The following is a 40,716-nucleotide window of genomic DNA, read 5'->3' as shown; positions in this document are numbered from 1 at the left end:
TTCACACCAAGAACTTGCGCGTTTTCAAGAGTAATCTTGGCATCTTTGGCAACTAAAATTCTGACCTTCCTTTCAGTCCCATCAATGGTACCATTTATGCCTTCGCCATCCTTTAGCAAAAGTTCTTCACCATCTTTAGGGAAGACTGAGATATTGTATACCATTCCTGCAAACGATGTTGAAGCAGCAAATAATAGTGCAGAAACCACACGATATATATTTTTCATATAAAATTCCTTTGTTATGTTTCAAGCATCCCTCAAAAACTACATAAATCATACATTTTTAACACGACTTCGTCAAGTTTATTTATAATACAAAAACACCTCGGAGCACTCGCTCCGAGGCGTAACAATGCCTTGCGGCATCATTAGGGTGTGTGGTTTAGGAGGATCTTTTAGATGAATACGGCTAGGGCAGCAGCTCCATAGCCAAAAACAGTTGCTAAAGCATTCTGCTTTAAACTCATAATCATCATCCCATAACTTCCCTTGCATGATTGCAAGATTTTTCCACTTTGAAATTTAGATTTTCTTTTGCCAAATTCCCTATTTCTGCCATTTTTTATCATTGACATTTTGGTAATGGAGATAGGGAGCAACAGCTCAGCGTTGACGCCTACGGCGTCAGCGACCACGCTCGGTCATTCAAGTAACAAAAAGGCCCGTTCGAAATCACGACGAAACATGTTTCGAACAGGCTTTTGACAGTATGGAATTTTTTAATAAAGATTACAAGGCTTTGATTTCCTCTTCCGAAAGGCCTGTATCCTCAACAATTTCGCTAATCGGTCGATTCCTAGCCTTCAACTTTTTAGCGATTTCGCGAGCTGCCTTTTCCAAACCCTTTTCCATGCCTTTTTGCAAACCGGTTTCAATGGCAAACTGTTCGATGGCGTAGGCATCCCATTTGGCTTTCTGTGCTTCGTCAATCATCTTCTGTTCCTCTTTCGATAATTTAGCCATTTCGGCAACAGGAAACAAGAGCTCGAATGCCGACTTAGCATACTGCTTGGGCATCTGCGTCAAGTTTTTCATGTTCTTGAGCGCGTATAGCCCCTTGTCAAGCACGGTTTCAAGCTCGTCCAGCGGCTTCTTAAACTTGAGCAATTCTACAAATGCAAAACAGAGCGTGTCGCTAATGCAGCTGCCGTTCACTTCACGAAGCTTTGCACGACGAATATAGCGGTCGTCATCAAAGATGTTGAATTCCATGATTACCACCGTAATGATTGGACTCAATTCATAATTATAGGCCTTGCCACGTTCCCCCTGAGCAACAATCGTCTGCGAAGCGTAATAGATTGCGCGGTTCACTACATTTTTCTGGCTTAAAATTTGCACTTCGATGATGAACCGTCGCCCAGCGGAATCGATGCAATACAGGTCGAAAATCGTGGTGCGGTTTTCGTTCGATCCGTCGTTGAATTCCTTATCGCGAGACTGAACATCCACAATCGGTGATGCAATTTCGCCCTCCAAGACGGCATTCAAGAGCGCCATCAAGCAAACCTTATTTTGTGTATCTGGATTGAAAGCCTTCTTAAAAGTTCTGTCAAGGAGAAGGTCGGCATAGACCCCTGCCCCCTTGAATTCCTCATAAGTCTTAGCCTCACCCATTACATTTCCGACAATAATTTCAGCCTGATCAGAATCGCTATTATTAGTTCGATTATCCATTATCTATCCATCATTCTATTCCCAGTTACGCTGAGACCGCTGGCAAAGAACATCTTTACCCTTTATATTAACACACATTAGCGAGGCATTTGGACTAATTTTTTTTGTAAAAAAAAACACCCCGGAGGTTTTGCCTTCGGAGTGTTTGATGCTTTCGGAGTGATTGATACTTTAGGAATTATATGAATTTTATCTTGTGACAGAGGTCATGAAGGTCTTGCGGCTGTCAATGCTCTTGAGCATGTAAACGCCCTTGGTAAAGCCCGCATCCATCAAAGCGGCGCCAGCCTTCTTGCCCTTCATATCGACAGTGCCCAAGAGCTTTCCGCCAACATTGTACACGCGGTAAACTTTGGAACCCGAAGCAGCAAGCCTTACACCGTTCTTGATGCCGACTTCGCTCACATCGCCAAGAGAGAACCAGTCCACGTTCACGTTGTCGCCGGTGACGACGAGACGAATCACGTGTGTACCCTTGGTGAGCTTCGCTACGCCACCGTCAAATTCCTTGTAAACGCTCCAGTCGTCGCCCGTCTGCGGAACATTGATGGTATCGCCAATAGCCTTGCCGTCGGCCAAGAAGCAGAAGCTCGCGCCATTTTCCATGCCGGTAGAAGCCGAAGCCTTGATAGCATAGTCGCCGTCTTCCGGAACTTCGACCGTGTATTCGAGCCATTCGCCAGAAGCCGTGTAGCCAATGGCCATGCCCGTGCCACCTTCGACAATATCAACGCCTAAATCTTCACGGAACTTGGCATCACCCTGATTTTCGGAATCGTTGTCGCTATAGGAATCCACATCGCCGCCGCGACCCGTTCCCGGAATGTCGTACTTTTCGGCTTCAATCTTTGCCGGGAGTTTCACCGCCACGCTATCATACGGAACCTGCGGAGTTGGCGGAGTCGTGCCGCTGCCTTCGAAGCCCCAAGCCTTGATAGCCATGGTCGAATCCTTATCGCCCTTGAACACGAGGAACAACTGTTCCACAATACCTTTGAGGCCTGTCACTTCGCAAGAGTTGTCCGCAAAGGAATTCTTGTTGCCGGTATTCTTGAGAGTGCAAGTGCCAGCGAGCGTTCCCGTTGCAGAACCCGTATGGATTTCAATCTTGTTGCCATCGGCAGTGCTTGCCGCCTGCACCGTGAAGCCCGTCGCAGCCGTGCCAAAATCAACACCCGACACGCGAATCCAAGATTCCTTTGTCGAAAGCGGGAGCAAGAGGTGTTCCGCAACCTTGCCCGGAGCCCAGTTAGAACGGCTGCGGATGCCCTTCTGCTTAGAACTCGTCAAAGCCGGATACCAGTCATACGGATCAAAGTTTTCAATCTGCTTCGGGCCTTCCTTCGTGAAGGTCAATTCCTTCATGGTGCCATCGACATTGTAAGTAAATTCATCGACACTCACGCTGCGGTGGAATGCCGGCACCGGATTCGCCTTACCGTCGTCAGCAGGAATCTTTTCCAAACCGTCATAGCCGTTTGCAATGCGGCGGTCATGATAAGCCACATACCAGTGCCCCTTGAATTCGGCAATGCCATGATGGTTGTTGTTGTTCGCATTGATGTTCTGGCCGCCAATGTTTGGGTTCCCCATGAAGATACCCTTGTATTCGTAAGGGCCCATCGGGTTCTTGGACATACCATAGGCAATGCGCAAATCCGCCGTACTGTAAGAGAGGTAGTAATTACCCTTGTACTTGTGGATGTAAGAGGCTTCCATTGCCTTCGGGCCGCCAATCTTCAGCTGGGTCTTGGAGCTAACATCGAAGCCCTTCATATCCTTGTTAAACTTGTATATATTGAAAATGTTATTGTTGTTATTGGCTGCCGGGCGGCTATTGCTTTCGCCACCGCCAAACGTAAAGTAGCCCGTACCATCGTCATCGAAGAAAATCGCCGGGTCAAAGCACCAGCCAATGCCATCGCAGTCCGCGAGACCGCCGCCCCAGTTGTTGATGAGCTTCTTGTTGCCAGAGACCGGGTTTGTCCACGGGCCCGCAATGCTATCGGCGCCAATGAGGCCGATACCGCCACCACCGCCATCCGGGAACACAATGTAAAGTCTGTGGTCGTTGGGATTTACCGCAATACCGGAGGCCCAAATATCACCAATGCCATCGACCTTGCGGGCATCGTAAATGATACCGAAGTCGGTCCAGTTTTTCATATCCTTCGTGCGGAAACCGTAAAGGGCCTTGATATCGTAGCCGTTGGCATTAGCTACAGCCGGGTCATCAGAGTCCGTGATGACGTAGAAATAGGTATCATCAGCGGCGGCACCCGGGTCCGCCAAATAGTGATAAGCTGAAATCGGGTTATCGGCAAGCGCGCTCACACCAAAGCCCGCCACCATTCCAAGCAATGTTACGCTCTTAAGTAGTCTCATTGTTCACTCCTCAAGATCGACCACACACCGTGAGTCCATCTCTTTTTTTATAAAACTATCTCAAAAAGCGCCCCAAAGAACCCCTTTCGCCATATCTATTATGGACAAAAAGTCAATGGACAAAAGACGAAAGAACATGCGCAAAACGGCTAAAACATAGTTCGCTATAGATGCAAAAAGCCCCGGAATTGCTTCCGAGGCCACAAATCAACAGTTCAAAAACGTCAATTCATTACGGTGTTGTTTCAAGAGCCATGTGGTAACCGATGGCAATATCGTCATCCGGAGCCAAATTGGAAAGACGAGAGATCTTCATCGTCACACTTCCCGACTTCGGCACCGTAAACGACTGCATAATAAACTGATGAGCGTAAGTCGTATTAAGACCAGAAATATACTTGCCGTTTTGATACACAGAAATAGACAACCTTGCCGGCATCTTTTTCAACTTTTGAATGACACTTCCCTTCGTCAAGTAAGAAACTGCCAATTTGTATTTTTCTCCAGCGACAAGGCCATTAAACGTCACATCCAGAGTCTTATCGTTTCCATTAGCATCCTTGAACAAAGCGTTATCTTTAGCTTTCGGCCAGTAACCAGAGAAGGTCTTGTTGAACGCCATGAAATTGTATGCAGGAATACCGCCAATAGCACCACGGTCAGTGTCATAGTTATTATAAGTAGTTCCCCACGTTGCTGTCAAGAAGACCGGCTTCACCATTTCCGGATGTCCCTTAAAGAACGGATGACGCGTCATCAAATCAGCAGCCATGGCAGCCGTGAACGGAGTCGAGAAACTCGTACCCGTATAATTGCCATTAGGCAAACTAAAGCTACCTATATTCATAATTTCAGGCTTTGCAGTTCCAACATCGGAATTTATGAAATTGCTGTAAGCTTCATAAATATATGTAGGCACGGTGCTGCCATTCAAATAGAACGGATACGGATTGTAAGAACCGACGGTAATAGCATTGACGGCCTTACCTGGAGAATGAATCGTACGCTGCGATTGAAGTGACGGCGTGTAGTTACCCGCATTGATAAACTCCGTAACCCCATTTGCAAAGATATAATTGTCCAAAGCAGCGTCGAACTTTTCGTAATTACCAGTAAGCGATTCATCGTAAACACCAATAGACATGGTTCCTATGTAAATTTTAGGATTAAACGAAGAACCTGTCGGGTTTGAAGGGCCCGGAGCCGATTTCATATTGAAGTTCTGCGAATCATAACCATAAACAACAGCATTTGGCGCAAAGGTTTGAAGAACTGTCGTAACCTGAGATGCATGAGGCTGATTTTTTCGATTGCACGCCATAGCACGATGCTTTGAAGAATTCGGAATGAGCGAAGCACTTGCACAACCAGCATCTACATAATAAATGCCGATATTATCTCCCTTATCACCATTGGCATGAGCAACGCCTAATTGAGAAAGAACCAAGACTTCATCCTTTGTAGCAAAATTAGACGACACTGTACCATAGAGAGGGTCTGAATATTGGAACGGAATGAAATTGGCAATTTCATTCTGTTCCATAGGTTCATCTATATAGACATCTTCAGAAGACTGCAATTTACGTTCAATTTCCGTAGGTGTCAAGAAAGCTTTATACGGCTGTTTAAACGGCTTTTGCAATTTCATTCGACGGTTTTCCCAATCTTCAGTCTTTTTCAAGAAGGACTTTTTGTCCATCTTCTTTCCGTTCAACCAGAAGTTTTCTTCTTTTGTCTTTTCGTTGTAGGAATAATGAGCCGGTCCCAAATTTTCTACGCTTTCATTTTCCAAAGACAAATCAAAAACGGTAACTTCCATTTTCGGTTCGACTGCATTATCGACAACATAAACCGTAGAATCCTGAGATTGGCCACTTTTTGCCGCACGTCCCAAAACGTCTCTCTTTACGACAACCTTTCTTTTCTGAGTATTATCCAATTTTTTGTTTGCCTTTTCAGCTTTGTACTTTTCGACAAAAGCACGAGCTTTGGGCGACAAACGATCTAGATAATCACCATCAAGACCTGCCTGTGCAGAAACAACACCCGCAAGCGAAAACGCTAGCAGCACTTTTGAATTCATTTTTATCTCCTTTATTTAAAGTAATTTGTCGTTAACAAGATTACATTATCTTAAATAACAACAACAAAATATAATTCATATATTACAAATAAACAAAGCAAATATTGAAGATAAAGAAAGTTTTACATAAAAATTTTATTTATATTACATTTAAGTTACATGCATTAAACAAACTTTAGCAAAGATATTCAAATACTCACACAAAGAAAGGCTTCCCTTTCGGGAAGCCTTTCTGATTGGGGTATTGTTTTAAAGATTTTATCGAACTGTGCGGACCCTAGCCAAAGCACCGTTGCTGCGGTTGCGAATCAAGCTAACGCCTTGTACGCTCTTGGCCTGAGCATTTTCGCGCCAAAGTTTCTTCGCTTCGAGCATGCTGCGGGCGGTAAAGCTAGCAACCTTCTTGCCAGTCAAATCGAACACGTCGAAGGTTGCAACAGATGCTGCATCCATACGGCCCATCGGACGGATTGCCACTTGTCCATCATCCGGATCCTTCGCGTCCTTACCAGCTGCAAAGGTCATGTAGTCGATATCGAACCAGTCGCCGGTCACAGTAAAGCGGAGGATATGTTCACCAGCCGGCAAAGTCACATTAGCCTTGACCTTGACGAAATCATCCCAGCTGTCGCCCGCCACCGGAACTTCGGCAATGGACTTGTCGTCAATGGAGAGCGTAAAGCTAGCCGTAGAATTATCCGTTGCTACAGAAGCAAACATCGTGTAGTCGCCAGCTTCCTTGATATTCACCGTGTACTCAAGCCATTCACCAGCCTGATTATAACCCACAATGTAGCCCGTAGCCTTCTTGTAAATATCAACGCCAGTACCTTCGCGGTAGCTCTTGTCGCCTTCAGCAATGCCATGGTCTTCGGAATCATTTTCGCTGTAAGATTTGATTTCGCTGCCGCGGCCAGAACCAGGAATGTCGAAGTCTTCCATTTCAATCTTGCCCGGAATTTCCCAAGCCTTTCCGCTAAACGGTTTTTGCGGTTCCGGCGGGGTCGTGCCACTGCCTTCGAAGCCCCAAGCTTTCACGGCCATGGTAGAATCCTGAGAGCCCTTGAACACAAGGAACAACTGCTTTACAATGCCCTTGAGTCCTTCGACTTCGCACTTGTTTTCGACATAAGTAGATTTATCCTTGGTTTTCGTAAGCGTGCAAGTACCGGCCAAGGTACCCGTTGCAGAACCCGAGCGGATTTCGACCTTGTTACCATCAGCCGTGCTTGCGGCTTCAACGGTAAAGCCCGTTGCGCCAGCGCCAAAGTCCACGCCCGACACGCGGAGCCAAGCTTCCTTGCTCGAAAGCGGGAGCATCACATGGTCAGCGGCCTTGCCCTGCACAAAGTTAGAGCGGCTGCGGATACCCTTCTGCTTGGAGCTCGTGAGAGCCGGATACCAATCATACGGGTCAAAGTTTTCAATCTGTTCCGGACCTTCATCCGTTACCTTGACCGTCTGGATTGTACCGTCGGCATTATAGAACATTTCGTCAACGGAAACGCTACGGTGGTAACCTTCGTTCGGTTTAGCCTTGCCGTCATCGGCCGGGATAATTTCCAAGCCGTTGTGGCCCTTCGCGATACGGCGATCATGATAGACAACGTAAGAATGGCCCTTGAATTCGGCAATACCATGGTGGTTATTGTTACCGTTGATGCTACGGCCGTTCATGCTCGGGTCGCCAAGAATGGTACCCTTCCAAGTGTACGGACCCATAACGTTATTCGAAGTTCCATAGTCAATCGTCGGAGCGCCCTGCTGCCAGCCGGTACTGTAAGAGAAGTAGTAAGTTCCCTTGTGCTTGTGAATGTACGAAGCTTCAAGCATCTTGCGAGTCGGCAAGTTGTTCACCTTCACGTGAGAACCGTTGCCCACCGGAGCATCCTTTGCGTCGTTCAACTTGACAATGTCAAAGTTATCTGTATTCGGACGGCTATTACTTTCGCCACCGCCCCACGTCACATAGGTGGTTCCATCGTCATCGATGAAGATACCTGGGTCAAAACACCACGAAACGCCATCGCAGCCAATAATGCCGCGACCGCCAACAAGCTTATCCTTGCCCTGGCCCACAGCATTTGTCCACGGGCCTTCAATTGCAGGCGCCTTGATGTAGCCAATGCCGCCGCCACCGCCATCCGGGAACACGATGTAGAATGTGCCGTTATGGACAGCAATGCCAGAAGCCCAAATGTCATTAATGCCGTTCACCTTGCGAGCATCGTAAATAATGCCGTAGTCGGTCCAGTTCTGCATATCCCTACTGCGGAATGCATAAAGGGCGTAAATCTTGTAGCCATCGGAATTGTACGGAGCCGGGTCATCGGAGTCCGTGATGATGTAGAAGTAATCATCGTCGGCAGCGGCACCCGGGTCAGCCAGGTAATGGTAAGTAGAAATTGGGTTATCGGCAAGCGCGCTTACTCCAAAGCCAGCCAGGAGCCCAAACATCGTAACTTTCTTAAGCAGTTTCATGAACACTCCTTAGGATCGACCATACACCGTCAACCCATCTGAATCTAAAACTACCTCCATAAACATCAAACAATCCCCGAGCCACCAAAGGTTTCATGGACAAAAAGTCAACAAACTGGTCAGTAAACAGTGTTGGAATTGCTATAAAAACGTGTTTTCAGGATTTTGCATACTCACACTAAAAACACAAAAAGCCCTAATTCACATCAGATATGAATCAGGGCTTCGCTAACTAAACAAAACAGATTATGGAGTCCTTTGACGAGCCATGTGGTAACCAATAGCAATTTGATCGTTAGGAGCAAGATTGCCAAGACGTACAATTACGATTTTTATGCTTCCAGATTGAGGAACAGTGAAAGGAATCAACGCAAACGGGTTCTTATTTGAAACATCCAAAGAACCAGCAATAATTTGTCCATTTTGATACACTAAAACGGCTAAATTCACAGGTAATTTTCCCTTACTCTTAATAGTGCTCCCTTTCATCAGCCAAGAAACGCCCAACTTGTATTTTTCTCCAGCAACCACACCATTAATAATATCAACCTCTAAGCTTTTGTCGTTCCCATTAGCGTCCTTAAAGAGAGCTTTATCATTGCCTTTCCACCAACCAGAAAAAGATTTATTCTTCACCATAAAAGGATAATGAGGTATACCTTCAACAGCTCCCCCATCAGTATCACGATTATTAAAGGTCGTTCCCCAAGTCGATGTCATAAATACAGGCTTAACCATTTCAGGATGGCCTCTGAAAAATGGGTGATTCGTCATCAAATTCGCCGCCATTGCTGCAGAAAATGGAGAAGCGCAACTTGTTCCTAAACAAGAAATTCCATTCGGCAAAAACAAACTACCTATATTCATAATTTCCGGTTTCGCGTTACCAATATTGGAATTTATGTAATTGCTATATTCTTCATAAATATACGTGGGAACCGTGTTGCCATTTAAATAATATGGATAAGGATTATAAGAACCCACGGTAATGGCATTGAGAGCCTTGCCCGGAGAATGGATGGTCGGCTGGGATTGAAGATGTGACTTAAAATTGCCCGCACTGACAAACACCGTGACTCCATTTGTCCAAATGTAATTATCTAAATATGAATCCCAAATTTCATAATTGGCAGTGACTTTACTTTGATACAACACCACCGATATGTTCCCAATGTAAATTTCAGGATTAAAGGTTTGAGGCTTCGCAGGACCAAGATCATTCTGTAGTTTTAATGCATCATAACTATAAACAAAAGCTTCTGGCGCATAGGTTTGAAGAACTGATGTAACTTGGACAGGATGAGGTTTATTCAAACGTTCAGGGTTAGACCAGTCGCAAGCCTTGAGCTGAAGGAGCAAAGGATTTGGAATTTGCGAAGCATTCACACACCCTTCATCCATAATGTAAACGCCAACACCATTCCCTTTATCTCCAGTCGTAAAACCAGAACCTATTCCAGAAATTATAAGAGCGTCATCATACGTAGCAAAAGAAGTCGATATTGCACCATCTTGATAGGGAATAAAATTTTCAGCTACTTCAACATCCTCAGTTTCTATATAGACATCATCCGAAGACAACAATTTGTTTTCTATTTCCGTAGGAGTCAAAAAAGCTTTGTACGGCTGTTTTAGCGGCTTTTGCAGTTTCTTTCGACGATTATCCCAATCTCCTACTTTTTTGTAGAAGGACTTCTTGTCTATTTCCTTCCCATTCAACCAAAAAATCTCTTCTTTTTTTTCATCGTTGTAAGAATATTGAGCACTGATAGGTTCGATATCAACATCTTCCACCGTCAAATCAGCGACAGTAACTTCCATTCTAGGCTCTATATTATCTTCAATAATATAAACAGTAGAATCCTGAATTTGTCCTCGGTTCAATTTGCGACCAAGCACATCGCTTTTGAGAACCACTTTTCTCTTTTGTGCGTTGCCATTGATTTTTTTATTTGCTTTTTCCGCTTTGTATTTTTCAACAAATTCCCTCGCCTTCGGTGAAAGACGATCTAAATGGTTGTTTTCGAGATTTGTCTGCGCATAAGCCGCCCCAACAAGTGAAAGGGCCAATAAAAGTTTGGTATTCATTTAATTCCTCCCTTATTTAGAATAAATGGTAGCCAAATATAATCTTTCAAAAACAGAACAAGTTTATTCAACTCAAAATAAAAGAAATTTATAAGAAAAAAAAAGGACTCCCCTTCCGGGGAGCCTTTTTTGGATGGATATGTGTGTATTAAAGAAAAATTAACGAGTCGTGCTGACTTTCGCAATCATACCGGTGCTACGATTACGGATAAGGTTAAAGCCCTGCTTCTGAGCCTGGGCACTTTCGCGCCAAATCTTCTTTGCTTCGGCCATGTTGCGGGCCGTAAAGGTCGCCACCTTCTTGCCAGTCAAATCGAACACGTCGAAGCTCTTGAGAGAGGTCGTTTCCAAGCGGAATCCCTTATGGAGTGCAATCGTCTCGTCGTCCGGGTCTTTTGCATCCTTGCCTGTCGCAAACTGAATGTAGTCAATGTCCATCCAGTCGCCGGTCACGGTAAAGCGGAGGATGTGCTTGCCCGATTTAAGCGTCACATTCGCCTTTACCTTACTGTAGTCGTCATAGTTTTCTTCGCCATCGTTCTTCGGGACGGCAATCGATTCCGTAATGTCATCACCATCAATGGAGAGTTTAAAACCAGAGGTCGCATTGGCAGAAGCCACCGCAGCAAACATCGTGTAGTCGCCTTCTGCAGCCACATCCACAGTGTATTCCAGCCATTCATCGGCTTGGTTGTAACCGACAACGTAACCCGTTGCCTTCTTGTAAATATCGACGCCAGTGCCTTCGCGGTAGCTCTTGCCGCCATTGCTTTCGGCACCGTGATCATCGGAATCTTTTTCAGAGTAAGAATCGTTACCAGCGCCATAGCCCGGCTCATCAAAATCTTCCATCTCGCCCTGGAATTCCCATTCGAGAACGCCCATGGTAGAATCTTTTCCATTATTCTTGAACACGAAGAACACCTGGTCGATAACGCCCGTAAGGCCCTTCATTTCGCAATCGTTATCCACGAAGGTCATGTTATTGGCGGTCTTTGCAAGTTCGCAAGTACCGGCAAGCGTACCCGTTGCGCTACCCGTATGGATTTCAATCTTGTTACCATCGCCTACGTTCGCGGCCTTGATGCGGAGGTTCTCTGCACCTTTACCGAAGTCCACGCCAGTGACGCGGATCCAGGATTCGCTACGGCTCGTCAGCGGCAAGAGCACGTGCTTCACCGGCTGGCCCTTGGTCCAGTCGGTACGGCTACGGATGTTCATCTGTTTGGAGCTCGTCGTTGCCTTGTAGGTCTTGTACGGGTCAAAGTTCTTGATTTGCTTGGGTCCTTCGCGGGTGAAGGTGAGCTTGTTCATCTTGTCGCCATTCCAGGTGAGTTCATCAATGGACACGCTTCTGTGGTTTTCGTAGTTCGGATTTTCGGAACGCACGCCCTGTTGCGTCGTTGCGGCCGGGTGGTTATTGGAAGTCACCAAACGGCGATCATGATAGACTGCGTACCACTTGTCCTTGAACGGAGCAAAACCATGATGGTTGTTGCCACCTTCGCCATGAGCGTCCGGCACAGAACCGATGCCCGGAATGACCTGACCCACGTAGTTGTACGGTCCCCAAATGTTATTCGACATACCATAATCGATAATCTGGCTACGGTTGTTGAAGCTCAAATAGTAAGTGTTCCCTTTCTTGTGCAAGTAAGGAGCTTCGAAAGAATTCGGCAGCTGGACCCTCTTGAGGGAGTTCTTGTCCATGGTAATCTTGCCGTTGCTTTCGGTAAACTTGATGATGTCGAAATTGTTGCCGTAGGGGCGCTGGCCGCTTTCACCACCGCCAAAAATCACGTAGCCCGTGCCGTCGTCATCGAAGAAAATGCCCGGGTCAAAGCAGTGCGCGATGCCATCGCAACCGCCGATAACGCTACCGCCACCGCCGGCGATTCTGTTCACGCCATGAGAAGCCTGGATCGGGTCCGTATAGGGGCCGTCAATTGCAGGGGCCGTAATCATGCCCACGCCGCTTGCACCATCGGGGTAAACAATATAGACCTTGCCATTCTTGACAGCAATGCCCGATGCCCAAGTATTGTTCGGATAGTTACCGAACTCGCGCCTGGAACGGAAAATCATACCATGGTCGGTCCAGTTCTTCATGTCTTCAGACGTGAAGGCGTAAAGGCCGACGATGTCGTAATTCCAGTTTGTCTGGTTGTTATAGTCATCCACATCGGTCAAAATGTAGAAGGTATCACCGTCAGAGGCGCAAGAAGGGTCCGCCAAATAGTGATAGCTAGAAATAGGATTATCAGCAAGCGAATTTACTCCAAAACCCGCAAGCAAGCCAAACATCGTAATACCTTTAAATATTCTCATAACACCCCTTTGGACTAACCATACACTAGTCCGTTTTTTTATAAATCTATCTCCATATCACAAAAAAAACCTACGTGTAAACGCAGGTTCTATTGACAAAACGTCAAATTCTGTTACAACTAATCTTTTTTCTTTGCTATTGGAGCATAAGGATCAAAGATGCCGTAGCCAAAGACTTCGATATCGTCAATCCAGACTTCCGTGCCCATCTGGCCAAAGATGCTAATTTTTGTCACACGATTCTTGACAGCATCCCAACCGACATTACCGCCATTGCTATCAGCAGTATCAAGCTTAGACGGAATCACAGTAAAGCGCGTCCAAACCGTATCCACTTCATAATACCCCTGAGCCTTGACATTTTCAGCACTCAACACGGAATCATCGTTCACAAACACATCAAAAGCAAACATTATTTTCGATTTTTCAGTGCTACGAGCCCAGAAAGCAATAGAATCCAAATTGCTCATATCGACAAAGCCACCGAGTTCTCGACCGATGAGAGCCCAGTCCCAATCTTTAGCGGCAGAGTCGCGTTTGCAAACAAAGTGTACAGCCAAGCCTTCACGTCCTTTGCCAGCAGCATCCGCCTTTATTAAAGAAACTTTCGCATTTTCAGAGGCATTAGGCTCCCATAGTCCAACGCCGTTTTCAAAGTCATCAAATACAAAATATTTCTTGACATAAGCGGAGTCACCGAGGTAAAGACCGCCACCGAACCCAGCCCCGACGTCCGCCTCAATGCGGCCATATTCCGTAACTGAATCAGCGCCAGTATCATTCACAAAAGCGACAATCTCGACATTGCCGCTCGGCAACGCATCAAATTCAAAGTAGCCCGTCGAATCCATCTGGACCTGGTAGTCCAGACCCAGCACAGAAACTGTAGCCGCACGGCGCACTAACTGCGGAAGACCGACACGACCAGAGACCTTGGTCGGTTCAGAAACTTCGACCGTAAGCGGAGTCGTGGAATCAGATTCCACATAAGCAATCTTTACAAAACCCTTCAAATTCAAGGAATCATTGCGGGCTTCGATGACATAAGAGCCCGTCGGGACATCAGACAGAACCACTCGGCCCTGCTCGTCCGTTTCGAAATGCAACTGGTAAAGGGAGTCCGAGCCCAATTCGGTTGCACCCGACAAATAAGATTCAGGGCGGACAATAACGTCCATACGTGCAGCAGGCGTGCCATCGGCCAATTGAGTAAGCAACGCGATGGAGTTTTCCGTTTCCATCGACGATCCAGCGGTACGACCGCTATCGCAGGCGACATTGCAAAGTGCCAACGTCGCCAACCCATATGTCCACGCCCGTTTAATCATTTTTTATCTCCTGCACCTTCCCCTATTATTATAGTATTTTCCGAAGCCCCTCCTTTACGGGCTACCGGGTAAAATGCCATAGAAAGCTGCATAACACGGTCAGGATTCTTGGCACCGTCTACTCTTTTTTGGACTAAACGGCGGAATTCCCTCAACATGTCGCCCAAATCCTCGAAGCAGGACTGGTCTACAGAAAGAGTCAGTGTAGAAATATTCCTTTCATTGACGGGGATATTTTCGAGCGCATCGCTCGCAAGGCTCAGCACCTGGCGCTGGAAATTGCGCACGGCATTCGCCTTTTCGGGGCCCCCTACTGTCAAATGGGCTTCGGTGAGTGCGAGCTTGCCCGATGCAAGCTTTTTCACAAGACCGACGCTCTTTAAAGTTTCAATGGCTTCGAGAGCCTGTTCCTCGGTAATCGGCGGGCAAATGTCCCTAGCAATCTGCTTGACATTTACCACCCCACCGTTCAATTCCAGGTAGGCGCGTACCGCAGGAATCCACCAGTTTTCAAGAAGTTTAAGTTCGGCGGCTTGCAACGAATGGCGTTCCACATCGCGCAGCGAAAGGGCTTTCGCCATAAGTTCTTCGCGCTTAGTCTTATCCTTGCTGACAGCAGCAGAATAAAGCAGGTCGAAATACTCGGCCTCGCGACCGGACAGCGCAAGGATTTCCTTAGCCGCAGGTAATGCATGAGCAGGCAAATGCTGCTTTTTTTGCAATACGCGATAGAGATAGCTGGAGTCTAGCCCGAGCTTATCACCCATCATGCGGTAGCTGTAGAAGGGCATCTCGACCTTGCGCCTGTCGTAGAATTCCTTCAAGAAGTCGCGGTAATCCGCTATGTCAGAAAAAGTAACCATCAATATTTAAAATATTTAAATCTCGTTCGCGATGCCCTACTATGTAAACATTTGGTATGGACTTTTTGTCAATGGGTATTAGGTGGTAGGTTTTAGGATCTAGACAGCACTCCGCGTGATGGTCAATAGTTATTAGCCAATAGTCAAAGATAATAAATGTGTAGAAAGGATGTAGAAAGGCATTTTTGAGGAAAATGGCAAAAATTTGGCGAAAGCGGCGGAATTTTGATAGAAACAGCGGAATTTACGTGAATTCCGCTTAGTTTTTAACATTTTTGACGTAAAATCATTATGTTGTACAAAATATTTTTTATATTTTTCGTCATTTCGTCGTCTATTTTGTAGAAAATGGGTCGTTTCAAGGACGTTTTACTAAGTAAACAGGCCCATGCAGAGGGTAAAAACGGGCTTTTTCAGGAAAAGTTTATTACTTTGTTATGAAATTTACGTCAAAAAGAGCAATTTTTCATCGTTTTTCACGTAAAAAACGACCATTTCTGATTTTTCGATTCTTTTGGCGAAAATTAATTTATCCTAAACCAACAATATTTCAAATAAATTAACCATCTCATACCTCATAAAAAAGTCCGCACTCGGCGGACCTTCTTCTATATACAAGAAAAATACAAGAGCGATTAGAACTGTATGGATCCCCTCCCTGACGGTCGAGGATGACGGCAGAGTCGAATGATGCAGAAACATGCTTGCATGTTTCTATATCCGAGGCGAACAGGTCATGCGTAATCGCAATGACAAACCCCGAGGATGACGGGGTCGAGGATGACTGGATCCTTCAGGCTTACACCCTCAGGAAGACGGCTTAAAGGACGTCCAACAGTACAAACAAAGTAAACACTTTCAAGTAACAACCCTTCCTACTTCCTACCGCCTACTGCGGCTCTGCCGCTATTCTTCGCCGAGGTATTCTACAGCGAAGATGAGCGTTGCACCACCAGGAATCGGACCTGCGCCGCGGCTACCGTAGCCAAGGCCAGGCGGCACCACGAGGATTCTCTTTTCGCCGGGGAGCATGCCCTGCACGCCGAGTTCCCAGCCGCGGATGACGTTACCCGCACCGAGTTCAAATGCAAACGGCTGACCGCGATCGCGGGAACTGTCGAACTTGTAACCGTTCACCATCCAACCAGTGTAATGCACAATAGCGCGATGGCCAGAACGAGCCGGTTCACCTTCGCCCTGCTTCACGATAGCATAACGCAAGCCTTCAGGACCATTCTCGTACTTGAGGAGCGTCGTATCCGGGAAAAAGTCCATGTGCTTTGCAAGTTCCGGATCAACATCAGAAGAGACCATTTCGACGCGGAACACGAGCGTGGAGTTCGGCGGAATCATCGAGAACGCCATTGCGCCATAGCCCATCGCCGGAGAAACGCGCAACCAGCGCACACCGCCTTCGCGCATGCCGTCAAGGCCTGTTTCCCAGCCCTTGATCATCTTGCCGGCACCCATCACGGCTTCGAGCGGCTTACCCAAATCCTTGGAGCTACCGAACTTGCGACCCGACAAGAGCCAACCCGTATAGTGAACCTTAATTACGTTACCCGAAACGTTAGCCTTGCCGTTACCGACCTTTTCATCAAAGACCTTAAGACCGCGGCCCAAGTCGCGCCACTTGAGCTTTTCGACATCGGCAGGGAATTTGTCTGCTTCAATTGGCTTTTCAGCATGAACAAGTTCAACAACGAACATCAAATCGCTGTTAGGCGGAATACCTTCGAGGGAATTGCTGCCATAGGCCATCACCGAGGGCACCGAAAGCTTGCGGACTTCGCCAATCTTCATGCCCACAAGGCCCTTGTCCCAGCCTTCGATTACCTGGCCCACACCCACAGTGAATTCAAGCGGTTTTTCGCTGTAATAGGAATTTGCAAAAAACGGGGCTTCAACAGTCGAATCGGTAGCCGCTTTGTTCACAATGGCACTGTCTACCGCCAAGTATCCTTTATAATGAACCTTAATCAATTGACCTGCACGGATGGGCTCTCCACTGCCTTCTTTGACCGTTTCAACCTTGAACGGGACAGCACAAGCGACACTACAAGCAAGTAACACAAGAAAAAACTTTAATTTTAGCATAATATCTCCTATCTTATAAAATAGAAAATGCTAGTTTTTGAGAGTAAGGATTTATCGTAAACGGATTTAAATATGCTATCAATCATTATCGTCATCGCGATTGTGCTGTTGTCCATCGTCCTCGCTGGCATCGGTATCTATGTAGGCACGCGCAATTCCGACGAAAAAGAGCAGTCCAAGCCGGTCATCGACGTATCGGGCCAGTATGCGGCTATCGGCCGCCCCGCCCGCGAGACGCTCAACGCCGTAAAGCCCTCCGAAGCATCTATCAGGGCATGGCTCGAAACACAAGACTTAACACCTGAACAAAGGTTATCCTACATCAAGCAGTGGAACAACACGCTAGAAGAAACTATAAGAACGATTGACGAAGGGGACAAGAACGGCACTGCCACTTACAGGATTGTACTTGGTCCCAAAGGCAAAGATTATTGTAAATTCGTCAGTGAGGAAAATTTCATCACCCGCGAACAGATTCGCAATCACGCGGAAATTCTACCCCCCTATGTTTTGGGCTGCGACTGTAAACTTTTACCGAAGCAACCCTGGGAAAACCCGAGTAAATCCGGATGGAAGGCTGTAATCCCAACACACGGAAACACCTATAGCGTCCCGGATTGGAGGCAACTTGCGTAAGTCACTATTATCAGCTATTCTTTTAGCCCCTGCCATGGCTCTTGCCACTGGTTCGGCAATCATCACTCTCCAGATGCCCGTTGGCGCCCGCCAGCTTGGTATGGGCGAAGTCGGTGCAGCACTTGCCGATGACGCAACCGCCATGTATTACAACCCGGCCGGCCTTGCATTCGGACCTCTTGCCGATGAATGGCGCAGTTCCTACAAAGCCGATGCCAAGCAAACGCCGTTCTTTACGCACATGGCGTCCCGCAGCAAAAACGGGTTCTTCGACAAGAGCGAACTCTGGGCCGGTACAAGCAAGGGCATTCTCAAGTTCGACGGCGAACAGTGGGTCAACTACTACTCCGTTACCTTGCAAGGCAACGCAAAGATTAAAGACGCTGTACGCACCTTCGTCGGCACCGAACGCGGACTCGACGAATACACGCGCGTCGTGAAGGCATTCAACGATGTGAAGACAGCCGACGACGAATCTCACGTGGTCGAAGTCAAGATGCCTTGGGACTTGGTTGTGAAAGACACCATCACCGCCATTCTTTACGAAAGCCTCACCGAAAAACTCTGGGTCGGTACACCGAAGGGTCTCTACCGCTTTGACGGCAAGAGCTGGAAGTCTTTCGAAACCGAACTCGGCGAACGCCGCATTACCGCCCTCGCCAAGCAAGGCGCCTCCCTCTGGATTGGTACGGATAACGGTCTCTTCGTCTACCGCAACGGAGCATTCGAACAGAAAGGCAAGGTCCTCCCAAGCCAAAAGATTAACGCACTCGTATGGTCCGAAAACCGCAAGGAACTTTACGTAGCAGTCAACGGCGCAGGTGTCGCACGCCTCACCCCGAAGAAGAGCTCGAACGACAAAGACCGCTGGAGCTTGTTCAACCAGGAAGACGGCATCATGGACTTGAACCCGACCGCACTCGCTGTTGATAGCTCGGGTCACGTCTGGGCAACCCACAAGGGCGGTCTCTCGCACTTTACGCTCCGCAAGTGGGAACAGGTGCAGTTTGCCAACAACACTGTAAACGACGTTTCTGTAGACCGCAAGGGCGCTATTTGGATTGCAACGGACCTCGGTGTTTGGCGCCACCTTCCGGATTACGCTACCGCAAGTGGACGTAAGGCCGAACTCGAACGCAGCACCAAAGAAGATCCCGAAGCCACCAAGCGCGATGACGAATGGACCCACTACCACCAGGGCAACGGACTCTCGACCAATAGAGTCTGGGCAGTACTCCCCGAAGGTAACGACGTGTGGTTCAGCACGGCGAACGGCATGGAACAATATAAGGATGCCGACTACCAGCTCACCGCATTCTACGAAAAGCTTTTGCCGGTCCTCAACATTCCTGACCTTTACCACCTCTACGGCGGTATGACCATTCCGCTGAACGACTGGGGAACGCTCGGTGTTTCCGTAAACTTCGTTTCGTTCGGTTCTACAGTGGTTTCGGGCGACTTGGATGCAGACGACCTCGTGGCCTATAACAGTTCCGAAATCGTCGGCGGCATAAGCTATGGTACGCGCTTCCCGAACGACTGGGGCCTTGGTCTTTCTATCAAGTTCTTCTATTCCGACTTGAGTTCCGGCGCAGGTGCTGGCGAAGAAGAAGCCACTACGTTCGGCTACGCATTCGACGTCGGTATTTTGAAGAAGAACCTCATTGTCCCGAAGCTCAACTTTGCATTGGTCCTCGCGAACATCGGTCCTAGCGTTTACTACGTGGACAAGACCATCGAAGACCCAATTCCATTGACTTGGCGCCTTGGACTTTCTTACGAAATCTTGAGCATGGCCGACTACAAGTGGACCGTCGCATTCGACTACAATCGCGAAGTCGTGATTGACGACGAAAAGGGCAATCCGGAACCATTCTACATCGCTTGCTGGAAATCGCTTTTTGACCCCGAAGACAGCAAGACGAACACGTTCCTCCAAGGTGTGTTCAACTTCGGTACCGAATTCATTTATTCTAACACGATTGCGCTTCGCCTCGGTTACTTATACGACTACAAGGGCAAGCGTAACGAAGTGGATTTTGGCGTGGGCGTGATGCTCTCTGATGTTTTGCAGTTCGACTGGGCAACCATCAAGAACGTAGGCAGAGCAGACGGCGTTCGCGACGGCCAGATGCGCTTCGGCATGCTGTTTAAGTTCTAAGGCGCCGGAGGCGCAGTAGGAAGTAGACAGAAAAAAAATCGCAAACTTGTCATGCCCGCGAAAGCGGGCATTTCCTTTTATACGATAACGGGAAAAACGCGCCCTATTCCACGGGCTTTATTCCACGCGTTCTAAAATAATGAGCGCACGATCTTGCGTGCTGTTCGGAATCGTGTAGAAATGCTTCCCGACAAACTTGTAACCGAAATCCTCGGGGTAGAATGTTTTGAGTTCGTCAGCAACGGCGGGGCCTTTCATGAAGAACACGCGGCCACCAACCTTGAGCGAATTTGCAATGCGCGGGAGCGTTTTTTCCATGAGTTCAAAAGCACGGCTGATAACACCATCAACAGGAATGGTCATGCTGCGACTCGTGACCTTGTGACCGAACACGTCGATTCCCTTGAGGCCCATTTTTTCGATGACCATATTGAGAAAGTTGATGCGGTTTGGGCGAGGTTCGCACAAAGTAAGTTGAATCGACGGGTTCACAATTTTCAGCGGGATTCCGGGGAAACCGGCACCACTGCCAACATCAATCATGCGAGCAGGCCACTTGGGCACGTAAGCATTGATGAGCGTACAGTCGGCATAATGGCGTTCAACCATCGTTTCAAACGCATTAAGGCGCGTTAAATCCTGGTCATCATTGTTCGCACGGAGCAGCTGATGGAATTCCCAAATTTGCTTCAAAGTCTCCTGCTGAAGTTCCACACCGTAGTAATGCAAAAGCTTGTCGAGCCCAGCAAGAGAGGGCGTCACGCGCTTGCCGTTAAAAAGCGGGAACTCCGTACGCGGAGCCTTCATGTGGGGGATAAAATCCTTGCCAAGCGCACTCGCACCACGGGGTTTGGAATTTTTAGACCAAGATGAATTTGCCATGTTCCAAAATTTAGAAAGATTTAAGGATTCCATCCAAACCCAACACTTCGATTCAAAAATTTTTCAAAAAATTCTAGTCCAAAAGATTCTCTCGCGGGTGTTTATATAAGGGAGGTTCTTTTGAACAGAATACTTTTACTTTTCGCACTCATTATTTTCGCGACAGCACAAGCCAACGCTGAGGAATCATCGACAACCGCACCACCACTAGACGCAGCGCAAGTTTTCGAATGGTGGGACGACGGCATAATCACCCCCGAAGAAGCCGATGAAATTTTTTCGCAACTCGAAGAAGAAAACTACGATGAAGCGTGTTTACTCGCCGAAGTTTACGCCCAAGAGCCCTGCGCAACCACAGCCCCAAATACTACAAAATCAACCCGCAAGAAACGAAAAAACGAACCAGCGAAATCCGCGCATTCCCCAAATGCCGCGCACTCCACCAAAACGGCACAGGCAAACAAAGCCGCACCACCACTCATCCCGCACGGGCGCATTTCGTGGAAAGGACTATACAACGGCGACGGCCACTTGAAAAAACACCGCGAAGAATTGCAAATCCAATTCTACTATTTCAAATTGCATCTTGGCTCACAAGAATTGCTCTCGTACCGGCGAGACGGTTACGAGTCGCATTTCGGACAAATTTCCACGTTAGAATTTCATAGTCATTTACCACTCGACACATTATGGGGAGCAGCACTTCGTTTTCCCATCGGCAAATTCCATCTTGGTGCGCACATCGATACCTCCAAAACATTTCACACACATGTGGCGTTCCACCCCAATCGTCAAAACGAACTGACGGCCGCATTTTGGAAATTTTCAAACGCAAGCGCTATCGCGTTGCAAGCACGCACCACGCTCGGGCAAATTTCGGCTTGGTATCAATTCGGGCAAGACCTTCCGCTCGTCAAGATTCAATTGCAAAGCGAAAAGAAACACCTATCGTGGAAGACGACCGCATACATCCACGGCGACTCCATCCCGCAGGGTCTCAACTTGAGCAAAGGCATTGCCGAAAACCGCCTCTGGGCATCGCAAACAGTCAACGTCCAATGGCCCGAAGCACTAAACACAATCCTCTCCGCCAAGGCACGCGTGCTAAGCGCAATAGCCTCGGATTCCGTGAACGCCCGCTTCAAAATAGCGCTAACCACGGGGCCAGGACGGTTACGAACAAGCTTTAGCGTCACCTGCCTTGAAGCAAACGACAATTGCAGTTCGACCGAATGGAACGGTAACGTCGAATCTGATTGGAACACGCTCGCGTTCAAAGCAAGCGCCAAAGTCCGCCACGAAAACAACCGCACAAAGCCACCCAAAATCGAACTCGGCGCAAGCTACCGCAGCAGCCTCGCCCTCGCCAAACTGACAATCGCATTCCCCCAAATGAACCCAGCTAAAAGCATCACCCTCCAAAACGAAGTCAAGCTAGACAACGACTGGTTCGGGTGCGATTTCGTCTTCGCCTTCAAGAAAACCAAGACCAAATCATTCAGTCCAAGCTACGCTCACCTGCAAACAAACCTCAAATTTTGAGACATTTCATCCCAAAAGTCCCTATTTTAAAGGGTATGGATACTTTTGTAACCACTATTTTCGATAATATTCCAATTTACAGCCTCGAAGATATGTATTATTAATAATACCCAAACACTCTCAGACTCCTTTAGGTTCCCTCCTTTGCCTGAAGGAGTCCTTTTTTTTATCTTAAGATTATGTTTTATATCGCAGCTATCATCGGTTCTATCGTTTTTTTGCCTTCCATTGCATTGAACATCGCGCTTGCACTTGGGGCCCCACTTGGCATGTACGCCATGAACGGCCGCCACAGGGTCGTTCCGCAAGAGGTTCGCAGAGCATTCGTATTGCCGATCATTATGCAATTTGTAGCGCTGTTTACAATTTTAAGCGCGGGCCACGTGCTGCCCGAACTGATTCCGTTTGGAATCACGCGCATTGTCGCTTTCTTCTTTGCAATTTACCTGACGTTCTATACAGCAACAGTTTTCTTTAGCTTGAGCGCCAAGGAACGCCATGTGATGGGACCGTTCGCATTCGCATCGACCGTTTGCTTTTGGATTGTCGCGGTAGGAACGATTTAGTGGGAAGTAGGAAGTAGACGGTAGGAAGTTAGAAGTAGACAGTAGGATTATCGAGCGTCGCAGACACGGTCATCCTGGAGCGAAGCGACGGGAACCATACAGTAAACGAGAGACGAAAGACGAGAGACGAAAGGCGATAGAGACATGGAAATGACAGCACCGAAACACAATTACCAAGTCGATCTCGACCGCATTATCCGCAGGCTCGAAAAAACTGGCGAAGTGCCGACGCTTTTGTTGCATGCCTGTTGCGCACCGTGCAGCAGCTACACCATCGAATACCTTTCCCAATATTTCAAAATTACTTTGTTCTATTACAATCCAAACATCGCGCCCGCCGAAGAATACCAACACCGCGTAAACGAGATTAAACGTTTTGTCGCCGAATTTAAGACAAAGTATCCGGTCACGCTTATCGAAGGCGATTACGATCCGAAAAAATTTTACGACATCGCCCGCGGTCTTGAGCAAGAACCCGAAGGTGGCAAGCGTTGCCGCAAATGCTTTGAACTGCGACTTGCCGAATCAGCAAAACTCGCGAAAGAACTGGGCTGCGATTACTTCACCACCACACTCACCATCAGCCCGATGAAAGATGCCCAAGTGCTCAACGAAGTGGTGCAGGAACAATGCGATATTTACGGTATCAAGCGACTGCCCAGTGACTTCAAGAAAAAAGGCGGCTACAAACGTTCCATCCAACTTTCGCACGATTACAACCTCTACCGCCAAAACTTTTGCGGGTGCGTGTATTCCATGCGAGAAGCGCAGGAACGTGAAGCTCGGTCAAAAGCGGAGTTGACTGAACACAGCAAAACTTAGAAAACCGTCATACGAGATGCGCCAAACGTTATTATATTATAATTATTAAATGACCAAAATCAGGGGATACATATTCGCCGCATTACTCACCGTCGTAGCAGCTTGTAGCGGCGACGTTGACGATACACTTAGCGACAACAATCCCTCCGGCACCTTCGAAATCATCAAGACTCCTGACAGCACCTCTAGCAAAAGTTCTAGTTCATTTTCGCGCATCAAAAAAACAGATATCCACTTTTCGAACCACGTCGAAATTATCGTATTTTCGTCAAGTGAAGCACCCTCGTCATCTAGCAAAGCTCCTGTTTCGAGCAGCTCTAAACCCGCGGTCAAATCCTCATCTTCAAATGCAAAGTCGTCTAGCTCCGTGCCGCCAAGCTCTAGTTCTGCTCCGCAAAGCAGCTCCAGTTCCGACGCCCCCAAGTCAAGCGCCACACTCTATTTTTACGATTGCACCGAGCACAACTGTATCACCACAGAATTCTTGAATCCCGATATTTCTTATGGCGAATTTTTAGACAAGCGCGATGACCAGGTTTACCGCACCATCGTCATTAGCAATCATGTGTGGACCGCACAAAACATGAACTATAAAATCGAGAGCGATGAGAACGACGAAATAAACAGCTGGTGTTACGACAACGAACCAGAAAACTGCAAAAAATTTGGAAGACTCTACACATGGGAAGCCGCAAAAAAAGTTTGTCCTGAAGGTTGGCATTTACCCACCGAAGATGAATGGCAAGAACTCATCGCAGAGCACTCTTGCGATATTGTGATAAAAGACGGAAATCCGCCCGTATATCGTTGCGCAGGAACATCGCTGAAAGCAATTGACAGCTGGGGAAACGGCCTCGAAAACACCAACGAATACGGATTTTCTGTCGTTGCCGCAGGGATCGTAAATTCAGGGGCCTTCATGAACAAGGGTATAACGGGCTACCTGTGGGCCTCAACAACACAATATGAATCACTCGCAACCCTAGTCATATTTGAATATAACGAAGATTACACAAGATTCGTATTGACAAAACCAAACTCCGGGCTTTCTGTCCGTTGCGTCAAAGGGAACGCGGAATAAGACGAAAATAAATTTCGCCGGCACTTGCGTTTTCTATCTTTAGATTTATAAACTTTTCAACCCCAAAGTTCCATTATGTACGATCCTCGATTTTTACCCATTTGCAAAGAAGACCTGGACGAACTCGGTTGGGATTACGTTGACGTGATTATCATCAGCGCCGACGCTTACGTGGACCACCCTTGCTTTGGGCATGCGGTTGTCGGACGACTTTTGGAACATGAAGGTTTACGCGTGGCGATTTTGCCGCAGCCGAATTGGCGCGATGACTTGCGCGATTTTAAGAAGCTTGGCAAGCCGCGACTTTTCTTTGCGATTTCGAGCGGCATGGATTCCATGGTGAACCACTACACTGCCGCCAAGCGCCTCCGCAGCGACGATGCCTTTACGCCGGGGAACAAGGCCGGATTCCGCCCGGATTACGCGACATACACGTACGCCAAGATTTTGAAGAAGCTCTACCCCGATGTGCCGCTCCTCATTGGCGGACTCGAATCGAGCTTGCGCCGCGTGACGCATTACGACTACTGGAGCAACAAACTCAAGCCGAGCATTCTGTTCGATACGCAGGCCGATATTCTCGTTTACGGTATGGGCGAAAAACCGCTGAAAGAAATTGTTCGTTTGCTCAAAAAAGGCGTTCCGTTTTCGAGTCTGAATTCCGTTCCGCAAACCGCCTACTTGGCACCCAAGGGGAACGTCCCGAAGAACAGCAAGTGGGAAGACTTGCGACTGTACAGCTACGAAGAATGTCTGGAAAGCAAGAGGAACCAAATCGAGAACTGCCGCCGAGTCGATATCGAATGCAACAAGTGGTTCCAGCACCGCATTCTGCAAGATGTCGCGGAACAGACCGTGGTCATAAACCCCGCTTACCCACCGATGGAATACGGCGAACTGGACGAAAGTTTTGAATACCCCTACGCCCGTGAGCCGCACCCGCGCTACAAGAAACGCGGCAACATTCCGGCGTTTGACATGATCAAGTTCAGCATCAACACACACCGCGGCTGTTTTGGCGGTTGCAGTTTCTGCGCCATCAATGCGCACCAGGGCAAGTTCATCGCAAGCCGTAGCCGCGAAAGCATTCTGCGCGAAGTCGAAATCGTGACGAATATGGAAGGCTTTGCCGGAACGATCACAGATCTCGGCGGCCCCAGCGCGAACATGTACAACATGCGTGGCCGCGACCCCAGCCGTTGTCAAAAATGCGCCCGAGCAAGCTGCCTTACGCCCAATATTTGCGACAACATGGACACGCACCACGCCGAAATCTTGAGCCTTTATCGCGAAGTGCGCAACCATCCGAAAGTGAAGCACCTGTTCATCGGAAGCGGCGTGCGTTACGACATGCTCTTACAAGAGACAAATGACGAAGAACTCCGCAAGGACCACGAGGAATACGCCCGCGAACTCATCGACTACCATGTGAGTGGACGCTTGAAAGTTGCACCCGAACACACAAGCGACGCCGTGCTGAAACTGATGCGCAAGCCGAGCTTTACGCTGTTCCACAAGTTCAAAGAATTCTTTGACGACGAATGCAAACGCATCGGCAAAAAGCAGCAGCTGATTCCGTACTTTATCAGTAGCCATCCGGGATGCACCGAAGCCGACATGGCAGAACTTGCGCTCGAAACAAAGCAATTGGGTTTCCAGTTGGAACAAGTGCAAGACTTTACGCCAACGCCGATGACCATTGCCACCGAGATGTTCTACGCCGAAATGACGCCGGATGGAAAGCCTCTCTTTGTCGCCAAAACGCCCGAAGAAAAGGCAAACCAAAAGCAATTCTTCTTCTGGTACATTCCGGCGAACCGCCCGCACTTGCGCGAAGTTCTGGAACGACTCAAGATGGGTAAGGTCAGTCGCTTGCTGCTGAGCCGTACTGCAATGGCCGAGGGCAAGGAATACTTCCCAAGCAAGGAACGCGAACAGAACGAAGACTTCCGCAATCGCGAAATGCAAAAGCGCGACGAACGCACGAACGCATTACGCCCGAAAAAAGAGAAAGTCAAGAATCGCTGGCGCGACGAAGGGTACGAAGGTCGTAGCTTCAACGAAGGCCGCGGAGGCCGCTTTGGCGAGAATCGTGGGGAATCGCAAAGGGAACCACGCGAATTCCAGTTCCGCGAAGAACGCTTTAGTGAAAGTCGCGGAAACCGCTTTGAACGTAATGAAGAAGGTCGCGAGAACTGGCGAAACGAGAATCGCGACCGCTTTGAACGCGAGGGAGAACGCCAAGAACGTCGCGGATTCCACAGTGAGCGCCGATTTGACGACCGCCGTGGCAATGTTTTCGAAGACCGCCGCGATTTCGACCGCAATGGGGATCGCCGCGGGAACCAGCAAAATGCGCCGTTCCGCGAACACCGCAATGTCGAAGACAAGAACCGTTTCAACAGCGGCGAGATAAACCTCGCCAGCCGCCGCTCACACGGTAAAGGTTTCAAGAAACCGACGTTTAAGAAGTAAGTAAGCAGTGGCTAATGGCTAGTGTTTTTTCATTCGTCATCCTCGCGAAGGCGAGGATCTTTAGCATCAGCAATTTATGGAACGCCATTGACAAAAAAAACGCTTAGTTTACAAATTACAACTATTTATATATATTTGTAAACAACGGAGGAAAGTATGGCGGAACTTTCTATTTTTTCATCAAGGCTTAAAAATGCCCGCATCATGATGGGGCTTTCTATGGATGAACTCTGCGCGTCTATGGGAAACAAAGTCTCAAAGATGACCATTTCCAAATACGAAAAAGGTTTGATGGCTCCAAGCAGCGATATCGTCATCGCATTGTCAAAAGCACTTCACCAGCCTATTGATTATTTCTTTAGGCCCTTTGCCGTACAGGTCGAATCTGTTCGATTCCGCAAAAAAAGTTCTCTCCCGCAAAAAAAAGAGAACGGCATCCGCGAAGCCATTGCGGACCTTATGGAACGTTATATCAACATCGAAGAAATCTGCGGCGATGAAACGATACAATCGCCCCTTCCCCGCATAAGCGCATCTTCGTCCAAAGAAGTCAAGGCAGCAGCAGCTAAAATCCGCAAAGAATGGAACCTTGGTCTAGACGGCATCGTGAATGTTATTGACTTGCTCGAACGAAACGGAGTAAAAGTTATCGAAATTGATGCACCAGATTCATTCGATGGCATGAGTTCTCTAGTCAATGAAAAATTCCATGTAGTCATTCTAAACAAAACTTTTTCCGTCGAAAGAAAACGCTTTACAGCGCTACATGAACTTGGACATTTGGTTCTGCAATTCCCTAAAAACATCAACAATAAGCAAGAAGAAACTTTCTGTCACCTGTTTGCTAGCGAAATGTTGCTTCCCGAATCAGAACTCAAACGAATTCTCGGGAGCACTCGAAAAGACATTTCATATCAGGAGCTGAAAGCGATTCAACTTTCTTACGGAATTTCTTGTGACGCCATCATGTACAAAGCAAAAGATTGCGGCATCATTTCGGAACAACGATTCCGCACCTTCTGCATCCAGAAAAACCGAGCAAAAGGATTCAAGGCTCTTATCGAAAGAACCTTATTTCACCAAGAAACGTCAACCCGTTTCGTTAGCCTAGTTTACAAGGCTCTGAGCAAAGAACTTATTACTACATCCAAGGCTGCAAACCTTTTGCATCAAGACATTGAACAAGTTCGTAGAGATCTTGCCTTGGTATGATAAAAGAACGCATTGTCATAAGCGACGCAAACATCATCTTTGACTTACTTTCAGTAAGCCTACTGGAAGCGTTTTTTGCCTTGCCCTGCGAAATATGCACAACAGATTTAGTCATCAGCGAAATCACTCGACCAGAACAGCTGAAGATAGTCCAAAAATTTATCAATTCAAATAAATTAGGTGTAGTATCTTTTAACGCTGCTGATTTTAGCCAAGTGATTTCGTTACACACGAGCTGTACAAATAACGCTTCAATCGCAGATTGTTCTGTATGGTATTACGCCAAAAAAGTTGATGGCCGTCTTTTAACCGGAGACAGTAAGTTACGCTCAGCAGCACAAAAAGACGGTGTTAAAGTTTCAGGAGTTCTTTACCTATTCGACAATTTGATTGAATACAACATTTTATCACCAAAAGAAGCTGCAGAAAATTTAGAAACTCTTATGAATCTAAATATGCGCTTACCTAAAGGTGAGTGCGAATCAAGAATTCAATTTTGGCGAAATAAATAATCCGCAACGCTCGCCTTATGCGTTTGTCTCCTTTCCGGCTCATTTAGGAGCGCGCAAGCACGCTCCACCATTCGCCTTTGGTGCGTTCGACGGAGACTTTGAAGCCGGCTTCATCAAACCACTTGAGGATGTAATCCTTTTCGACTTCGAGCTGACCGCTGATGATCAGTTCACCGCCTTCGGCGAGCAAATCTTCGATGTCGTCGCGGAGCGGCCAAAGCTCGCTGCGAATCATGTTGCAGAGAATCACGTCGAACTTCGTTCCATCCTTGAACGCATCCAGGAATCCGAGCACGCAGTCGCTTTCACCAAAACCATTGCGTTCAAAGTTTTCCGCAATGCAGGGAATCGTGAGCGGGTCGATTTCTGTACCCACAGCAAGGCTTGCGCCCTTGCGACGAGCAAACATCGCCAAGATGCCCGTTCCCGTTCCAATGTCGAGAACAGTCTTGCCCTTAAAATCGATATTTTCCATGAGCGCAGCACAGCTACTCGTCGTCTCGTGCTCGCCCGTTCCAAATGCAGTCTTTGCCTCAAGTTCCAAGACAACCGCTTCAGGATCTTCCGGCGTAAACTCCACCCAAGGTGGACGCACCCAAAGATGCTCGCTCACAGCCACAGGCTGCGCACGGTCGCGCCACCACTTGTCCCAATCCTTCGCAGGCTCTTCAGTTACAACAAAGTTGTACTGCGGAAATTCCGCCACGATGCGGTCACGTTCCGCCTTGTCGCCCGTATAAAAACAGAACTCCGTACGACCAGCAGTCACCGGATCGAGTTCTTCGAGCGTTGCAACACCCGCCTCGAAAAGCAGGTAACTTGCAATTTCATATTCTTCATCGGGGCAGTTGCCCTGAGCCTTGTACCAAGTATCAATTTTCTGCATAGCTTAAATTTATGAAAATTAAAGGCTCGCCGCCTAGCTATCGAATTTTTATAACCATAATTCAAGAAAGATCTTCATGCGGGCGGGGCCCCAGCTCGGAGTTGACGCCTACGGCGTCAGCGGCTTCACTCGGTCATGTGCGCCTGCAAGCAGTCGCCCGCGACTCTCGTTTTGCACGCTACTGCGAAGACAATACCTTGGCCGACGCTCCCATTCTCAACACGAATATCTATCAATTCTAAATAATTAACGTTTTTCTCGCTTTGAAGCTGTTTTTACTTTTAAACTAGCTTTTTATGTTTTCACATCATAGCATATTCAACAAAGTGACTATTCAAAAGCTAGAGATTAAAAAAGAATATATTTAGACTAACAACGTCGAATAACCATGCTTTACATCCACCAATTCCCAGACTGGACGCGGTTCCACTTCGATTCTCCCAAGGTGCTCCAAGCGCTTGGGCAGACACGCCTTGAAGAAGGCAAGCTCATCGGAATTATGCAAATCTGCGGATTGAAGGATATCGAAGCCAAGCTCCTCGCCGAAGACATCGTCGCCAATTACGCCATCGACGGCTACACGCTGGACTCCGCGAACACCCTCGCCGAAGTGGAACTCAAAAGCAAAGGTTCGCAAAACTACATCAAGAACTATCTAGGCGCCATCCAGAACGCCTCGCAGCCCCTCACCGAAGAGCGCCTTTTCAACTGGCATTCCGCGATGGGCCAGAACAAAGTCTTAAAGTTTCGCGAAGTTCCGAACGAAGTGCAAACGACCATCGACGAAAAGCAACTCCATTTTGTAGGCCCGAACCCGGAACGTCTCCAAAGCGAAATGGAAAACTTTTTATCGTGGTTTGAAAGCGCTAATATAGATGGGGTGATTAAAGCCGCAATTGCACATTTTTGGTTCATCACGATTCGCCCCTTCGCCGATGCCAACGGCAGACTCGCCCGCGCCATCACGGCCATGCAACTCGCCCGTACCGAGAACACGACGCATTGCCAATACGCACTAAACAAACAAATTAACATTCATAAAAGCGACTACTTCAAGATTCTCGCACGCACGCAAGCCGCAAGCGGCGACCTCACCGAATGGATTTTATGGTTCCTGCAAATGATGCGAAACGCCATCAAAGATAGCGAACAACTTTTCGCCTCAGAAATCAGCCGCATCCAGTTCCGCAGCGCCCACGCAAACGACACATTCAGCGCCCGCGAACAGCAGCTCCTCGACGAAATCATGGCAGGCCGCCTCGCGCAGCCCTTCACCGCAAAAGAAGCCGCAGCGCTCTTCAACGCAAGCCACGACACCGCCCTCCGCGAAATACAAAGCCTCATGGACAAAGGAATCCTCGAGACAAATAAAAAAGGCGGCCGCAGCATGCGATACCGCCTTGTCGACAATCATCCCTGATAAACAGCGACGCCCTTTGCCGTGAGTAATAAGCTCATGATATTTGGATTATCAGAATGAAGGTTATCATGCGTCCGCAGTTTACTTGCCGGGTACTTGTCCGGTCAGTTAAATTCGGCTGAACTGTCCATTCTTTAGTGGGTTGGATATACAAATTCCTTAATAATTTTACAGTCGCCTTTACAGTCGGCTGTTCTTCATCCAATTCAAGCGGGAACGCAATGCGTTCCCAATTGCGCACACATGTGTTCGCAATTAGCTAAATGCGGTAAAAACAACTTGCAAAACTTGATTCGCCGTTTCCAAAGGTTAGAGGCATCCCCTTCTCGAGTACACCGTCTTCAAACCATTAAGACATCGGGTACAAAAGGACTGTTTTTGGGCGTTCACGCCCTCAAATTATTAAATTTTGATACTTTTTCTCATTTTTTAATAACAAAAACTTGCTTTCTCGACAAAAACAATGTAAATTTTGAGAAAATCTCTCAAAAAAAACATATTCAAAGGCAGTAAATATGCTTGTATCATTCACCGTAGGAAATTTCCGCTCGTTTAAAGAGAACAAGACCTTTTCCATGAAGGCCACCTCCATTCAGGAACTCAAGGAATTCGTACGCGAAGATAACAACTTCAAACTGCTACCATCTATAGCCATTTACGGAGCGAATTCCAGCGGCAAAAGCAATTTGCTTTCGGCTATAGGAATGATGAAAAAGATTCTGCTTTCCTCTGTTAAGACAAACCCAACAGAAGAACTGAAAACCGATCCTTTTAAATTAGACGAGCTTTATCCGCAAAAACCGACTTTTTTCGAAGTCGTATTCACATCGGGAGACGACACCTACAAGTATGGCTTTGAATATAGTCCAAGAAAAATTAATAGAGAGTGGCTGTATACAATCAAAAACGATAAGGAAAAACCTCTTTTTGTTCGAAATGATGAAGGAATTGGTATAACCAAGGAATTTCCTGAAGGAAACGGCAAGGAAGAGGCAACAGTCGAAAACCGTTTATTTTTGTCTCTTGTAGCACAGTTGAATGGGAAAATATCAAAATCTATAATGGGATGGTTTGAAGATTTAAGAGTCACTTCCGGCGTAAAGGACGACGATTTTAAAAATTTCTCAATAAAATATTTGTTCGCAAACAACGAAAAATCGAAAAAAGCAACAGATTTTCTTAAAGGAATGGATTTAGGATTTTCTAGCATCAGAGAAGCCGAAACGGGATTAAAAAAGTACGCTAGCGACAATATTACAGGAATAGAAGCTTTATTAAAATTCATTCCAGACGAACTAAACAATGCTTTGAAATTTCCAACACTCGAAACAGGGCATATTGTTCGAAAAAAAGATGGGCAACCAAGCGAAGCCTTCTTTTCTAACGATGAAATGGAATCAGAAGGAACGAAAAAAATCATCAATATGTCAGGACCGATTATAGACACGCTTGAAAAGGGCGGAATAATCGTTATTGATGAATTTGACGCCAAGCTCCACCCCCTACTCACCAAGAAAATCATTGAAATATTTAATTCTCCCGAAACAAACCCGAACAAGGCCCAACTGATATTCGCGACACACGACACAAACTTGCTCAGCAACAAAATTTTCCGCAGAGACCAAATTTGGTTTGCAGAAAAGAACCGCGAAGACGAATCAACCGACATTTATCCGCTTAGCGAGATCAAGGAACAAAATGGAGAAAAGATAAGACAAGATAGAGTTTACGAAAAAGACTATATCAACGGCAGATACGGCGCAATTCCATTCTTAAGGAGTTAAAATGAAAAAACTCTCGTTAGAAGAAATTGCACAGGAAGAAGAACTACACGCCAAACGAATTGAGCAAGAATCGCAAACCAAAGAGCGATTCGTAAAGCTCACTTTTTTGATTGCAACTGAAGGCACGCAGACTGAGCCGAATTATTTCAACGCACTCAAAGCGGAACTCGACAAAACGAACCGTTTCAACATAAATATTACTGTACAAGGCAAAGGGAAATCGACAACAGCCCTTGTCAACAAAGTTCATCGCCAGATAGAATATAACCACCAAGAATACGACCGCGTCTGGGTCGTATTTGACCGGGATGAATTCCCCGATTTTGACGAAGCCATCCAACAAGCCGCAGAACACAAAATCAATTGCGCGTGGTCAAACGAAAGTTTTGAACTTTGGCTGCTACTGCATTTCAAAGAAGTTTCTAAACACACGAGTCGCAAAGATCTTTGCGACTTGCTAGAAGACGCTATCCGTAACGAATTGCACAAAAAAGACCCGAACGCTCTCTACGACTACTCCAAAGGCGATTCCCAAATTTACGAGCACATAACAAAACTCGGCAATGAAGCTGACGCATTTACAAGAGCCGAGGCCCTTAGGAATAATTTCAAAGATTCAACAAATGCACCAAGTTCGCAAAATCCTTGCACACACGTTGATGAACTTATATTTGAATTGAGAAATCCGGAACTGACGGCAGAGAATGTTCGGGAAGAAGAAAAGAACTAAAATTACAAAATCGGTAATAAGCCTAATTGTGCAGTTGCCAACTGCACAAAATCGTCTTTTTACCACCTCTCAGCTGTTTGGAAATTCCGAACAATTCGAATCTAATTTTTTACCATGAAGCTTTCAGGCTATACTTCCGGCACTTCGAAAGAATTTATCCCATGCACTTTCTTCAGGGTTCATCAATGAACTCTGAATCTTTCAATTTCTGCATCATGATGCACAAGTCGTAAGTGTTCAGGCGGCCTTTCTTTTCGGCTTTTCTTACAACGATCTTGCGGACTTTGAGTTCTTTAATTTCAAAACAGTCCAGCCAGCTGTCGTATTCCAAGAAATTGGCGTAGTTCTTTTGAGAAAGCAAGTACTGTTCTTTTTGCCATTCGGGCTCATTGGAATAATCGTTTTCTGAATTTATCAGAACCGCAGCAATTTGTTTTCTATCCAACTTGGTACCAGATACTGTAAGCTTCCCCATAAACTGACAAAATTGCATTTTTTGAAAAAAAAATCATCCCCACCCCTCAATAGCAACCTTCCAATTTCTTTATTATGAGGAAACTTACAAAAATGGGTAGCTGACACAGAAAAAACATTTCTAAAAAAAATGTTACCCATTACAATTACGAATGACATAACCATCTCTCTTTATATTATCAATCATTTCATCGTTTATGGAAGTGCCATCAATAATCTCTACAGACTTAACATCAAATTTTTCGCGATATATTTTATCCACAATGTCAGCAACACTATTTTTTTCAACCATTAAAAACTTTTTTCCCTTTCTATTATAAAATTTATAATATTTTTTTTCAACTCTCATATCGTATAAGGATTCTCCAAATTGAGTTCTTTCTTCATCGTACCAATCCTCAAATTCAAATAATTTATCATTTTCCTTTTCATACTTCCATTTTTTTGAATTTATTTGATGGATTTTTGTCTTTAAAGCCTCCACAAACGACGCAACAAATTTAATTTCATCCAATTTTTCTTTTCCATCATACTTCAAATTCAATTCATTTCTTATTCTGACATCAAGACAGAAATCCCTAACAAAAATCAAATCCCATGGCACAAGATTATGAATCATTCTATAATCGGAAAAAAAATGATTTCCTTTCTCATTAGGTTCTTCCCATTGACTTCCGCATCCTGAAACCCAATTATAAAAAAGCATCGCTTGTTCTTGTCGTGTCATTTGAGCTCTTAAAACACGTAACAGTTCTCTCTTGTGTGAATATGTCAAATCACTGTTTACAACATATTTCACAACCATGTATAAATGACGATAATAATGATTCATAGTTTCAATATATCCATCACCTAATTTTTTATTTATAAAATATCCTCTTTTTTTAAAAATCCTTTTTAAAACCTCTTCCAAATCAGAATCTAAATTTTCAATCGCACTTTTACATGACTCAATAAAATTTGCCTCCGTCACAGAAAATTTCAAAAAATCTGAAATACTTTTTAACAAAACGTTTAAATTATCATTTTTCACTGATTTATAGAAACAATCATATGCCTTATTTACAAGATCTTTTCCAAGACCTTTTTCGTGTTTCAAAAGGAGGTATATCAAATCAAATTCTATAAGCAAATAATTGAATATTTGGTTTCCTCGTTTTTCAACAAAGATTCCATTTTCAGGTCCTCTTCCTTCAGAATCGAGACTTACCTTATAATCATCAACACATTCATTCCACGAAAACGTATCAACATTATTTTTGTGAAGTTTCAACAGTTCATAAAATCGCGATACAACGTCTTCTCGCATTTTATTTTGTTGCTCTGCTTCAATTTGCTTTTGTTGTTTTTCATCTTTTTCTTGTAAATTGAGGTTTGCCTTATACTGAACAAAAAAAGCCAAAAACGTACCCAGCGCTCCAAAAAACGTAGCTAAAGGGCATAACAGGCTGATATAATAGTTTGGATAGTTATTTGGTTGTTCTAGTTTTACTTTTCTATAGAAGAAAACATAACCGTCATCCCCACCATACAAAAAGTAAGGCAAAACCCACATAATCAAGGAGAGAAAAATCAAAAAAATTACCATTTTTTTAGACATAATACACCATCAAATTGCAGTAAGCAAAAGTATTCCTTCAAAAAGAATTTTTATATATTTCTTAAATTCTTCCTTATTTTCAAATAAACGATCTTCTAAATCCATTTTATGCGAACAACAGTTTCTAATTTTATGACATAAATAAAGCAAAGCAGAAGCATATTTTTCATACGTGTCAAAGCTTTTGATTTTTTCAATTAATTCATTCAGATAATTCCTTAAATCTTCCGCACGTTTAATATCGGATATTAATTTCATCTCACTTTTTCCCACAGGATCTAAAGAACCAGCCCCTTCAAGAAATTCTATTAGAGGCCCTATCATTTTCTGATTATTATAACCTTTTTTACTTGACGCAACATCAACCAAACAACGTTCAAAAAAAGTACATGTAAATTCTATCGTACTACAACATTCAGAAAAAGCAATCTTAGAAGCAGGAATATCATCCCAAAAACGAACCACACTCTGCCATCGCACACGGACACAAACAAATTCTTTTTCATATGTTGCTAGCAAAACAGCCTTCCGACATTCGTATGTTTCTCTTTCTGAAGGATATGACGCCTCAGCATTTAATAAATTTAATGGTTTATAATTATCTTCAGCCTTCTGCAGCAAGGCGGAGAATGATTTCCATTTTTGTATTAAGGTTCCAAAGTTTTCTTTTTTTATCAATTCAAGTTCTTTTACAGCATCAGAATAATTTCGTAGCGTCAAATAAACAAAGGCTAAATGAGTATGATAATCATCCTCATTTAAATTTTGATTTTTTTGATAGACTTGTTCGTCATCAATATATTCTATTATTCTCCTTAAAAGCCCTCCAGAAACATTTTCTGAAATAATCAACGGATAAATCCAATCTCCAAAAAAATTCGGATTAACTTGCGAATTATACATAGAAAAGCGTTGTTGACTTTCCACTATATTTTTCAATTGCATAAAAACAATCGTATTAGCATTATTCAAATTTGTCATTGCCATATTATTCATAAACATTCCTCTTTGTTAATTCTGTCATAAAAATAACTACATTTTAGCATTTTTTAATTAATGCATTTTTTTGTTTTTTTTATATCGTTCTTCAAAAACACGTTCAGAACTCAAAGAATCAACCTTATCCAAACGTTTTTCAAATACAATATTTTGTGATTCAATCTTTTCAACATCCTTTTCAACAGCGACTTCTTTTTTTTCAAGTTCACCTATATCAGATCTAACATACACAAATAAATATGTCGCAATAAAAAGTATTACAGCACCAGCCAAACTAACGACAATCCCAAATGTACTATTAGAAAGTTTCTTATCTATCTTACCTTCTATTTCTCCACGAAATTGTTGCATTGATGAGTTTATGTTGTTTGAAACTTCTAATTTCAAATCAGAAGAATTCTTCCCCATTTCCATACGAAAATTTTGCAAGACAGAATCAAACTGTGATTTTTCATTTGGATCAACATTTGGACCAACTGCAGTATTTGGGAGTTGTCGCATTTGCTGTCCCACAGAACTTTCGCCATATTCAAGTTTGAAATTATATCTTACATTTTGATTTATTCTATTTAAATTAGACTTTAAATCATACGGATTTGCAAAATTTTCTTGCCGTACAGGAGGCTGTACTTTAGACACAGATTTCCTTTTTTTCTTTTTACTCATTATAATGCACCAAAATTATCAACCAGAGACTTTTCAACAGATAATGACGCTCTAACAACATCATGAATTTTTTCAATGGAATTCAATTCATTAAGACTGGTTTCCACCAAAAAATTATCTGTATCTAGACCAATACCAACGCCATTATTTCGACCTTCATAATTAAAATTTCGTTCTAAAAATGAATCATTTGCATTTACTGGGCCCAATATATACATGCCTTGCCCGTGTCTAATTTCCAATCTTAAATCTTTTAATTGATAGCCATCAAAGAATAGATCATTAGGAAAATGATTCTTAAATTTTTCAACAACATCATCAAATTTACGAGATGCAGTTTTATATGTACCCTGAATTCTACAACCAATTCGCGCAATTTCAATATTAGGAAAAACCTGCACTAAAGCTTTGTACATTGAATCAATATCATCTACATATTTCTGAATAGAATCAATCTTGGTGGATACATACGCAAACCTATTAATCTCAACAGCGAGAGATGTTCTTACAAGATTTTCAACATTATTGTCAGAAATTTTCACTGCAAGTTCACCAAAAGACCAAAATCCATTGGGAATAAAGCCCTCCATTTCTGATAAAATTTTTCCTTTTTTGTCAAGGAATGTTGGAATTGGTTTAAACCGTAATTCAACAATCATTTTACGATTTAAAACAGAGGATTTATCAATATTTTCTTGAAAAGAAGCCATATTTATTCCTTTTTTTGTATTTCTAAATAATCTTAAAAAAAATCACCCAACCGTTACTTGGCCGTTCATTAGGAGCGGGAGGAGTTTATCTCGTAGTTTTGTGAGGCGAGAGATTTCCTTGGTATTTTTCTGAATCACAGCTTGCATCGGGACAACCAAAGCACTAAACTTTTTTATCAGATCTTCAAAATTTTCTTTCGCAATGCAAATAGGGTAATTCATGATTCTCGTTTTGTCGCCACGAGGCATTTTACTGCCTTTTGCACCCTGCATTACATAGTCAAAGAAATCATCTTGCCATAAGGTCTTATAGACAAAATATGAATTATCCGAATTTAGAGAACGAATACAAAGGACATCTGTAGAGCATGTTCCACTTTGGTCTGCATACCATATTTTCTTGAAATACGGACGAATGTTTGATATCAGGATATCGTCTTTTTTGTAGCACAAGACATTTCCAGATGCAGGTTTTAAGTTTTCACCGCTTAAGCCTTGTTTTTGAGGCAACATATTATCTGTTGATACGTAATTAAACGCTTTATCAAATTTGGTCGTTGTTTTGACATAATCCGCAATGTCTGCCAAAGTTTTCACTTCCCAGCCAGCAGGGATTTCGCGTTTGAGGGCGGGGTTGTAGGTCATGGGGCCGCCGGTGGTTTTGTAGGGGCGGCCATTTTTGTCGGGGAAATCGAATTGGACGAACCAGTAGTCATATAGGCGTTTTGCCATTGCTTCGAGTTTCTGGTTCATCTTTTTGTTTAGGGCGATTTTGTCGTCCAATGCGGAAAGGACTTGAACAACTTTCTTAGAATTTTCTGTGTATTCTGGAATATCTAAATCACGCAAAAATCCGAGTGGCACAAATTTCTGCACAGCCCCAGCCATTAAAGCATCAATTTTTGCTTGAACCAAAGGAGACTGCAGATAATAATACAACCAATATGCTTTTTCCTTGTTTTGACAAGAAAAAACACCCATATTCTTGATAGCGTAATCAATCTTTTCCGAAGTCTCAATATAAACATTGCCCACAGTTCCAATCATTGAAAATAGAATATCCCACTGATGAACTTGGCTGCGTTTATTCACATTTTCAAAATCTTCCTCAGAAATTAAATAGGCCGAGGAAATATCCAAACTTCTATTTGCGATGTGTTTTGATGTAATAAGAAGTCTGCCGTCCTCCACTGGCTTTGGAGAATCATGTGTTCCATCAAAAACTTTCTTGCAGTATTCTGTTGCTATCATTCTTTTTCAAACCTTCACATAGATTGCTTCGTCTCTATCGTTCCTCGCAATGACGCACCAAAGTCATCTTTTACCTAATTGCTTATCCAAATAAATATCTTCTTCTAGTTCTTCAGAAGCTCCAGCAAGTCGTGCTAAAGGAGAAGCATTCGCTTCTCTTCTTGCATCCTTTCTATCTTGAAATCTTTTTCGTTCTTTTCTTTCTTGCTCTTGTTTTGCCTGATTATCTCTTTCTATCTGCCTTCGTTCTGCATCCCGTTCCCTTACTACACTCCTACTTTCAGCGGCCTCATCGTATTTGCGTTGTTTTTTGAATATAGCTATAGGGACAATGACGGATGCGACGACAGCCAAAAGTGAAAACAAACCAGAATTTTGATTTATCCAATCCAACATTTCCTTATTCCTTTTTTCTTATAAAGATTTTCCGTTAGGAAAATCGAATCCGTGTGGCTTTATCGGGGCGTTGCGGGGTGTCCCCGCTAGAAGGGGTAGCGAGCAACGGAGTGCGAGCGAGGGGGAGACTTCCCCCTTTGTATATCCTTTCAATTTCATTCCCATCTTTACTAAACCTTTCCTAGATCCTTTACATTCGACCCTTCGGCAAGCTCAGGAACCTTATCCGGTAACCACGCTCAAGATGACGCAGACCTAATTGAATTTCAAGTTGCTCAACTGTTTCTGTATTTCCTTTTCGAGTTTGTGGCTTTCGGCGAACATGGCGGTGAGTTCTTCGGTGTCGGCTTTCATCTGGGCATTGAATTCGTCGGCGGTGATATCCACGTAGTCTATCTTGATGTCGAAATACTGGCCGGCGCTCAGGCTGTAGCCTTTTTCCTTGACTTCGCCGTAGGTCACGACTACGCTGAAGTCTTCGACGGCTTTGGCCTTGCGGAAGGTGGTCACGATTTTCTCGATTTCGTCGTCTTCGAGGCGGACTTTCTTGAGGCCGTTCGCGTCCTTGTATTCCTTGCC

The 40,716-nt window shown here is 45.2% G+C and carries 33 protein-coding genes; 12 read left to right on the top strand and 21 right to left on the bottom strand.

Features of this window, described 5'->3' with window-relative positions; genetic code table 11:
- The 11 genes from HUF13_RS15205 to HUF13_RS15155 all read right to left on the bottom strand — a co-directional run.
- Positions 1-227 (bottom strand): hypothetical protein (locus HUF13_RS15205; RefSeq protein WP_173475913.1); only part of this gene is annotated, 227 nt, incomplete at its 3' end.
- A 170-nt stretch (positions 228-397) separates the two neighbouring features.
- The gene (locus tag HUF13_RS15200; RefSeq protein ID WP_173475912.1) at positions 398-637 is read right to left on the bottom strand and encodes a hypothetical protein; all 240 of its coding nucleotides are present in this window, start codon (positions 635-637) and stop codon (positions 398-400) included.
- Positions 638-731: 94 nt separating this feature from the next.
- The gene (locus HUF13_RS15195) at positions 732-1,679 is read right to left on the bottom strand and encodes an Rpn family recombination-promoting nuclease/putative transposase (protein WP_173475911.1); all 948 of its coding nucleotides are present in this window, start codon (positions 1,677-1,679) and stop codon (positions 732-734) included.
- Between the two features lie 189 nt (positions 1,680-1,868).
- A complete protein-coding gene (locus HUF13_RS15190; RefSeq protein WP_173475910.1) occupies positions 1,869-4,064 on the bottom strand; it encodes a carbohydrate-binding protein in 2,196 nt (731 codons plus the stop codon).
- A gap of 232 nt (positions 4,065-4,296) precedes the next feature.
- Positions 4,297-6,147, bottom strand: a complete 1,851-nt coding sequence (locus tag HUF13_RS15185) for a S8 family serine peptidase (RefSeq protein WP_173475909.1) — start codon at positions 6,145-6,147, stop codon at positions 4,297-4,299.
- Between the two features lie 258 nt (positions 6,148-6,405).
- Entirely contained in the window at positions 6,406-8,628 is a 2,223-nt protein-coding gene (locus HUF13_RS15180) for a carbohydrate-binding protein (RefSeq protein WP_173475908.1), read from the bottom strand.
- A 246-nt stretch (positions 8,629-8,874) separates the two neighbouring features.
- Entirely contained in the window at positions 8,875-10,716 is a 1,842-nt protein-coding gene (locus HUF13_RS15175; RefSeq protein ID WP_173475907.1) for a S8 family serine peptidase, read from the bottom strand.
- Between the two features lie 159 nt (positions 10,717-10,875).
- Positions 10,876-13,044, bottom strand: a complete 2,169-nt coding sequence (locus HUF13_RS15170; RefSeq protein WP_173475906.1) for a carbohydrate-binding protein — start codon at positions 13,042-13,044, stop codon at positions 10,876-10,878.
- 119 nt (positions 13,045-13,163) lie between these two features.
- Complete coding sequence (locus HUF13_RS15165) at positions 13,164-14,372, bottom strand: hypothetical protein (RefSeq protein ID WP_173475905.1); 1,209 nt, start codon at positions 14,370-14,372, stop codon at positions 13,164-13,166.
- Positions 14,369-15,235 carry a DUF4423 domain-containing protein gene (locus HUF13_RS15160; protein WP_173475904.1) on the bottom strand — a complete coding sequence of 289 codons (867 nt, stop codon included), beginning with the start codon at positions 15,233-15,235 and terminating at the stop codon, positions 14,369-14,371. Before HUF13_RS15160 ends, HUF13_RS15165 begins: the two co-directional genes overlap by 4 nt.
- Positions 15,236-16,141: 906 nt before the next feature.
- Positions 16,142-17,332 carry an FKBP-type peptidyl-prolyl cis-trans isomerase gene (locus tag HUF13_RS15155; protein ID WP_173475903.1) on the bottom strand — a complete coding sequence of 397 codons (1,191 nt, stop codon included), beginning with the start codon at positions 17,330-17,332 and terminating at the stop codon, positions 16,142-16,144.
- Positions 17,333-17,404: 72 nt separating this feature from the next.
- Here HUF13_RS15155 and HUF13_RS15150 point away from each other — a divergent pair, with 72 nt between their 5' ends.
- On the top strand, positions 17,405-17,968 hold the full coding sequence (locus HUF13_RS15150) for a hypothetical protein (protein WP_173475902.1): 564 nt from the start codon (positions 17,405-17,407) through the stop codon (positions 17,966-17,968).
- A gap of 34 nt (positions 17,969-18,002) precedes the next feature.
- Positions 18,003-20,129, top strand: a complete 2,127-nt coding sequence (locus HUF13_RS15145; protein WP_304039262.1) for a PorV/PorQ family protein — start codon at positions 18,003-18,005, stop codon at positions 20,127-20,129.
- A gap of 117 nt (positions 20,130-20,246) precedes the next feature.
- On the opposite strand, the gene rsmG is transcribed toward HUF13_RS15145, so the two are convergent.
- Positions 20,247-21,011: a 16S rRNA (guanine(527)-N(7))-methyltransferase RsmG gene (gene rsmG / locus HUF13_RS15140; RefSeq protein ID WP_304039260.1), complete on the bottom strand. Its 765-nt coding sequence runs from the start codon at positions 21,009-21,011 to the stop codon at positions 20,247-20,249.
- A gap of 120 nt (positions 21,012-21,131) precedes the next feature.
- Between rsmG and HUF13_RS15135 the strand changes: the two genes are divergently transcribed.
- From HUF13_RS15135 to HUF13_RS15105, 7 genes are all read left to right on the top strand, one after another.
- On the top strand, positions 21,132-22,553 hold the full coding sequence (locus HUF13_RS15135; RefSeq protein WP_173475900.1) for a hypothetical protein: 1,422 nt from the start codon (positions 21,132-21,134) through the stop codon (positions 22,551-22,553).
- 179 nt (positions 22,554-22,732) lie between these two features.
- A complete protein-coding gene (locus HUF13_RS15130) occupies positions 22,733-23,119 on the top strand; it encodes a hypothetical protein (protein WP_173475899.1) in 387 nt (128 codons plus the stop codon).
- A gap of 144 nt (positions 23,120-23,263) precedes the next feature.
- Entirely contained in the window at positions 23,264-23,941 is a 678-nt protein-coding gene (locus tag HUF13_RS15125) for an epoxyqueuosine reductase QueH (protein WP_173475898.1), read from the top strand.
- A gap of 49 nt (positions 23,942-23,990) precedes the next feature.
- Positions 23,991-25,022, top strand: coding sequence for a fibrobacter succinogenes major paralogous domain-containing protein (locus HUF13_RS15120; RefSeq protein ID WP_173475897.1), 1,032 nt, complete (start codon positions 23,991-23,993; stop codon positions 25,020-25,022).
- A 75-nt stretch (positions 25,023-25,097) separates the two neighbouring features.
- On the top strand, positions 25,098-27,497 hold the full coding sequence (locus HUF13_RS15115) for a YgiQ family radical SAM protein (protein ID WP_304039258.1): 2,400 nt from the start codon (positions 25,098-25,100) through the stop codon (positions 27,495-27,497).
- Positions 27,498-27,653: 156 nt separating this feature from the next.
- Positions 27,654-28,709, top strand: coding sequence for an ImmA/IrrE family metallo-endopeptidase (locus HUF13_RS15110; protein WP_173475896.1), 1,056 nt, complete (start codon positions 27,654-27,656; stop codon positions 28,707-28,709).
- On the top strand, positions 28,706-29,221 hold the full coding sequence (locus HUF13_RS15105) for a hypothetical protein (protein WP_173475895.1): 516 nt from the start codon (positions 28,706-28,708) through the stop codon (positions 29,219-29,221). Before HUF13_RS15110 ends, HUF13_RS15105 begins: the two co-directional genes overlap by 4 nt.
- Before the next feature lie 43 nt (positions 29,222-29,264).
- Here HUF13_RS15105 and HUF13_RS15100 read toward each other — a convergent pair whose 3' ends face one another.
- On the bottom strand, positions 29,265-30,107 hold the full coding sequence (locus tag HUF13_RS15100; protein ID WP_173475894.1) for a 50S ribosomal protein L11 methyltransferase: 843 nt from the start codon (positions 30,105-30,107) through the stop codon (positions 29,265-29,267).
- A gap of 388 nt (positions 30,108-30,495) precedes the next feature.
- Here HUF13_RS15100 and HUF13_RS15095 point away from each other — a divergent pair, with 388 nt between their 5' ends.
- From HUF13_RS15095 to HUF13_RS15085, 3 genes are all read left to right on the top strand, one after another.
- Positions 30,496-31,527: a Fic family protein gene (locus HUF13_RS15095; RefSeq protein ID WP_173475893.1), complete on the top strand. Its 1,032-nt coding sequence runs from the start codon at positions 30,496-30,498 to the stop codon at positions 31,525-31,527.
- A 515-nt stretch (positions 31,528-32,042) separates the two neighbouring features.
- Positions 32,043-33,311, top strand: coding sequence for an ATP/GTP-binding protein (locus HUF13_RS15090; protein ID WP_173475892.1), 1,269 nt, complete (start codon positions 32,043-32,045; stop codon positions 33,309-33,311).
- A gap of 1 nt (position 33,312) precedes the next feature.
- The gene (locus HUF13_RS15085) at positions 33,313-34,041 is read left to right on the top strand and encodes an RloB family protein (RefSeq protein ID WP_173475891.1); all 729 of its coding nucleotides are present in this window, start codon (positions 33,313-33,315) and stop codon (positions 34,039-34,041) included.
- A 172-nt stretch (positions 34,042-34,213) separates the two neighbouring features.
- Here the strand turns inward: HUF13_RS15085 and HUF13_RS15080 are convergent, their stop codons facing one another.
- The 8 genes from HUF13_RS15080 to HUF13_RS15045 form a co-directional block, all read right to left on the bottom strand.
- Positions 34,214-34,486: a hypothetical protein gene (locus HUF13_RS15080; RefSeq protein ID WP_304039256.1), complete on the bottom strand. Its 273-nt coding sequence runs from the start codon at positions 34,484-34,486 to the stop codon at positions 34,214-34,216.
- A gap of 162 nt (positions 34,487-34,648) precedes the next feature.
- On the bottom strand, positions 34,649-36,115 hold the full coding sequence (locus HUF13_RS15075) for a putative phage abortive infection protein (protein ID WP_173475890.1): 1,467 nt from the start codon (positions 36,113-36,115) through the stop codon (positions 34,649-34,651).
- A 9-nt stretch (positions 36,116-36,124) separates the two neighbouring features.
- Positions 36,125-37,111: a hypothetical protein gene (locus HUF13_RS15070; protein WP_173475889.1), complete on the bottom strand. Its 987-nt coding sequence runs from the start codon at positions 37,109-37,111 to the stop codon at positions 36,125-36,127.
- Between the two features lie 57 nt (positions 37,112-37,168).
- Positions 37,169-37,780: a hypothetical protein gene (locus tag HUF13_RS15065; protein WP_173475888.1), complete on the bottom strand. Its 612-nt coding sequence runs from the start codon at positions 37,778-37,780 to the stop codon at positions 37,169-37,171.
- A complete protein-coding gene (locus HUF13_RS15060) occupies positions 37,780-38,490 on the bottom strand; it encodes a hypothetical protein (protein WP_173475887.1) in 711 nt (236 codons plus the stop codon). The genes HUF13_RS15065 and HUF13_RS15060 overlap by 1 nt, the downstream gene beginning before the upstream one ends.
- Positions 38,491-38,532: 42 nt before the next feature.
- Positions 38,533-39,741 carry a restriction endonuclease subunit S gene (locus HUF13_RS15055; protein WP_173475886.1) on the bottom strand — a complete coding sequence of 403 codons (1,209 nt, stop codon included), beginning with the start codon at positions 39,739-39,741 and terminating at the stop codon, positions 38,533-38,535.
- Between the two features lie 63 nt (positions 39,742-39,804).
- Positions 39,805-40,137: a hypothetical protein gene (locus HUF13_RS15050; protein ID WP_173475885.1), complete on the bottom strand. Its 333-nt coding sequence runs from the start codon at positions 40,135-40,137 to the stop codon at positions 39,805-39,807.
- Between the two features lie 255 nt (positions 40,138-40,392).
- The coding region (locus tag HUF13_RS15045; RefSeq protein WP_173475884.1) for an N-6 DNA methylase at positions 40,393-40,716 on the bottom strand (324 nt) is incomplete at its 5' end.

The sequence above is a fragment of the Fibrobacter succinogenes genome (assembly GCF_902779965.1).
Taxonomy (GTDB): Bacteria; Fibrobacterota; Fibrobacteria; order Fibrobacterales; family Fibrobacteraceae; genus Fibrobacter; species Fibrobacter succinogenes_F.
This window is presented reverse-complemented; position numbering and strand designations above follow the sequence as displayed.

Bases quoted from the DNA above. Each gene is read 5' to 3' on its own strand.
- HUF13_RS15105 (WP_173475895.1), top strand. From the start codon at position 28,706: ATGATAAAAGAACGCATTGTCATAAGCGACGCAAACATCATCTTTGAC.
- HUF13_RS15155 (WP_173475903.1), bottom strand. From the start codon at position 17,332: ATGCTAAAATTAAAGTTTTTTCTTGTGTTACTTGCTTGTAGTGTCGCT.
- HUF13_RS15060 (WP_173475887.1), bottom strand. From the start codon at position 38,490: ATGGCTTCTTTTCAAGAAAATATTGATAAATCCTCTGTTTTAAATCGT.
- HUF13_RS15125 (WP_173475898.1), top strand. From the start codon at position 23,264: ATGGAAATGACAGCACCGAAACACAATTACCAAGTCGATCTCGACCGC.
- rsmG (WP_304039260.1), bottom strand. From the start codon at position 21,011: ATGGCAAATTCATCTTGGTCTAAAAATTCCAAACCCCGTGGTGCGAGT.
- HUF13_RS15170 (WP_173475906.1), bottom strand. From the start codon at position 13,044: ATGAGAATATTTAAAGGTATTACGATGTTTGGCTTGCTTGCGGGTTTT.
- HUF13_RS15190 (WP_173475910.1), bottom strand. From the start codon at position 4,064: ATGAGACTACTTAAGAGCGTAACATTGCTTGGAATGGTGGCGGGCTTT.
- HUF13_RS15115 (WP_304039258.1), top strand. From the start codon at position 25,098: ATGTACGATCCTCGATTTTTACCCATTTGCAAAGAAGACCTGGACGAA.
- HUF13_RS15070 (WP_173475889.1), bottom strand. From the start codon at position 37,111: ATGAATAATATGGCAATGACAAATTTGAATAATGCTAATACGATTGTT.
- HUF13_RS15055 (WP_173475886.1), bottom strand. From the start codon at position 39,741: ATGATAGCAACAGAATACTGCAAGAAAGTTTTTGATGGAACACATGAT.
- HUF13_RS15065 (WP_173475888.1), bottom strand. From the start codon at position 37,780: ATGAGTAAAAAGAAAAAAAGGAAATCTGTGTCTAAAGTACAGCCTCCT.
- HUF13_RS15090 (WP_173475892.1), top strand. From the start codon at position 32,043: ATGCTTGTATCATTCACCGTAGGAAATTTCCGCTCGTTTAAAGAGAAC.
- HUF13_RS15195 (WP_173475911.1), bottom strand. From the start codon at position 1,679: ATGGATAATCGAACTAATAATAGCGATTCTGATCAGGCTGAAATTATT.
- HUF13_RS15050 (WP_173475885.1), bottom strand. From the start codon at position 40,137: ATGTTGGATTGGATAAATCAAAATTCTGGTTTGTTTTCACTTTTGGCT.
- HUF13_RS15145 (WP_304039262.1), top strand. From the start codon at position 18,003: ATGGCTCTTGCCACTGGTTCGGCAATCATCACTCTCCAGATGCCCGTT.
- HUF13_RS15095 (WP_173475893.1), top strand. From the start codon at position 30,496: ATGCTTTACATCCACCAATTCCCAGACTGGACGCGGTTCCACTTCGAT.
- HUF13_RS15165 (WP_173475905.1), bottom strand. From the start codon at position 14,372: ATGATTAAACGGGCGTGGACATATGGGTTGGCGACGTTGGCACTTTGC.
- HUF13_RS15175 (WP_173475907.1), bottom strand. From the start codon at position 10,716: ATGAATACCAAACTTTTATTGGCCCTTTCACTTGTTGGGGCGGCTTAT.
- HUF13_RS15185 (WP_173475909.1), bottom strand. From the start codon at position 6,147: ATGAATTCAAAAGTGCTGCTAGCGTTTTCGCTTGCGGGTGTTGTTTCT.
- HUF13_RS15180 (WP_173475908.1), bottom strand. From the start codon at position 8,628: ATGAAACTGCTTAAGAAAGTTACGATGTTTGGGCTCCTGGCTGGCTTT.
- HUF13_RS15120 (WP_173475897.1), top strand. From the start codon at position 23,991: ATGACCAAAATCAGGGGATACATATTCGCCGCATTACTCACCGTCGTA.
- HUF13_RS15110 (WP_173475896.1), top strand. From the start codon at position 27,654: ATGGCGGAACTTTCTATTTTTTCATCAAGGCTTAAAAATGCCCGCATC.
- HUF13_RS15075 (WP_173475890.1), bottom strand. From the start codon at position 36,115: ATGTCTAAAAAAATGGTAATTTTTTTGATTTTTCTCTCCTTGATTATG.
- HUF13_RS15160 (WP_173475904.1), bottom strand. From the start codon at position 15,235: ATGGTTACTTTTTCTGACATAGCGGATTACCGCGACTTCTTGAAGGAA.
- HUF13_RS15130 (WP_173475899.1), top strand. From the start codon at position 22,733: ATGTTTTATATCGCAGCTATCATCGGTTCTATCGTTTTTTTGCCTTCC.
- HUF13_RS15100 (WP_173475894.1), bottom strand. From the start codon at position 30,107: ATGCAGAAAATTGATACTTGGTACAAGGCTCAGGGCAACTGCCCCGAT.
- HUF13_RS15085 (WP_173475891.1), top strand. From the start codon at position 33,313: ATGAAAAAACTCTCGTTAGAAGAAATTGCACAGGAAGAAGAACTACAC.
- HUF13_RS15150 (WP_173475902.1), top strand. From the start codon at position 17,405: ATGCTATCAATCATTATCGTCATCGCGATTGTGCTGTTGTCCATCGTC.